Raw genomic sequence first — 56981 nt, forward strand, 5'->3', positions numbered from 1 at the left:
CGCGAACACCGCGCTCGCCAGGACGACCGCGGGCCAGCGCCCGACGTGGCCCGCGAGGCCGCGCTGGAGCAACCCCCGGAACAGGTACTCCTCGACGAACCCGACGAACCCGACCATCACCACGACGATGGCGAGCACCTGGAGTGGCGTCCACGCCGCGATCAGCGCCTCCGGACGGATGATCGCCCACTCGACGCGCGCGAGCGCCGCCGCGATGGCGATCCCGGGAATCGCACCCAGCAGGCCGACGCGCCACCCCGGTCGGACGTCGATGTCGGGATGGTACCGGTCGACGACGAACAGCGACGGGATCAGCGGGCCGTAGATCACCGGCATCGTGAACACCGTCAGCGAGAAGAAGACCGGCATCGCGAGGTTGACCAACCGAAAGAGGGGCACGAGCGCGACGATCGCCAGCGTGGGGTGGGTCCGGCCGATCACGAGCACGGCCCCGCTCAGCGTGAGCGCGTGGACCGAAATCGCGGGCCAGGTGTGCCCGCCGTACAGCAACAGTTCCGCGAGCGTGATCGCCGCGAGGGCGACCGCGATCGCGGCGCTCGTCGTTCGATCGGTCGGGCGCTGGACGGCGGTGAGCAGGCGAGTTGCCATCTGAGTATCGACCGCGTAGTTTATGTCAATCTCGCCTGAACAAAAAGGTAACTGGTGACGACATCGCACTCGACCGATCGGGAGACGATCACGCGCGCGCTGACGGTCGGCCTCGCAGCGGTGCTGATCGTCTCGCTGGTCGGCGTAGTCGCGCTCGCGGCCGCGCCGCCGACGACGACCGAGCCGACGACGGAGTTCGCCCTGCTCGACGGGAACCGGTCGGCGGCGGACTATCCGACCGAGTTGGCCCCCGGGGAAACGGGCGAGGTCTGGGTCGAGATCGGAAATCACGAACACCAGCCGATCGCGTACGACGTCGCGGTCGCGTGGAACGGGACCGTCACGCAGACGTTCGGGACGACGCTCGTCGCGGGGGCGGCGGGCCAGCGGCCGACGCGGCTGGTCGCGCCGAGCGATCCCGGCCTGTATCGGGTGACGGTTTCGCTGTCGGGGAACGCGAGCGTGGAGTCGATGGAGACCCGGCTTTATGTCGATGTGGGAGAGGAGAACTGAGGGCGTGGCGTTCGGGGCCTGTTTCCGGAGTCGAGCGTTCCGAGCGCGCGTCCGATCAGTCTGTGGGTCAGTCACGACCGACTCGCTCGGCCGTCAATCGTCGGCCGTGTATGCTCCGCTCCGGGGGCGAACGCTCTCGACGCGGAGGAGGCGGTCGTCGTGGTGGAGTCGACATCCGAGCCGAAAGTCTCCGACACGGAGTTTCTCGAACGGCGAGTTCGTCAGTGGCTCCAGGTAGTCGCCGGGTTCGCGCCATTCAGAGAGACGATATCGTCGAGTTTGTCCATGATCCGTTGCTGATCGTCAGCGTCGAGTTGAGCGAATTGATCGGCTGCCCGTGGCGAGAACGCCCAGTCCCAGGCGTCACTCGTCATCGTGACCGTACGTCGATCGCATCTCCTCGCTCGCTATCACGTCACCGTCCAGATCGGCCTCGCTGATCGCGAGATCCTTCCAGAATCCCGCGCCCTCGGGATGAGTGATGGCATCCCGGAGCGCATGCCGGATGAACTCGCTCCGACTGTTGAAGCCCCGCTCGCGCCAGGTCTCGTCGACGACATCGAGAAAGGACCGCGCGAGGCGGAGATTGATCCGATCGATTTCGGGATCGGGATCGTTGGCGTCGGCTCCTGACATACGTCCGTGTGTCTACCGCGCGTACAGTCAAAGTCGTTACGGGTGGGTCGTGTTCGGATGAGGAGTGGTCTCGGTCGAGGCCATCCTCGAAAGCCCTCGGTTCGCTCGTGGCCGCTCGCCGGGATATCCTCGGTCGCGTCGCTCCCTCGGATAGGGCCTGCGTGGGCGGCACTCGCCGCCCACGTCATGGACGCTCGGCGCTGCCGAGCGCCCCGCCGAGCGACCACGACCGACCTCGCCCTTTCAGTCCGCCAGGATGCAGTCGGTTGGGGGGCTGGCAGTGTGGACGGTGCGATACACCGCGGGTCGACGACCCGCCGGCGGAATGGGCGCCGGGTGTCACTCCAGGACGGACTCGTAGACCGCGCGGGTCTCGGCGGCCGACTCCGCCCAGGTGAACCCGGCGGAGCGGTCGTGAGCGCGCTCTGCGAGCGCGCGGCGTTCGCGTGCGTCGGCCAATAGCTCCTCGATGGCCGCGACGTGGGCGTCGACGGCGTCGGGGTCGAACAGTCGCGCGGCGTCGCCCGCGACCTCGGGGACCGAGTAGACGTCCGAGGAGACGACCGCACACGAGGCCGCCATCGCTTCGAGGACGGGCAGGCCAAAGCCCTCGTGGCGCGTCGGGAAGTAGAACACGCCCGCGCGGTGGTACAGATCGATCAGGTCGGCCTCGGGGACGAACCCCGGCGTCTCGATAGCGTCGTCGGGGATGCGATCCGACCACCCGCTGCCGGCGACGACCATCCGGCCGTCGAGGCGGCGCGCCACCTCGACGACCGCCTCGGGGTTCTTCCGTGGCGCGGCGAGGCTGACGTGGAGGACGAAGGGGTCGGTGTCGGCGTACGGCGCGCGATAGGCGTCGCGGACGCCGTGGTGGACGACGCTGATCGGCGTGTCGACGTGCGGGGCGAGTCGCCCCCGGACGCTCTCGGAGAGCGCGATGATCGCGTCGCTGTGGGCGAACAGTCGGCGCTGGAGGCGGTGGTTGAGTCCGTAGAGTCTGGGGTGGACCGTCAGCGACGGGTCTCCCGAGAAGTACAGATCGTCCGTCGAGATGACCAGCGGCGTCTCGGAGCGGACGATGCGCGCGAGCGTGGGGAATTGGAAGGCTGTCAGCGTCTGGGTGGTCAGCGCGTTCACCTCGAAGCAGTGGACGACGTCCGCGTCGCGCCAGTCGTCGACGGGGACGACGTCGTGGTCCGCGAGTGCGTCGCGCAGTTCCGCGAGGTAGATGTGTTCGGACCCGCCGCCGGGCGTGAGCGTGAAGAAGTGGACGTGGAGCGTCATCGGTACCCCAGGTGTTCCAGGCGTGCCTCGACGTCGTCGGGGACCTCCGCGGTCGCGCCTTCGCCCGTGAAGTCGCCCAGTCCCGCGCGGAGGTCCCGGACGCGCCGTTCGAGCGCGTCGTCGTCCGTGCGCGTGCCGTCCTTGTCGTGGATCAGCGTGGCGTCGGCGGTCCGAAGCGTGTAGTGTGGGTCACCCCACGAGGCCGGCACTTTCGCGCCGAGGCCCTGGGCGTCCGGTGCGTACTGGCCACACCCGACGCTCTCGGCGTAGACCGCGCGGTCGTCCGTGCGGTCCTCGAACAGCGACCGGCCGCGCGTGTGCTCGCCGGGGTCGATGCCCGCCACGTCGAGCAGCGTGCGGCGAACGTCGAGGAGACTCGTCACCGCGTCGGTCTCGCCCTCGGGGACGGCGTCACCGACGGCCAGAGCCGGGACGTGCACCAGGTCGTCGTACACCCCATACTCGTGGCCGCGGATGCCGTGCTCCCCGAACAGTTCGCCGTGATCGCTGACGACGAAGAGCACGTCCCAGTCGATGGCGTCGACGATCGCCGGCAGTTCGTCGTCGAGATACCGGGCCGCGCCCTCGTAGTTGCGCTTGTGGCGCTCGTGTTCCTCGTCGGTGACCGGGTCGTCCCGGAGCGTGAGTTCCAGCGGGTCGACATCCAGCGGGTCGAGATCGCAGTACTCCTCGGGCGGGTCGTAGGGGTAGTGGGTCGGCATGAGGTTCGCGAACAGAAAGAGGTCCTCGGGCGGCGAGCGGGCGATCTCCTCGACCGCGTCGAGAAACCAGGTGAGATCGTTGGTCGTCTCGTTCACGGGCGGGGCCCGGAACAGTTCGATGCCCGTCTTGAGCGTTGACAGCGTCGGCGCGTCGGCGGCCACGATCTCTTTGAGCGCCTGGACCGGGCGCAGCGGACCGTCGTCGAGACGACTGAACAGCGCGTCCCAGTCGAAGTCCGCGTCCCGTTGCTCCGGGCGGTCCTGCAGGGCGGGCCCGCGCGTGATTGACGCGAAGCCCTCGGTGAACCCGAAAAACGGGTCGATGTGGACGTTGTTGCTCAGGCAGTGGGTGGTGACGCCCGCGTCGGTGAACCGCTCCGCGAGCGTCGGCACCGTGACGTCGAACGTGCGGTTCGCGGAGTGCGTGCCCGCCTCGGTCGGATAGAGGCCGGTGAACAGCGATCCGTGGGCTGGGACCGTCCACCGCGAGGTGGAGTAGCAGTTCGTGAAGACGTGGTCGGCCGTGGAACGGATCGCTGGCATCTCCGCCTCGAAGGTGTCGTACCGGAGGGTGTCGAGGACGATGAGGCCGGTTTTCATGGGTTTATTGTATAATATTCCTGCCGCAATTTATTTCCTCCGAAAGTGTCTAATATGCTGCCGTCACTAAGGCGCAAATTATAAGCATACAATATAACTCTAATTACCGCCATGATTAAAGAACTCCAATGGATTTACCGCCACCCACCCGTGGTAGGACGAGGTTTGAACCGAATATACCATACTAAGATGGGATCCAGAAAGGGATATGCTGAAGGCGTGCCACTTTTTGATTTAGATTGGGACGTCTGTGCTATCTTGGACGCGTGTAGGTACGATATTTATAAAGAAGTCGTTTCTAGCCATGATTTAGGAGGGAAACTCAAATGTCGTCCTTCTCCCGCAAGTAGTACCCCTGAATGGTTAATGAGGTCATTCCAGAACACCACCCATACAGATATAGTATATGTCACAGCGAATCCGCAGTATTACAATCACGAAAATGATTTAGATCCAACATTCCACAAAATTATAAACGTATGGAAAGATAATTGGGACGAAGATCTTCAAACAGTACCTCCTGCGAAGATGTCTAAAGCTGTTAAAGATGCGTCTGATGAGTTTCCAAATAAGCGAATATTGGCACACTTCGTACAACCTCACGTTCCCTTCATTGGTGAATTTGGGCGTCAAAAATTCCCTATCAGCCTCAATTCAGCGGTAGATAACGACTGGAATGCTGCACGGAAATTCTGGCCATCAATCCGTCAAGAAGAGCGGGAATATACTGACGAAGACTTGAGAGAAGCATACATTGAAAATATTGAAGTTGTCTTGAACGAAGTACTTCCCCTCTTCAAGTCGATAGATGGAAAACCACTCATCACATCCGATCACGGACAGTTATTGGGGGAGCGAATTTCCCCACTCCCAATCAAAGAGTATGGGCATCCAGCAGGAATATATGTGCCAGAGTTGATCGAAACCCCGATTCATTTCTTGGATTTCAAACAACGTAGGGAGATCACGAAGGGAGATCTTGAAAACAAAAAGGAGATTGCTAGTGATAGCGTAGACGAACGTCTTAATGCTCTTGGATACAAATAGCAAAAGAATTTTTTAAGGTAGGTTGAGACATTTCAGGTCACGAAAGCAATCGTTAGAACTGGCCTTAAAAATAATATGTGGTTTGAAAATGTTTAGGTGGTAGTAAGCAAAGCTCATGCGGGTGGGCGGAGGCTCAAGCAATCCCTCCATCCTCAATTAAAAACAATTATATATCAAAGAAAAAACCACATGGTAAAAATGTAATAATGGAATGATGAACTAATCTATTTGAATTATATTGGATTTTGCGGTTGGTAGACGGGTACTTACTCGGGTTTCAAAACTATGTATATAAGTTGGGTTGGGCTGAGTCCTCTTCCATGATGCTATTTTCGTTAGTCGATTTTAAGATAGAAGAAAGTGTAAACTGTCTAATCACACTTAAATATAGCTAATCTCTAATTGGGGCCCATCAAAATATAACTACACCACTTAATTTATAATATATTAAGATATCGACCCATTATGAGAATCACCAAGCACGAACCGGTTGTGCAACCGACGTCCGTATTTCCAGGCTGGACGGCCAAAGAAGGAGGCCAGCAACCCGCCGGCACAGGCCAAGTCGAAGCCTTTCGAGTGGTAATTCGCCAAGACCATGTGGCGAATCGCCTCATATGACCAGAACTGATTTTCCAGCCGAACCGCAGCCTCAAGTAAGTGCGATCGGCGTAAGGCAGCCCTCTTCAGTTCCGGGTTCACTTTCTCGTACAGGTCATCGTAATAGTCGATGATCGAGAGACGAACCGAGTCCTCGTCCTCGCCGACCTCTCCCCCACCGCTACTGAGAGCATCCGGAGAGTCACCTTTGTGAGTGAGTGCGTCATCGACAAAATCGAATTCCGTCCGTCGAGCAAGTTCGATTTTCATCGGTCCGTCGTCGCCCGGGAGATCAGCCGTCGGAGCAACGTCACGGAGAGTCGACCGGTCGATGAGCATCGTCGAAGGAAGACAGGGAGCCATCTCGAAGCCGAGGGCATTTTCGAGCACATTTCCCCGGATCTCGGGGTCGGGACGGACTTCGTGTCCGTTCTCCCAACGCAATCCATTGTAGACCACTCCGACGCCCTCGCCCTCATTCATGACGTCCATTTTCCGTTCGACTGTCGAGGGATCGAGTCGATCATCGTCGTCCAGAAAGTGAATATAGTCGTGAGTCGCCGTCTCGATGCCGAGATCACGATCTGCGGCGATGCCTCGGTCTTCGTCTTGGGCGACGTAAGTCACATCGAACCGATTGGCCACGTCTCTGGCGTGCTCTTCGCCAGATCCATCGACGACGATCACTTCGACGGGGTCGTAGGTCTGATCGAGTGCACTCTCGATCGCCTCTGGTAACACGTCGTTTCTATAATGCGTCGTCACGACGATCGAAACCATTCATCCGTTCTTAAGTAACCAACCAATAAAACCTTCTCACATCGTGCTGATTGAATCTTCCCTGATGCCCTGAGCATATCCGTGGCGTTTTACAGTATCCCTTCTGAAGCGGAATCAAGTCGAGCAACGACGAATGTCCGAGTCAAACGACGACCAATCGGCCGTCGACGCCGTCTCGACAGTCCTCTCCGGAGGAGTCCTTGTCTCCCTCGGAAAGGTGCTCGCTCTCGCCGCCGGATTTCTGACGCAAGTCACGATGGCCCGCCTCCTCACAGAGGCGGCCTACGGTGAAGTCGTACTTGCACTCTCGGTCGTCAACATTCTCGGATTGATCGGCAAGATGGGCCTCGACGACGGCCTCATGCGACAGTTCCCTCATTACGAGGACGACCCTGCGAAGGCACACGGCGTCGTCCGTGCTGGTTTCGGACTCGGAGTCCTGTCCGGTCTCTCGATCGGTGCCGCGATATTCCTCGCTGCGCCGATCATCGCCGGGCGTATCTTCGACAATCCCTCGCTCGTGCCACTCATTCGCCTCGCGGCGGTCATCGTTCCGCTTGCGACGATCAACCAGATCGCAGTCTCACTCGCTCGCGGGGCCCGCGATGCACGCCCACGTGCGTACATCAATCAGGCCCTCCAGCCAGGGTCGCGGTTCGTCCTCACGGCAGTATTTCTGCTGTTGGGACTCGACGCGATCGGTGCGATCGGCGGGAAGGTCGGGTCGGTGCTGATCGGGACAGTCCTCGTCGTCTGGATGGCCTACCGGATTCTCCCCTCTTACGACGTCGATCCCGAACCGATGTATCGCCCGGTGCTGGCGTTTTCGATCCCGCTGATCCTCGTCCAGGGACTGGGCTTTCTCAACACGAACGTCGACATCTACATGGTGGGCTACTTCCTGGAATCGGGCGATCTGGGGATCTACAACATCGGCCTGCAACTCAGCAACATGGTGAGTGCCGTGTTGATGACCGCAGGCTTCCTGTTGCCGCCGATGATGACGCGGTTGTACGATCAGGGCCAGACCGCCGAGACGCGCCGCGTCTACCAGTTGATCACGAAGTGGATGGTCGTGATCATCCTCCCGGTCGTGATCGTCCTGTTTTTCGCGCCACGCCTCGTGATCGGGACGCTGTTCGGGGAGGGGTATATTCCTGGTGCGACGGCCCTGCGGATCCTCCTCGTGGCCAAGGTCGTCGGCATCCTGATGGGGCTGAACACCCAGGGGCTCATCGCGCTGGGCGAGAACAAGATCGTCTCGTACGTCATCGCCTGCCAGACCGCCGTCAACGTGGCCCTGAACGTCCTGCTCATTCCCGTCATCGGAATCGAGGGGGCGGCGATCGGCATGGCCGTGAGCGGTATCGTCGGCGACGTGCTCGGCGTCGCGATTCTCCACCGGAAGTTCTCCGTCCACCCGTTCTCGCGGTCGGTGCTCGCCCCACTCGGGACGATCGGCGGCGTCGCCACTCTCACGGCGGCGGCCTTGTTCGTCCTCGAAGCGCCGCTCTACTGGACGGTCCCCGTGGTGGGACTCGTCTACCTGCCCATCGTGGTTCTGCTCGTTCCCGAACCCGAGGACCGCGAGTTGCTCACGCGCGTCGAGGACCAGATTGGCGTCGACCTCTCACTCGTCGATCGCCTGCTGTTCAGGAACCAGCACTGACCCGCTCCGCTCGCGTCGTGTTCCGTTCCCGGACGATCTTGGCGTGATCGTTGACGTACAGGACGTGTCCATCGGTGTACGGCCCGAGATCGGTCTCGTAGAAGTTGAACTTGTACCCGATCGAAAAGCCCTGCAGGTCGAGGTTGTGGCCGAGCAGTCCGAGATAGGCGTTCGGTGGCAGACCGTCCATCGTCGAATTGACCATCTGATAGCGGTGACTCTGGCCCGTTCTGGACTGGATCGTTCCGGCATAGAAGTCCAGTTGGTTGCCCATCATCACGTCACCGTAGATCGTCGAACCCTGAGGGACGTTGTCACCGAGCCAGACGTGGGTCCGAACGTCACAGGGGACACACGCCCGCACCTGGAGCCGTTCGCGAGGCACGTCACTCGCGAGCAATCGCTGTTCGCTGACCTGGTTGCTCGGGGCGTAGTCGTTCGTGATCGTCTCGGCGACGAACCCGCTGTTGAGCAAGAAGAACACGGCGATGACCACTGCCAGAGCCGTCCGCGTGGCGGTGAGAGATCGGCCCACGTCGATAGCGTGGAGCCGATTCAGAAGCGACGGGAGTTCGTCCAGCCCGATCACCACGAACGGCACGGTGAACGTGAAGATGATCATCATCACGCGCGCGACGGCGAACGCGTTCCCCGACGGGAGTGCCGACCCACCGAACATGGCGAAGAATCCGATTCCCAGCGCCAGGTGGCCCGTCGGGACCACCTCCTCCCGATCGACGACGAGCCTGAAGATTGCGATGGCGATCCCGGCGGCCATGAGCAACCCAAAGACGACGTAGAGATACTTGGCCACCGTGATCGAGACGGCCGAGTAATCCTGCTGGAACGAACTCACGGCACTCCCCGAGGTCTCGGCGTACATCACGCCCCTGACTCCGTCCAGGACCTTCGTCGGGAGTGTCGAGTACTTCCCCCCGAGCCCGGTGTGCAGATACCACGCGAGCGCCAGCGTGGCGTAGTACGCGACGTACCACGGCGAGAGGATCGCCGGCCGTGCGATCTCGAACGATCGCTCGGCGACACTGTCGAGGTGAGTCCGCAGTCGTCCCTCAGAAATTCGTGATGCCACCAGCGCGGGGAGATTGATCACGTGGAGCAGCTTGAGCAACGGGAACACGAACCCACCGGCGATGAGTGCGAACATGACGACGTACGCAGTCCCGTAGTGCGTGACAGCGACGCCAGCGCCGAACAGCAAGGCGAGTTTGTGTCTCGTCGACGGGACCAGTTCAGAGTCACTCGTCGCCAGCGCGAGCAACGCGAGGAAGATCACCGGTGTCGCCGCCCGCCCACCCGTGGGGTAGAGGACGTAAAACGAGTACGCGAACATGAAGATGCAGGCAGCGAGAAACGCCCCCGTCGGCGACGTGTACCGACGGTATGCTTCGTACAGCGCCACCGGAAGCACCGCGACGATGAACGGGTTCACGAGGTTCCACTCCAGAGCCATCGGCAAGCCGGTGACGACCGCGAAGACCGGGTACAGAACGCCGTTCGCCAGGAGTGACCCGATTCCCGATGCGTAGTTCGGGACCCACCGACCGAGTTCCATCGTGAGATTGGGGAGGGGTTGGGTGATCGTGAACGAGTCGAACAGCCGACCGTGATACACCAGCGACAGCGAGATACTCCAGACGGCGAGCGGCAAGTACCGCCGGCCACGGTCCGTCATCGCCACACCGACCGGGATGACGCCGATCACCCCGAGGAGCGCGAGCAAGAGCGCGTTGACTCCACCGACCGAATAGAGGGTGGTCCCGAACACGCTGGCGAACGGCAACAATAGCAACGCGAGCGGGACCGGCGAAACGATGTCCTCAGTTCGAACGCTGAGCGCGATCGTGGAATCACTCCAGACAGCCACGAGAGTGGCCAGGACTGCCGACAGTCCGACCAAAACCGGCAGCGTGAGTGGCCGATCTATCCCAACGAGTGGCAAGACGAGACTGGCCACACCCCCGATGGCCATGATCGAGGCGAGACTCAGCCCATAGATGTAACAGAGCGTCGTCGCGAGCGATCGTTCGGGAGCCCCGAGCGCCAGATAGGCGAACGCGCCGGGGACAAATAGGAGAAAGGCGACGGCGAACACTGGTCTGACCAGGGGAAGGTGAGGCCCAATCCAGTCGAGGACGGCAGGAACGACGATCCCCACGAGAAAGAATCCCGTGAGTCCCAACAGAGTTCGCCCGGTCAATCGGAGGCGAACGCGACCATCGTTTCGTTCGAACGATCCAGCGTTCATCTCAATCGTATCTGTTCTTTTCCACGGTTTTGTAAATACTTATCGTGAGATTTGCCGTTCGTTCCCACGTCATCTCGCGGGCAAACGCCCGTGACGCAGCACTCCGGCGGTCACGGTCGGTGTCGTCGTCGAGGAGTCGGCCCAGAAGTTCGACGTGGCGACCGATGTCGAGGGGATCGACGAGTTGGACCCCCTCGGTGTCGAAATCTCTCGCTGCCGAGTGCTCTGATGCGACGACCGGCGTCCCACAGGCCAATGCTTCGAGGATCGGCAACCCGAACGGTTCGTATGTCGACGGAAAATAAAACGCGGCGGCAGAACTGTACAGTTCGATCAACCGCTCCTTGGAGACGTACCCGAGGACCTCGACAGTCTCGATGGAATCCAATACCTCGCCGTGGTGTTCTGTCCATCCGTCCCCCGCGATGACCATTCGCCTCGACAATCGCTTGGCAGTTTCGATCACTGCAGACGGATTCTTGTGTGGCGAACACTTGCTCACGTGAAAGACGAAGTCACCGTCTCTCGATGTCGTCGGCGAGTTCAAGAAGGCCTCGTCGACCCCGTGAGGGACGAAATGGACCTGCTGGCTGTCGAACCCTGCATCCAGAAGGTACTCACGATCCATCGAACTGATCGCGATGATCGCGTCGACGTATCTGCTAAATATCCGCTCCACACCGCGTTTGAACCTATCTGCGAACTGTCGAACTGCGTCGTTCGATTCGAGGTACATCGTCGCCTCGACGTCCGAGAATTCCTCGACACCGTGTTCGGTCACGACGACTGCGGTGTCGTCTGAGCGAACGATCCGAGAGAGATCGGCAACGTGTCTCGACAGGCTCTCTTTCCCGTGGACGAGGCGACCGAGTGGGTTGAGAGAGTTGAAGTGGATGACGTCAGCGGCCCCCGGAGTGTCGACCACGTCGACACCGTCGATTCGATCGCATTCGTCCGCCAACCGATCCATATACCGTCGTTGTGACGTCCACGTCGCATCGTTGCGATCCAGATACACCGACAGTTCGGACGCACACATATCAGTACAACTCGGCGAGTGATTCGACCCGTCCATCCCACGAGAACGCGTCGGCGAACCCCGTGAGATTTCGTTTCATCGTCGATCGCTGGCCCTCGTCCCGAAGCACTCCCTGCACTGCACTCCCGAAAGCGTCCTCGGGGGAAACGACGACTGCCGCAGACTCGTCCGCGAGGTCGTCCGCGACACTCGGGCCCTCCGAAAGCACCATCGGGACCCCGAGTGCCGCGTAGTAATAGATCTTCACCGGCGACGAGGCCTTCTGGAGCGACGAGGGCGTCTGTGGATTGATCGCCACCGCGGCCCGCGCGAGCAGCGGGAACGCCTCCGCGTCGGGCAACCGCCCCCGGACCTCCAGGGCGTCCAGGTCGCGCTCGCGTTTGCCCCGTTCCAGGGCCTCGCGTTTGGCCCCGTCCCCGATCACGATGAGTTCCTCGACCTCGGGCAGCGCGGCGATCTCGAAAAACGCCTCGGCGTCGAGTTTCGGGTGGAGCGTCCCGAGAAAGACGACCCGTCCGGCCACGGTCTCGTCGGTCCGATACGGCGCGACGGTCTCGCCGTCGTAGCCGTTCGGGATGACGCTGATCGAGCGTGGATCGCGATCCCACTCCTCGGCGACGAGCGTGCGCATGTTCTCCGAGACGACGACGATGTCGCCGGCGGCCTCGATCGCCCGGCTCTCGATACCGTAGATGGCGCGCTGGACGAGACCCCCCAGCGGGAGATCACCGTACCGCGACGAGGAGTGTGCCAGGTCGTGCATGTCGAGCACGTAGTCCCGCAGCCCCCAGAGCTGTCCGATTCCGGCGAGCGTCGAGTGTTCGAGTTGGACGGTCGCGTCGGACTCCCTGGCCAGCCGTTTCGCCCGGCGGACGATCAGCGACGCGCGGAGCGGTTCGTCGAGAATGCTCGCATTGGGCGTCGAGACGTCCGACACTTCGACCGCGGAGAGCCGCTCGGGCAGGTCCCGATCGGGCGTCGGGACGACGAGCGTGACCTCGAACCCACGCTCGGCCAGCCCGGACGCGAACGCCGTGACGCGGTTCGTCCCGCCGGTGGGATGGGACACGTCGCCGCCGTGGGCGATCACGATGTCGCGGGTCATGGCTGTTCGGTGCGGGCGAGCGTCGCCGTGGCGTCCGCGATCCGTGACTGTTCGGCCAGGTGCGTCCGGAACCGCTCGGCGAGGGCGTCGATGGGGTCGTCCCCCTCGGTCCACGCCCCCGACACCGCCGACGTGTCGACGATCCGGCGCTCGCCGTCGGCCTCGACCAGCACCGCCGATCCGTCACGCGTCCACACACGGACCCCCGGCGCGCTCGACATCGCCGGCTCCGACCCGTCGGCCAGCGCCCCGAGAAACGACGGGAGCTCCCGAAGCGAGACGGTCTCGGAGACGGTCCGATCGTCGACGCCGTCCACGACGAACGGGACGTGGACGTTCTCGTCGTGGAGATACGGTTCGTGGCCGTAGAATCCGTGCTCGCCGAACGCCTCGCCGTGATCGCCGTGGACGGCGACGATCGCGTCGTCGAGATCCTCGCGTAACTGCCCGAGAAAGGCGTCGCTGTACCGGATCGAGTCGTCGTACGCCGTCACCAGTTTGTCGTGCAGCCCGTCCGAAAACGGCGTTTCGTGACTCTGCCGCCAGAACTCGAAGTTCGCGTGAAACTCCTGTATACGCGACTGGTGCCGGAACTCCGAGTCCGACATGTAGGGGTTGTGCGCGTCCATCAGAAAGACCCACAGAAAATAGGGCTCGTCCGTATTGCTCGCCCACGAGACGGCGTCGTCGTAATAGGACTCCCAGGGCTTGAACACTTCCTCGCGCTGCCAGACGTTCATGAACACGCGGGCCAGCGACGAGACCCGACTCTCGTCGAGAAACCCGTCGAACACGCGTTGATACAGTCGGCCACGGTTCGACTCGTCCATGAAGTCCTCGAACTGATCGAACCCCTGATCGAACCCGAAGTGTCGCGACGTGAACGGATTGGGAGTGAACGCGCCCGTCGTGTACCCCCGGCGCTGGAGCGTCTCGGGCAGCGTCTCTCGGGCCTCCATGTGCGATCGAATGCGCTCACGGCGCGCCACGAGCGTCGAGTCGGCGTCCGTCTCGCGGTCGACCGGCCACTGACCGGTGAAGATGACCGGCATCGATTCGGGGGTGGCCGGACCGGGCGCGACGGCGTTCTCGAAGACGAGTCCGTCCGACGCCATCGCGTCCAGTGTCGGCGTCGTCTCCTCGTCGTAGCCCATGAACCCGCAGTGATCGGCCCGAAGGCTGTCGATCGTGACGAGCACGATGTTCGGCCGGTCGTCGCTCACGTATCGGACACCTCCTCGACCGCCGCCCTGATCGCTCGCGTCTCCGTCTCCATCTGGACGTGCCTGGTCAGCGCGTCCGAGAACGCGTCGCGTCCCTCGGGCGACTCCTCGACGCGGTTGTCCTGTTCGCCCGGGTCGGCCCCGAGGTCGTACAGCGCCTCTCGGTCACCGTCCTTGAGGTATTTCCCCGAGCGCGTCCGCACGGCGGCGCGACGGTGTCCCTCGGCGAACACCTTCGAGGTCACCCACGGCCGCCCCGAATCGTCGAGCATCGACGGCGCTCTGAACGACTGTGACGCGTCCGCCAGGTCTGCGATCGTCGGTGCGAGCTGCCGCAACCCGACCGGATCCGACACCCGTTCGTCGCGTCCGAGATTCCCGACGACGAGCGGGACGTGAATCAGCTCCTCGGTCAGGTAGGGTTGGTGGCCGTACCGGCCGTGTTCGCCGAACTCCTCGCCGTGGTCGGCGTGCACGACGAACACCGGATCGTCCGCAGCGAGATCGGATTGCAGTCGGTCGAGAAACTGGTCGCCGTATCGGATCGAATCGTCGTAGAGATTCACGAGACGGTCGTGAGTCTCGTCGTCGAAGTCCGGTTCCCACCCGTTGGTGAACATCTCGTAGTACTGTTGAAAGGCCCGATACTTGTCCGAGCGTGAACTCCACCGCTGGGTCTCCGATGGCGGCATCCACGGATGGTGCGGTTCGAGCAAGAGCACCCACAGAAAGTAGGGCTCCTCGACGCGCTCGCGCCACGCCATGATCTGGTCGTAAAAGTCCGACCAGGGGCGAAGGATCTCGTCTTTCGTCACCACGTTTTTGAACAGTCGAAGGTACGTCGACAGCCCACCGCCTTCGATGGAATTCCGGAACACACGGTTCCATGCCCGTTCGACGACGCCCGTGTCCTCGGCCAGGAAGTCCTCGAACCAGTCGAACCCGCTGTCGAATCCGAAATACGACGACGCCGGTGGATTGGGCGACAGGGCCCCCGTACTGTACCCCGCGTTCGAGAGCACCTCGGCGATCGTCCGTCGGGAGGTGACTTGTTCACGCTGTTCGGTGTTGAACCCGATCTCGGGACTCGCCAGCGAGTGTTCGCCCGTCATCACCGCCGTCATCGAAGCGATGGTCGGAACCCCCGACGCGATGGCGTTCTCGAAGACGAGCCCGTCCGACGCCATCGCGTCGAGTGCGGGCGTCGTCTCTCGGTCGTACCCCATGAAACCGCAATGGTCGGCTCTGAGACTGTCGTATGTGATCAGGACGATATTCCGTGTCATATGATCTCCTCGTACGTCGCAATACATTGCTGGGCGACCGTCGACCACGAATACTCGGCCGCGCGCTCGCGAGCGGCCCGCTCGACGCTCGGGCCTGTCCGGTCGGCCAGCGCGCGGTCGATCGCCGCCGCCAGCGCGTCGGGATCGTTCGGATCGACCAGCAGGCCCTGCTCGCCCGCACCGAGCAGGTCGGGCAGTGCGCCGACGGTCGTCCCCACGACGGGCGTGCCCGCCGCGAGCGCCTCGACGGCGGTCATGCCGAAGCCCTCTTCGAGCGAGGGCAACACGAACAGATCCGCGATCGCGTACAGCGCGGGCAGGTCGGCCTCGGGGACGAACCCCGGCATCGTGAGGGCGCCGGCGACGCCGACGTCACGAGCGGTCGCCTGGACCCGGTCGACGTACTCGCCGTCGAGGTCGTCCTCGCCGGCGACCACCAGATCGAGCGCGGGGCCGTCCACCTGACCGATCGCACGCACCAGATCGAGCACACCCTTCCGGGGCATGACCGTCCCGACGAACAGGACGACCGGACCGTCACCGAGGCCGTACGCCTCCCGCACGCGCTCGCGCTCGGCCGTCGGGACGTCCCCGAACCGCTCCAGGTCGACGCCGTTGGGCAACACCGAGACGGTCGCCGGGTCGACCCCACAGTCGACGAACGCGTCGGCGACGTCGTCGTTCAGCACGGTCGTGTGCGCGACGCGAGTCGCGAGATACCGGTCCGGCGACGCGACCGAGAGGATCGACGGCGCGCTCACCAGGCCGTCGGCGCGCTGGTCGTCGGTCAGGACGTCCAGGCGCAACTCCCCGAGGTGGGCGGTGTAGACCGTTCGCTCGCGCAATCCGGGCGCGACCGTCGCGAGCACGCTCGCCGCGAAGGGGAGATGGACGTGGATCACGTCGGGGTCGATCACCTGCAGGCGGCGGCGGGCCCGCCGCGCGAAGTTCGTCCGGTCGGCGACGAGACGGGCCAGGCCGAGCGGCGACGTGACCTGATCGTAGGGCACGCGCTCCCAGGGCTCGTCGGCCCCGGTCCGGAGTGCGATGCGATCGAAGGTGACGCCGTCGTGGCTGGCACTCGCGGGCAGGCCCGCCCATTGCCGCTCGACGACGCGCACGTCGTGGCCCTCTCGGGCGGTCTCGTGGGCGAGATGCCAGACGACGCGGGGGACCGACCCACGGCCGTCGTAGACCTGTTCGTGGCCGTCGTAGACGTGAACGACGGTGAGCGAGTCGGTCACTGACGGGGCCCTCCACGAGCGCTGTCCACGGGGTCGATCGACGCCGCCGGTCCCCACCGCTCGACCGCCGTCGCCGGATCCACACCCACCCCACCCATCGCCGTCAGTCCTCCAGATATCCGAGTGATTTGAGCCGGTCCTCGACCTCCTGTTCGTCGACCGTGTCGTCGACGGCGTCGTCGGTCTCGACGCTGGCGAGCACCTCTTCGATCACGAAGGTGATGTACTCGCTCGCGGAATCGAACTCGGTCCGCGACAGTCGGTCCTCGACCCGATCGACGATCTCCGGCGGGAGGTCGACCGACTGTGTGGTGGCAGGGGTCATAACAACTAATTCAACTGAACGGGTGATTGTACAAAACAGTTGCCGTTCACGCTACGTTCCCCTCCTCCAGAACGGCTCGCACCGCGGCCCTGGTCTCGACTGCCGATCGGTCGCCGTCGGCCCCCGCGACCGAGACGACCGGGACCGATTCAGCGAGCGCGGTCCACCGGTCGACGGTCCGCTCGACGGTGTCCGGCCGCGCGTCGAGATGGGTGGTGTATGAGGCCCCCAAGAGCGTGAGTGCTGCCGCGGCCGGCGACCGACGCCCGCCGTCATCGTCGAGGGCGACGATCGCATCGATCGGAAGGACTGCGCCGGATCGGTCCGGCGACAGGCGGTGAATCGCGCCGTCGCCGGTCGCCAGCGGGTGGCGCTCGACCGGCGTCAGCCCGGTGGCCTCGACGGCCGTCGGCGTGGTCCGGACGAGCGGTGGGCCGGCGATCAGCGCCGGACGGTCGGCCAGAACGGGCACCACGTCGTCAGCGAGCACCGTCCCACCGGCCGCGGCAAGCTGCATCGCGAGCGTGGACTTGCCGGCCCCCGAGGGCCCGACGATCACGACGACCCCGCCGTCGATCAGTGCGGCGCTGCCGTGGAGCAAGTCCCGCCCGCGCTGATGGCAGAGAGCGGCGATACCGACGCCGAGGATCGGCCCGGCGAGTGCGGCCGCCGACACGCCCTCGGCGCGGTCGACGACGAGGCGTCGCCCCTCGTGGGCCGACAGCGTCGCCACGTCCGGAATCCGGACACCGCCGCGCGTCTCGTCGACGGGCGCGGCGAGCACCCTCTCCTCGACCGTCCCGGTCTCGATCCGAACGTCCGGGTCGCCTGTCGCTGTCGGGAGGGGTAACTCGACCGGCGAGTCGAAAAGCAGATCGAAACAGCGGTACGTCTCGCGGGTCGCCATCCCGAGTGTCAGGGAGACCCGGTCGCGAACGCGTCGAAGTCGCCGCCTCCAGTCCCCCGAGTCAGGTGCTCGACAGCCCCGTACTCGTGGAGTTCCGGCGGTTCGTAGTCGTCGGTGCCGTCTTGATCCATACGTCTTTTTTCGCGGTGAGACACTTCAATGCTTGGGAGCGTCCGGCCGGTGGTGGGACCACGCCGCGAGCATCCCGGGCCGGTAGACCCGCGCCGTCAACGCCGGAAACGGGCCCTCGGCCGCTCGGTCGAGCGCCCCGAGACACGCGTCGCGGTCGAGATACCGCCAGAGGGCGTCCGGCGTAGTGTCGTACAGCTGACGAATCTGCTCGCGCTCGTCGACCAGCGCGCGCCGATAGGCCGGCGCGAGCGAACTCTTGTGGTGGCGGTCCCGAACCCGCTCGGGGAGTTCTACCGCCCGCCGGAGGATCGACCGGGACACGCCGTCTCGCAGGGACTGATCGGCGGGCATCCCGATGCAGAACGCCATCAGCCGGCGATCGAAGAAGGGAAATCGTGGCTCGACGCCCGCGGCCGCGCCGAGCGCGTTCGCGGCTTCGAGGTCGAACTGCCAGTTCGGCCGTGCGAGGCCGGCGACCTGTCGCTCGCGATGGGTCGCCAGCGGTGAGGGCGTCACCTGCGCTTGGCGCAGGCGATCGGGCCACGCGACCGCGCGGGCCCGATCGCGGTCGATCACCGGCGACAGGCGCTCGATCGGATCACCGTCCCGGAGTCGACGGGCGAGACGACGGGCCGAGCGGGGCACCAGCGGGCGGACGGCGTCGGTGTACAGCCGTCGCCAGGGCGACTCCCCGCGGTGATGTGCTCGCGCGCGGAGTTCCCGCGCCAGGCCGAGCCAGTGGCCACGCCGCGCCAGATCGGTGAGGCGCCCGAGGCCGTGTGAGACGACCGCGTCGCCGCCGAACCCGCCGAGCACCACGTCGACGTCGGCCGCCGCGGCCCGGTAGAGCCGCCAGTGGAGATACGTCGTGTTGCCACGGATCGGCCGGCCGACCGCCGACAGCATCGCCTCGGCGTCCGCGAACGGGCCAGGGGCGTCGCCGTCGACGACGGTCGATCGCGCGCCCACGTGATCGACGACCGCTCGGGCGTACTCGCGCTCGTCGGAGACCGGCGTCGCGTCGAACCCCAGCGAGTACGTCGGAATCTGCGATCGGTGGCCGGCCGCCGCGCAGGTGACCGCCGAGGAGTCCAGCCCACCGCTGAGGAGACTGCCGACCGCGGGGCCGCGACAGCGATCTGCGACCGCACGGTCGAAGAGTTCGCGAAACCCGACCTCGTAGGCCCGATCGGAGGGCAGATCGAGTGGGTCGATCGCTTCGGGTCGCCAGTGCCGGCGTCGTTCGATCCCGTCGGTCGTGACCGTCGCACTCGTCCCGGCCGGGAGGCGGTCGACGTCGGCGTAGATCGTCCGCGCGGCCGACGAGGCGGCGCCGACGAGGCCCTCGACGACCACGCCGTCGTCGACCGCAGTCGTGACCCATTCGAGCGCGAGCAACGGTTCGATGTCGGAGGCGACGGCCACCCGGTCGGCGGTCCGAGCCAGAAACGCCGGCCGGAGCCCCGCGTGATCGCGCGCGAGGAAGACCCGGTCGGCCGCTCGATCGACGATCGCCACCGCGTACGCTCCGACCAGGTGTACGGGACAGGCCCGGCCCCACTGCCGATAGGCCGCCAGCACGAGCGCGGCGTCCGAGACCGGGTCGTCGAACGGACCGAGTCGGTCCCGGAGTGCGGCCCGGTTGTCGATCCGGGCCGCGCCGGTCACCAGCACCCGACCGTCCTGCAGTGGAAACCCCGTGGGCCAGGGCGTCGTCCGGTGCTGAAGGTGGGCCAGCGCGACCGACCCGTCGACGAGCGAACGGCGACCGTCCGGGCCGCGGTGGGTGATCACCGAGACCGCACGCTCGACGGCGTCGACGTCCACAGGCGTCCCGTCCAGTCGGGCGATCGCGACGAACCCGCTCACACCCGTCGATCGGAGGCGACAGCCCATAAGCGATCGGCCCCACTCGTGGACCGATCCCATCGTTGCGATGATCGATAGATTTTATGGGTTTGCAATCCGAAGAGAAAACGAATGGGCGAAATGATAGGTATTCGACAGGCTGCAATCGTTCTCGCGGTCGTCGCGGTGGTCGGTGGGGCGTTCGCGGGCGTCGCGTCGGCCCAGAGTGGAGTGTCGGACCGGATCGTCGTGGACGCGTCGGGCAACGGCGACTACACGTCGATCCAGGCAGCGGTCGACAACGCGAGTACAGGGACGACGATCGAGATCGAGCCGGGCGAGTACAGCGAGGCAGTCACCGTCGGGACCTCGAATCTGACCATCGTCGGAACACCCGGCGAGGACCGTCCAGGCCCGGGTGAGGACGCCCCGGTCATGAACGGGACGGGGAGCGACGCCCCGGCCGTGACGCTCGGCGCGGGCGTCGAGGACGTGCGTATCGAGGGGCTCGTCATGGAGGACTACCGGGCGGGCGCGACGTTCGTGAACGGCGTCGATGCGGGTGACCACGAGGACGTGGTGATCGCCCACAACCGCATCGAGGCTCACTCCGGCGTCGGGGTCGTCGCGAGTGACGGCACGACCCTCTCGGACGTTCGCGTGACCGCCAACGTCGTCGACGTCACTGCCAACGGCGTGCTCTCGAAGACCGTCGACGACGGCAGTCCGGCCGTGATCGAGAACCTCACGATCGAGAGGAACGCGTTCACCGGCGGGGTCAACGGGATCTATCTGGTGGGCTCCAGCGCCGGTGACCAGCGAGCGGTCTCGATCACGAACAACACCTTCCAGAACGTCGACGTCGGTGTCGAACTCGACACCGAGATGAACGCGTCGGCGGTGACCGTTCGGGCGAACGCGTTCGACGAGACGGACTCCTACGGCGTCCAGAACCGCAACACGGCAGCGAACGTCGACGCCACGCACAACGACTGGGGCGCGCCGTCCGGCCCGTACAACCCGACGACGAACCCCGGCGGGGCTGGCGAGCGCGTCAGCGCGAACGTCGAGTACGACCCCTGGGACACGCGATACGTCGAGTTGGGATCGGCGTCTGGCGGGAGCGGCCAGAACGTAACGGTTCCAGTGACGGTCCACAGCGACGACATCGCCGGCTACGAACTGGAGATCAGCTACGACCCCTCGGTGGTCCGTCCGGTCGGTATCAGCGATGGAGAGTTCGAACGCCCGGTCAGCCACATCGACGAGAGCCACGGGCTGATCAACATCACGGCCGCACAGGCAACGTCGGCCTCCGCGCCGACGGTCGCCCAGATCACCTTCGAGGTCGTTGGCGAGGTGAACGACACCGCCACGATCGAGGTCGATTCGGGCGAGTCGGCCGTCTTCGGGACGAACGGGACGGAACTCGACGCCGCCTACGGGCAGAGCACCGTCAGCGTCGACCTGCTCGGTGACGTCGACGACGACGGCCGCGTCACCGCCGGTGACGCCGTCCTCCTCCAGCGGCACCTGGTGGGCGAGTCGGTCGCGATCGACGAGAGCGCCGCCGACGTGGACGCCGACGGTGACGTCGACGCCGGCGACGTGCTGGCGCTCCAGAAGCGACTGGTGGCCTGACTGCCGGCATGTCCCGCCGTTCGATCGCCGTCACACTCGTCGTCGTCGCGGTCCTCGCCCCGTCGGTCGCGGGCGCACAGACCGCCGTCTCCGTCGGGAACGCGACTGGGGCCCCCGGAGAGACCGTCACCGTTCCCGTCGCGATCACTGACGCGACCGTGGCGAGCTATCAGGTGCGGATCGAGTACAACGCCTCGGTCCTCGCGGTGGAGTCGGTCTCGGGCGTCGACCTCGGAGACCCCGTCGTCGCCGGCGACGACGGCGTCCTCCAGGTGACCCAGACCAGATCGGACGGCGTCACAGATCCCGTCGTCGCGCGCGTGACCTTCGAGGTGATCGGCCCCTCAGAGACACCGTCCACGCTGTGGATCGCGCCGTCGGCCACGAAGGCGTTCGCCCCCAACGGAACCGAACTGTCGATCACGGAGTATCGTCACGGCCAGGTCCGGGTTGGATCGGCGGCGCCGACCAGCCAGGCCGTCGCGTCGTCGACGGCGACTGCGGCGACGACCACACCGAGCGCCGGGCCGAGCGAGAAGGCCTCCGGCAGCCCCGTGCTCTGGATCGTCGGGGCACTGGTCGGGGGCGTGCTCCTCGGCGCACTCGTCGTCCTCGCGATCGGCCGCTGGACCTAGAATATCGAGAACCGGCCCGCGAGACCGTCGTCGCGCAACTGGAGATAGTACGCGTCGCCGCCGTCCTCGTAGTACGAATCGATTCGGCGTTCGATCTCGAAGCCGACCGCCTCGTAGAAACCCAGCGCCGAGCGGTTGGTCGCCCGGACGTGGCAGTTCACCTCGCCGTTCTCGTCGGCCACCCGGGCGATCAACCGACGACCGAAGCCGTGACCGCGATAGTCTGGTGCGACCGCGAGAAAGAGCACGTAGCCGTCTCGGCGGACGACGGCGAAGCCGACGACCGGTGTCGTCTCGGTCCGGTCGAGATAACAGAACACCGTCGAGCGGCGATAGGCGTCGACGAAAAAGCCGCGTCGCTGTCGGAGAACGCCTTCGGACTCGCGAATCCGCTCTTTGAGTTCCCAGGCCGCCTCGACGTGATCGTCGCTGCCCGGATCGACGACGACGGCCTCAACGCTTGTACTCACTGCCCGACAGTAGTGGATCGGCGGTCTTAACTCTTGTAGCTGGAGGGGTATCCGCGTCGCGGTCGAAACCGACCCACATGGAAACAGTTAACAGCCCTCGGAGTGCGCTCACAACCGATGGCATCAGACAACGAGCGGTTGATCGCGGTGATTCTGTCCGCGATCATCCCAGGTGTCGGACAGCTGTATCAGGGACGAACGAAGATCGGGGCAATCTTGCTGGTCGCGATCCTCGTTTCGGCCGGACTGTCGTTGTTCCTCATCGGTGTGCCGCTCGCACTCCTGACGTGGCTCATCGCGATCTACGACGCCTACACGCGCAAGCTCGACGACTATCTCGGCTGATCGGCTCCACCGCCCACCGGTTTTGCGGCCACCAGACCGACCAGCGGCGGCCGCGTGCATCGGGAACGCGCTCGCCGACGCGCTCGCCGCACAGTTCACGACGGCGTGACCCCGACCGCGTCGCCGTCCTGCCGGCCGAGGTCCACGTCGTACAGTGTCACCCAGTACTGCTCGCCCTCGTAGATCACGAGATACTCGTGAGTGTCGTGGTCGGCGTAGACCGGCCGTTCGTCCCGGAACCGATCCACCAGTCGCGACCAGGCCTCGCTATCGGACGTCTGATAGTAGGTGTCCGTCGTCGATTCCGAGACGATCTCGCGTTCCGCGTCGGTGAGTCCCGCGAGTGTGAACGCGTACTCCGATCGGAGGTCGCCGGCGAACGCCGCGGCCGACGGGGCGACCCGCTCGGCGTCGTACCGGTAGGTGTGGACCGTGACCTCGCGAGTGCCGTCGTTCGCGATGGCGACCCGCCGGCCGTCGACCAGGAGCGTCTCGTACTCGCTGTCGGCCACGAGCACTGACTCGTCGCGCTCGTCGGCGGTGTAGACCTCGCTGAACCCGATCGCACGCGGGCCGTCCTCGCGGTCGAGCATCTCACGCAACTCGTCGATCGGGACGTGTTCGCGATCGACGGGCGGGAGGTCCTCGTAGGCGATCGACCGGCCCGACGTTGCGTTGGGGCCGACCTCGAAGCGCACGTCGTAGCGGGGTCGCGTCGTGTTCTCGACGATCGACCAGGAGAGCGTATGATAGCCGTCGGCGGCGGCGATCGGCCGATCGGGCTCGATCGGCGGGCGCTCCCCCGTCGCCGTCGGCCCCTCGTCGTCGATCGCCCCGGCGATCAGCGCGCGATCCGCACCGTCGAACGCGTCGAGTGACACCGACGCCCGCTCGGCAATCGCGGACTCGTTCGCGACGGGGTCCATCGACAGCGATCCCTCGGCCGAACAGCCGGCCAGGCCGGCGAGGACGGCGAGCGCGGCGAGCGCGAGGACGTGACGGCGGTGCATACCGACGTATCGCAGAGTCGGGGTGTATGCCTTGTGGACGGTCAGATCGAGACTGAACGATCCCGTGGCGACGGCGGCCCGCGATGCGATCGAGCGACGGACGCGAGCTTTAACCGGGGCCCGGACGAATCGCCGTCGATGACCGCCCCCGACGGCGACGCGCTGTTCGACAACGACCTCGTCGTCGACGACGCCCTCGAACGCCGCTCGTACCAGTTGGATCTGGCCGCGAGCGCCGCGCGCGACCACACGCTGGTCAGTCTGCCCACCGGGCTGGGCAAGACGACCGTGAGTCTGCTGGTCGGGGCCCACCGCCTGGCGACTCGTGGGGGGACCCTGTTGATGCTCGCGCCGACGAAGCCGCTGGTCGAACAGCACGCCGCGTTCTATCGGGAGACCCTCCAGATCGCAGACGACGCGATCGTCGTGTTCACCGGCGAGGTCCGACCCGCGGACCGGGCCGCACTCTGGGACGAGGCCCGGATCGTCATGGCGACCCCGCAGGTCGTCGAGAACGACCTCCTGGGCTCGCGGATCGACCTAAACAGCGTGACACACCTCACTGTCGACGAGTGCCACCGCGCGAGCGGCGACTACCCCTACGGGTTCGTCGCCGAACGGTATCACGCGACCGCCGACGACCCGCTCGTGACCGGGATGTCGGCCTCGCCCGGCGAGGACCGCGAGTCGATCCTGGCGGTGTGTGAAGCCCTCGGCTTGCGCTCGGTCGCCGTGAAGACCCGCGAAGACGGCGACGTCGCGGAGTACACCCACGACACCGACATCCAGTGGGAGCGCATCGAGTTGCCCGACGCCGTCATCGAGATTCGCGACGGGCTGGCGGACGTGATTGCGGATCGGCTGGCAACGCTCAAAGAGCTCGGTGTGACGAACAAAACCGACCCGAACCTGGCCCAGCGGGAGATCAACGCGATCCAGGGTCGCGTCCAGGAGTTGATGGACGCCGACAAATCGGAGGGCTACGAGGCGATGTCGTATCTCGCGGAGATCCGGAAACTGCGGACCGCGCTGACCTACGTCGAGACCCAGAGCGTCGAATCGCTCCGGCGGTACTTCGAGCGCTTGCAGGAGGGCGCACGCTCCTCGGGGGCGTCGAAGGCCGACCAGCGTGTCGTCAGCGACCCCCGCGTTCGGGAGTCGATCGATCGCGCCCGCCGATACGACGACCTCCACCCGAAATTCCGCCGGGTGCGCATGCTCATCGCGGAGGCCCTCGGCATCGAAAACGGCGAGCGCGTGATCGTGTTCACCGAATCGCGAGACACCGCCGAGGAACTCGTCGCCTTCCTGGGCGAGCATTTCGCGACCCGGAAGTTCGTCGGGCAGTCGGACACCGAGACCAGCGCGGGCATGACCCAGACCGAACAACAGGACGCTCTCGACGCGTTCCGCGCGGGCGAATTCGAGGTGCTCGTCTCGACGAGTGTGGCCGAGGAAGGCCTGGACGTCCCCGAGGTCGATCTGGTCTGTTTTTACGAACCGGTCCCGACCGCGATCCGGGCCGTCCAGCGCAAGGGCCGGACCGGTCGCCAGGCCGCCGGACGCGTCCACGTGTTGATCGCGGAGGACACTCGCGACGAGGCGTACTTCTGGAAGGCCCGTCGCGACCAGCAACGCATGCACGACGAACTGGAGACGCTGAAGACCCTCGAAGGCGACATCGAGGGAGAGCTTCGCGGTGGCGGGTCGGCAGTCGATCCCGACGCGTCCACACCGGACGTCTCACCACCCGACACCGCGGCGACCTCCGCTGACGGTGGCCAGACCGACCTCGGTGCCTTCGAAGGCGGCGACGGTCGAGAGGGCGATGGCGACACCGACGGAAGCGACGACCGCACCGACGAGGCGGCGACCGCCCGCGACGCCGGGGAGTCGACCGACGACGCCAAAGAGGCGGACGCCGAGGGTGCGGACGGAGACGGGCGGAGCGATCCCGTCCCCGATCCGAGCGATCTGCCCGACGGCGAGACTGTCGCGGGCGACCGGCCCGACCCGCCCGAACCGAGCGCGGACACCGTCGAAATCGTCATCGATCAGCGCGAACTCGACAGCGCGATCGGACGCGATCTGGCCCGCCGCGAGGGCGTCGAGACCCGCCTGGAGACCCTCGACGTCGGAGACTACGTCTGCTCGGATCGCGTCGTGGTCGAGCGCAAGACCGTCCCCGATTTCCTGGATTCGCTGGTGGGTGGCGACCGATCGATCTTCGAGCAGATCGCCAGCGACGCCCGATACTACGACCGGCCCGTCCTCATCCTCGAAGGCGACGGCCTGTTCGAAGAGCGGTCGGTCCACCCCAACGCGATCCGGGGTGCGCTCGCCTCACTCGCCGCCGACTTCGGCGTGAGCGTGCTTCGGACCGCCGACAGCGAAGGGACGGCGGCGATGCTCGCCGCCATCGCCAACCGCGAGCAGTCGCGGGCCGACCGCGCGATCAGCGTCCACGGCGAGAAGCAGTCCCGGACACTGCCCGAACAACAGGAGTACACCGTCGCCTCCATCGCGGAGGTCGGCCCCGTCACCGCGCGATCGCTCCTCGACGAACTCGGGTCGGTCGCGGCGGTCGTGACCGCCGACGAAGAGGAGCTTCGCGAGGTGAGTGGCGTCGGTGCAGTCACCGCCGAGCGGATCCGCGAGGTCGTCGCGACCGAGTACGATCCGTAGCGACGGCTTGATTGCGGTCGGGCCGCTGGGAGGTGTATGCCGACGACTCGGCCCGTCCGCCCCGACGAACTCGACGACCTCCTCGCCCTCTACGAGATGCTGTTTCCCGAGGAGTCCGCCGCGCGCACGGAAGCGGTCGACGACGCCTGGGACGCGATCCAGGCCGACCCGAACACGACCGTCCTCGGGACCGTCACCGATCGGCTGGTCGCGACCTGTCAGCTCACGATTATCCCCGCCGTCGCCCGCGGTGGCCAGCCGTTTGCGGTCATCGAGTACGTCGTCACCCACGACGAGGAACGCGGCGAGGGGTACGGCTCGCAGTGTCTCGAACACGCGATCGATCGCGCCGCCGACCAGGGCTGTGAGAAGGTCCTCCTGCAGACGAGTCGCGAGGACGAACGCGTCCACGCCTTCTACGAGCAGTGTGGGTTCGACCGCGACGCGAAAACCGGGTACGTCTACCATCTCGAAGAGCGGACGGCCCCGATCGAGGCCTGAGGCCGGCCACGAGTCACGATCTGCGTGCGCTATGCGCCCCGACGAGCGGCCAGCACGGCCGCGATCACGACCAGCACCACGACGAGCGCGGCGGGCAGGATCGCCCCCAGTGGGAGGCCACCATCGCCCGACGCGTCGGTCCGGACGGTCTCGACCGCCCCGCCGCCGTCGGTCGTGGTGGCCACCGCTGTCGCCGTCGCGGTCGGCGTCTCGGTGGGCGTCGCCGTCTCGGTCGGGGCGTCCGGCGCGCCACCGCCGGGCGCGATTGTCGGCGTATCCGTTTCGATATCCACGTCGCCGCCGATCACACCGCGCGGCTCCGATCCGTCCGGGTCGTCGCCGGCGTCAGCCCGAACGGTCACCGACGCCTGGACCGGAGCGCCACTCGACGTTCGGTACACCGGCCCGGGCGAGTCGGCCGTTCGGTAGTGGGCGACCGCGACGAGCGTCGTCTCGGCGCTCACGTTCGACAGCGAGACGGTCGCCGTCGTCGCCGACGGATCGAGTGTGCCGCTCGCCCCGACCGTCGGGCCCGCGGCAGTGCCCTCGTGGACGACGATCTGGCCGCCACGGTCCAGACTCACGTTCTCGACGGACAGACGGTCCCGACTCGCGGACGTGACCGAGAGCGTCGCCGCCGGCCGGTCGAGAACGACCGGCACGTCGAACGCCTGCCCCGCGGGCCCGGTCAGCGTCAGCGTCGCCGGCCCGAACGCGTCGGTCGGAACGTCGGCATCGAGCGACCACGATCGGTTCTGACCGACCGTGGTGGTCTCCGTGAGTGCGGCCGTGCCAGCACCAGTCGTCAGTGCGACGTCGAGTGTCTCGCCCTGCGGGACGACCGTCGTGCCCGCGAGCGTCTGGTTCGGGGCTGCCGCGAGCGGCGTCGAGAGCGTCGCGGGCGTGTCGGTGACCGCCACCCGATCGCTCACCCGCTCGGCCCCGTCGGTCAGCGGACTCGATGCGTTCAACGTGAACGCCAGTTCGTACTGCTGGCCCGCGTCGAGGTCCAGCGCCGACGAATTGACCACCAGATAGACCGCGCCGGTGGATTCGAACGCCTCGATTGCGTCCGCGTCGATCGTGTCCGAATCTATCGCGTCCGCGTCGATTGTGTCCGAATCTATCGCGTCCGTGTCGATCCCGCCCTCGTCGGGGGCCCTCACCGTCTCGTTCGTCGCTGCCGTCGCGTTCGATCCGTTCGTCGACACCGCTCGAAGCGTCAGATTCGCGCCGACGGCGTCGTCGTCGAGCATCGCGAGGAGGTTCGCTGTCGTCGAGCCCTCGCGCTGGAGGGCCATCGGTCCGACGAGTCCCGTCGCGGAGAGGTCGACGACGAGACGATCCCCGGTGACGATCAGGTCGCGCTCGGGGAGCGATCCGGCCTTGAGCGCCCCGATGACCTGGCTCCGTGAGGTCAACGCGCCCGCAGGGCCGCCAGAGCGGATCCGGAGATCGGTGGTCGCGCGGTCCTCGACGCGCAGTTCGCCGTACGTGGGCGGGCCGTCCAGGGTCGTGCCGTTCCGCCACGGGGCCCCCGTCGCGTAGTAGCGATCGCCCGACAGCGGTTCGACCCGGGAGGCGTTCCACGACTCGGTCGTCAGGTTGTGCACGGCGACCACCCGGTCGTCGTCTGCGGCCCAGACGCGCCGGTCGGCGGGGATCGCGTCACCGCGAACCGCATAGCTGTTGACGTTCAGGGAGACGCGGCCGTCCTCGTCGACGTCGCTGACGTTCACGAGGACGTCCAGATCGGAGCCGTCGATGCGAACCCACCCCGATCGGGTGTGATCGAGGTCGACATCGATCTCCGCGACGTCACCGCGCGCGATCCCGGCCCCGTCGACGGCCACCGTCGGCGCCTCGACGGTCACGGTCCCCGCCGATCGCGTGACGTGAGTCCCGTTGTGAGCCACCCACTCGACCGGGACCGCACCGAACGCGCGGTCGGGCACGGCGTAGGTCACCGACACCGTCGCCGTGGTGGGCTCGGACCACGCGAACGCCGTCGCGTTCGCGTCCGTCGCGGTGCTCTCCGCGGCCGTGGCGGCGTCGGTCGCGTCCGCGGCGGTCGTCTCGTTCGCGGCGGTCGAGGGCTCGACCGACCTGTCGACGTGCTCCCAGTCGTCGGGCACACCACGCAGCGACAGGTCGGTCGCGTTCACGACCGACGCCGAGAGCGTGACGGTCTCGCCGGACAGCGTCGATGGCTGGTCGGCGTCCACGAGCGGGTCCGGCAGGTCGACGACCGTACGGGCCGCACTCCCGTTTCGATCCCGATAGACGTGCCCGTCGGGGTGGACCGCGACCGCGACGAGACGCTCGGTGGTCGGTGCGGGATCGATCGCCGTCCTGGCGGTCGTGTCACCGGGATCGACGCTCGCCGCGCCGACGACGCGCTCACCCTCGCGCAGTTCGATCGTGCCCCCGTGGGTGAGGATGACCGGATCGAACCCGACCGACGTTCGATTCACGGCGTCGACCGCGACGTCGGCGCCCTCCCAGACGACGCTCAGCGGTCGCGTGCGCTCGGTCGGGCCCGAGGAGACGACCAGTGTGTACCGGTCTGGGTCGAGCGTCGTCAGATTCATCGCGAGCGACCAGTTCCCGGACGGATCGACGGTCGTCGTTCCGTTCGCGACGGTCCCGGTCTCGTCTCTGATCGCGACGGCGACCCGGTCGTCGACACTCGTCCCGCCGATCGTTGCCGGCCCGGTCGCTACCTCGTCGCTGTCGACCGTGGCCCGCGGCGCGACGGTCACGGTCGCGGACGCCGAGGCGTCCGTCGCCGTCGCGTTCACCGTGACGGTGTAGCTGCCCAGCGGGACGGTCGTGAGGTTCAGCGCCCCGCTCCAGGTGCGATTCGCCGTGACCGTCGTGGTCGTCGTCGCGACCACCCGACTCCCGTTCGCGACGGTGACGGCGACCGTCGCATTCTCGTCGAGCATCGATTCGCCGTCGATCGTCGCGGTGGGGCCCCGTGCCGTCGTCGTGGTCGAGACTGCCAGGCGCGGTTCGACCGCGACCGTGCGAGTCGCCGTCGCGTCGGCCTCGACGGCACTCGCGGTCACGTTGTAGGTGCCCGGTTCGACGTCGTCGAGGTCGAACGACGCGGACCACGTGCCGTCGGCGTCGACTCTCGTGACCGCCGATCGGTCGCCCGCGCCGTCGGGATCGAACGTGACGACGACTCGCTCACCCGGAGCGAGCGAGGAGTTACCCGCGACCGTCGCCGCGGGACCGGCGGGCAGCGTGTCGGTCTCGGCGGTGATCCAGGACGCGACCGACAGCGTCGTCGAGGCCCGAGCGGTCGTGTCCGGGACGGTCGCCGTGATCGTGTACTCGCCTGGTGCGACGCCGTCGAGCGGGAGCGTCAACGTCTCCCCGGCATCGACGGCGACCGTCACACCCTCGGCAGTCTCGGTCGCGCCGTCGATTCGCGCGAGCGTCTCGGTCGAGAGATCCGCCGAGTGGAGCGCGAGACGGAACGACTCACGGTTGCTCTCGACGGCCAGCGTGGCGTTCGATCCAGCGCGCGCCGTCTCCGACCCGTCGACCGCCAGCGTCTGCGCGCGGACGCCGACGGAGGCGTTGGCCGCCGTCACCGTGTCGGACTGTATCGTCCCCTCGGAAATGCGGCGGTACGTACCGTCGCCAGGCCCGAGAGCGTACTCGCGACCGGCCGACAACGTCGTGGTGTCGATCCGGGCCGTCCCCCCGTCCTCGAAGCGAACCGCCCGGTCGGCGCTGGCGTCCGCGAGGTCGACGAGTGTCCAGTTCGCCCCGGACACGGTGTCGGCGGACACCGTGATCGTCTGGCCCTGCCAGACGTCGTCGCCGGAACTGACCGCGACGCTGGAGTCTGCGAGGACGCCACCAGTCACCGCCAGTCCACCGACCGCGACGACCGCGAACAGTGTGATCGCCACCGCCCAGGTGAGCGACCGCCGACCCGAGGACACGGTGGTCACGAGACTCCCCCCGGGGCCCTACCCCCCACCCGTCTATCGATTCGAGCGAAACAATCGGTATTCACAACCATATCGAGCGGAATGACCGATCGGCCACGCTTAAACCTACCGTCACACCACCGGCAAAAATGGACGAGTTCAAATTATTCCCCGCTTCAGATTGCGAAACAAACACACAGGCCGCATTCACCCACGGATCTGCGCGTTTCCGATCGCAGAATGCGAGAGTCAGTCCGCCGCGTCGATCAGCGCGATCACGTCGTCGGCGGGTTGGAACCCGTCGGCGACGCGCTCGACCGGTTCGCCGTCACGAAAGACGACCAGGAGCGGGACGCTCTGGACCGCAAAGCGCTCGACCAGTGGCGGATCGTCACGCGGGTTGATCGTCGCGACGACGGCGTCGGCCTCCTGGGCGACGATCCCCAGCACTGGCTCCATCGAGGCACAGACGCCACAGCCGTCGGTGTAGAACTCCACGAGAACCGTCTCGTAGGTGTCGATCAGTGCGTCGAGGGCGTCGCCGTCGTCGAGTGCGACCGGCCGGTCCGGCGGGTCGTCGGCGTCGAACGTCTGGGCCATGTCCCGATCCACGGCCTCCAGCACCAAACCAGTACGGCCCGTCACTGCACACCGAGGCCGGTCGAGAACGCGGTGTAGACCACGAACCCGACGACAATCGAGGTGACGAGCGTGATCACCCAGAACGTGAGCGTGACGCCGATCTTCCGGCGGGAGACGCCCGCCGATCCGGCCGCGAGGCCACCGCCGATCACGCCCGAGATGATGATGTTGTTAAAGGAGACGGGGATGCCCAGCAGGATGGCGGCCTGCGCGATCAAAAAGCCCGGCACGAGCGCGGCGATCGAGCGGCGCTCGCCCAGTTGAGCGTACTCCCGCGAGGTGGCCTGAAGCAGGCGCGGGGCGCCCATCCACGCGCCCGCGAGGATGCCGCCCGCCCCGAGTGCGAGCAAGACGATCGCGGGCAGGCCCAACTGATCGGCAAAGAGTGCCTCCAGTGGCCCCGTCGCCAGACCGACCTGACTGCCCCCACCCGAAAAGGCGACGACGCTGCCGAGCGCGATCAACAGCGTCCGGATGCCGCGCTCGTGTGAGTCCTGTGTGCGCCGGCGGATCGCGACGAAGGCGAGGACGGCCATCCCGACCGTGACTGCAAGGACGCTTGGCTCGACCGGGCCGAGCCTCGGCGCGTCGACGATCATCGCCACGGTGCCCGCCAGCGAGTTCTGACTCGCCTCCGGCGGGGACGGCAACACGCCCAACTGGACGTTCGCGACGATGGCCGCCACGCCCGCCGCGATGACGGGGATCGCCACCGTCTCCGGAACGCGGTCGTCTCGGAGCATGCGCGCCGTGCCGTACGCGGTCGACCCCGAGACGATCGGCACCATCAGCCAGAACGTGCCCAACCGCCGGTAGGTCGCGAACGCGGGGTCGCCGCCGAGCGCGAGGCCCACCCCGACCATCGCGCCGGTCGTCGCGAACGCCGCCGGCACGGGATAACCGGTCTTTACGCCGACGACGATGAAGCCCGCCGCGGTCAGGAGTCCCGCCGTCGCCGCCAGCGGCGAAATCTGGACGCCCCCGATCAGGTCCCGACCGACCGTCTCGGAGATCGATCCGCCCTGGGTGAGCGCTCCCAGCGCGGCGAGGATCCCGACGAGAAACGCGGCGCGCATCGTCGAGATGGCGTTCGCACCGATCGCCGGCGCGAACGGTGGCGAGTTCGAACTCGCGCCGAGCGCCCACGCCATGCCAAGCCCCGCGAGCGTCGCGAGCGCGATCAGCACCCAGGCAGTCAGCGCCACGCGCTCGGCCCTCCATTCGACGGGCGAGACGTCCCGACGCCCTCCTCGCGTCCGCACATGACGGGTCCTTCGAGGGGACGCCCTGTTAACGATTTGCCCCGGCTGGTGTGTCCGATCCGGTACTCCACCACTCTCCGACTCGTTCGCCAGATTTGTATTCGAAGAAATAGAAACCTGTACGCGGGAGTGGACGGTATGAAACGACTGCAGTACGCACTCGTGGCCCTCGTTGTATTTGGTCTCCTCGGCGGGCTCGGAGTGTATGCCCTGCACGCGGATCCCGTTCCGGACGAGATGAGCGTCGATCACCGGTACGTGCCCGGCGACGTGCTCACCGAATCCGCGACGGCCGATCTCTCCGCGCTGGGGCCCGGCGCGTCCCGTCACCTCCACCTCACCGAGCGATCGGCGGCCCGCCAGTCGGTCGACGGACCGGTCGCGACGGCGTTCGTCGACGGCACCGACTTCTCGACGTCGTCGATCGTCGTCGTCCAGATCGAGGGCTCCTCGACCCCACAGCTTCGCTTCGAATCCCTGCGCCGGACGCCCGACGGGATCCGTCTCGACGTAGCCCTGACGACCTGGGAGCCACGGACCGACGACCGGGCCGTGCATACGCTGTTGGTGCGGATCACCGACCACGAACGCGGGGCCATCGAGTCCGTCGACGTTCGAGTCTCGGGGCAGTCGTTGCAGCCGACGATTCCGTTCTTTTGAGCGGTGAGAGTCAGTCCTCCGCGTCGGACTCGATGGTCGATGGACCATCATCCGTTTCCCGATGGGTCGACAATGATTACGGGAGATCGGAGGCGGCGCATACCGATTCGTCCGCGAACTGCCCGATCACGTTTCCCATGACTGACACGCTCCACATCACGGTCGAATCGACGGCGGAGTTCTTCGAGGCGGCCCTCGACGACGTCCGCCAGATCGAGGCCGACGACGCCGAGGACGCTCATGTCCTCAGCCTGCCCGACGAGGCGGCCCTCGAACGCGTCCTGAGCGCGAAGAATCTCGAACTCGTCCGGACGATCGCCACCGAAGAGCCCGAGAGCGTCCGCGAACTCGCCAGGCTGGTCGATCGGGACATCAAGAACGTCTCGACCGCGCTCAACCGGTTGGCCGAGATCGGCCTGGTCGAACTCGACGACGACGGCTACGCGAAGCGGCCAGTCGTGTGGTACGACAATATCGAGATCGACGTTCAGGTGACGCCAGACGGGTCCGACGGTGTGGTTGCGTAGGCAGCGAGTCCCGCCGATCACTCCCCGACCGCCGCCCCTCTCCGCGTGCGCAAGACCGGCAGGCCAGGCCCACCGATCGTCTCCGCGCTTCCGCCAGTCACCGGACTTACGGGGCTCGAAACCCACGTCCGACGCATGGTTCTTGACACAGGGGTCAAGACCCACCCGTCGGTGGTGGCCAGTCTCGTGCGCACGATCCGACGCGCCCTCGCGCCCGACCCACGATCGCGTCGGTCCACCGGAACAGTCCTCTCCCCGGCGTTCGTCCGCCGTCGCACACAGTTCGACTCCGTCAAGGCGTTCTGTGCAGCCTGTCCGTGTGACGGCGACACGGTCGGGGCCGTCCAGCGGCTCTCGGCGGACGAGCGCGACGCGTTCGTGGCGCGAACGACCGACTTCGAGACCTGGACGGCGATGAAACAGAGCGGTGCGGTCACGGACCTCCTCGAACGGGCCGTCTGATCAGCCGAGTCCCGGGAGCGCTGCGAGCGCGTGATAGAGCGCGAAGCTGATCGCGCCACCGCCGACCATCGACGCGATCCACGCGCCGAGGGTGTAGCCGGTCTTCGTCGCGGAGACGCCGTCCGACCCGGAGGCCCGCCCCACGAGTCCAGCCCCGACGATACTCGAAATCATCACCTTGTTGAACGAGATGGGATAGCCCAGCGCGATCGCGGCCTGCGCGACGAGAAAGGCCGGGATGAACGCAGCGATCGCACGCTTCGGCCCGAGTGACGCGTACTCCCGGGCGACGGCCTGTATCAGGCGTGGCGATCGCATCCAGCCCCCGAGCAGAATGCCGACTGCCCCGAGTCCGAGCAGATAGATCGAGGGCAATCCGAGCGATGAGGTGACGACGGACTCCAGGGGGCCCGTGGCGAGGCCGACCTGTGACCCGCCACTGGTGAACACGACGACGAGCGCGAGGCCGACCAGCATCCGGTCGATGCCGGTCGAGACGTCACGACGGAGTTGCCAGTAGGCCACGCCGGCCGTGAACAGCCCGATCGCGCCCCCGACGAGGAGGCCCCCGGCGGTGCCCGTCGAGAGACCGAGCGCTCGGGCGACGACGCCAGCGATCGACCCCGGCCCGCCGCCCGGACTCGGGAGGACGGCGAGCCGAATCGTCGCGAGCGCGGAGCCGACGCCACCGGCGAGCAGCGCGATACTCGGGGGATCCGCGACCCGGTCGTCCAACAGGAGCCAGGCGATCGCGTACGCGAGGACCCCCTCGACGATCGGGATCGCGAGCCAGAAGCCCAGGATCTTGGCGTACGTCGCGGCCGCGAAGCCGCCACCCAGCGCGATCCCCGCGCCGATCGCCGCACCGGTGACCGTGAACGCGGAGGGGATCGGATAGCCACGGGAGTTGCCGATGGTGATCAGCGTGGCCGCCGTGAGAAGCGTCGCGGTCGCGGCCAGCGGCGTGATCGTGACGCCGGTGACCAGTCCGTGGCCGATGGTCTCCGAGATGCGGCCCCCCTGGGCCACCGCCCCGAGCGCGGCGACGATCCCGACCAGGAGCGCCCCGCGAAGCGTCGATATCGCGTTCGCCCCGACGGCCGGCGCGATCGGTGCGGAATTGCTGTTCGCGCCGACGGTGAACGACATGAAAAGCGATGCGACGAGCGCCACGGCGACGAGACCAGCGAGTGATGACATTGGAATCAGTCGGTGGGACCCGGCGGAACCGTCTCGACAGGCCCCATTCCCGATCTGATGCCTTTCACTCTGTCGGTCGCGCTCGTCTCGCTCCCCCGGATCGGCAGCCAGTCGGGACGAGCGCAGGTGCGCGCCGGGCCACAACCGTACTCACGTCACGGTCCGCGGGACACCGGGCCCGACGACCGACCGCGTCAGGTCGGTCTCACTCCCCGAACGCCGCCAGGCCGAGTTCGCGCGTCCCCGCGAGGTACCGCTCGATCCGGTCGGCATATAGTACATCAGGAGTCTCGGAGCGGATTATGATAGTAATAGTCAGCCACTCTGAAGCACTTCATTCCAATAATTATATCAAACGACCTCGACCATATTCCGGTAACGAATGGCAAGCCGAGACCCGGACGAGCTGCGTGAAGAGTTAGAATCTGTCGAATTTGCCACCAATGAGCAGACACTAGCTGAACTGCGGTCCGAAGCGCGCGAAACGGTCAATGCCCAAATCAACACTCTCGACGACATCGACACCAAGGCAAGCAAAATACTCCGTCTCAATATCGTTCTGATCGGTATATTGGTATCTGGGCTATCAATCATAGCTCAATTTGGGAATGGTCCAAATTTCCCAGAAATTTCCAACTTCTTGAATGGCTACGTCACTCTCGGAACTGTATCAATCGTCCTCTCGACTGCATTTGCAGCCATGACATATACTGCTTCAGAGCAAGACATCGGACTGAGCCACGAAAATCTGAGTGCACTTCTTCAAGCCGATCTTGACCGTTCTGAAGCCGAAACTCTAATGTTGAAAAACTATATTGTACGTATAAACTTCAACAGAAGCACCAATGTACGCAATATTCCACTCATCCAACTCACGATTCTATTTGCAGTCATTGCTGTCGTGAGTTTCGTTCTTGGAGTACACGAAGCTCTGGTCGGGCCTGTCCCTGGGCTATATGTCTTTGGTACATTACTTGTCATTCTTACCGTTGTGGCTGTTTCCGGCGTCGTCAAGCAGATCTATCGAGCCATTCGTGATTACATCGAGTGGCGGTAGCCGAATCCTTAACCGTCTCTCAGTACAATGCGAACGTATGACCGACGACGCAAGTGAGGACAGTGAAAGAAAACAGGCTCACCAAAGCAAACTGGAAGGTGGCGAGATTGTCACTGACAGCGACCTCGAAAAAGCTCAAAAGAGTGTCCTGAATGGTGGCGAACGGGTTTCGAAAGGCGGACAGCGGGGCCGTGACACAGACGACGAGTAGTATTCGTCACTATAGGTGGTTGCCGTCATCGTTCGGTCGTGTTCAGATGATTGTGTGACATAGCCGAGTCTCCTCTGAAAGCCCCTCGCCCTTTCGATCCACCAGGACATTAATGCCCATAGACTGGCGATACGACCGAGTTCCTGGCGGCCTGCGAAAATCGAAGATTTTCGGGCGACCAGAATACGAAGTTTTCTGGTAAACTGAAAGGGCGAGGCCGCCTCGCGTGCATCTCAGCCGGCACTATCCGAGCGCCAGCGAGGATATCCGGCTGAGTGTGCGCGAGCGTGCCGAGGGCTTTCAATCTTCTTTCCTGGATCGACGGAGAGGATCTGAAACAGACATTTTGGGCTTGTTTAGACGCCTAATTTCACGGTCCTGAGTGGCTCACACTCACTTCGATGTTTCTGACAGCGCATTTCAGGACGAGTTCGCGGAACTGACCGAACCAGGTTCGGGCGCGAACGATCTCGCCGTATTTGCGCCGGAGCGCGAAAAATGTCGACTCGACGTTCGAGCGTTGATGGTAGATCGTGTCATCTTGCAAGATATTGTTCGCGACGCCGTACCAGCCGAATTCGCGGTGACGAATCACTGGTTTAACGCCTTCTGCACGCAGTCGTTGGCGAAGGAGCCACCAGTCGTACCCTTTGTCGGCGGTAAGAATGCTCAGTTTGTCGAGGTTCCGCTTCACCATTTGCCAGCCGATCTTGGAGTCGTGCGGTTGTTTCATCGAGCAATGTATGTCGAGAATCGCATTTGTATCGCAGTCGATCAACGTGGTCACTTTCACCGCCTGGAACGTGTAGTTCGTCCGTTTTGCATAGTGTTGGCTGGCAGCGATCCGATCCATGCCGGTTGCGTCGATCGCCTGAACGTCGCCGATGTCGTGCAGTTCCGCCGATAACCGCAAAAGGACGCGCCAGATTCGCATTTCGAGGTCTTGCTTGCGCGTACAAACGGTGGTAAAATCGGGAAGTTCAGTTACCGCTAGGTCGAGCTTCGAAACGATTCCAGGCATCTCGTGGAGTACGTCCAGCAGCCGCCGGTACGGGTGGTCGAGATATTCTCTGAGACCGTGAATTACCACGATTACCCAGTCTGCGTACCCTCCGTCACCGGCCTGGTACGCTGGATCTGGCTCACCGACGACGGCTTTTTGAGCGAGCGAAACGATGCGACCAGTGAAGCGGGCGAGTTTCGTAGGCACAAACTCCGTTTCCCGCTTCACTTCCTAGTATCTTCGACAATTAGACGCTCTTACTAGCGTCTAAACACGGCCGACATTTTCAGAGGCTAAACAAGACCCACAACACCAGCTCTTGAAACAGTTCTATTTTCATTCAATGTGCCCCACATATTACTAAACCTAACCTCCATTTGGTGTGTTTCGGTTTCCTGACTCTCACCCCCCGAACGCCGCCAGGCCGAGTTCGCGCGTCCCCGCGAGATACCGCTCGATCCGGTCGCGATCCCACCCCACCGGCGCGACGACCTCCTCGCAGGCACGAAGTACGCGATCCGCGTAAAACGCCGGGTCGAACGCGCCGTCCTCGAAGGGTAAGCGGACGCGCTCTGGACCCTGGCGTGTGTCGTCGCTGACGACGTACCGCACGTCCCGGCCCGCACCGACCGCGAGGCCCGCTCGCTTGGCACGCGCGAGCGCGTCGGCGGTGCGCGTATGCCGATCGTACGCCCCGGGATCGCGGGTGGCGCGCGTTCGGATGACGAGATCCTCGGCATCGACCGCGCCGCGCTCCAGGCGGTCGATCGCACGCTGGGCGCGCTCACAGACGGGTTCGGGATCGCGCTCCCGATCGAAGGTTTCGATGAGCGCCTTTTGCGTCTCGGCCACGTACTCGCAGGTCGAACGCCGGCGGGCGGCGATTCCGCGGCGCTTGTACTCCTCGCGATCGGCGACCCGGCCGAAATACCGCGTGAGCGCGCCCGCCCGGGAGTCCTTGCGCGGGACGAACGCGACCCAGTCGAATCGGTCTTCGAGTTCGAGGTCGATCCCGACCGTCTCCGAGATCGACGCCGCCACGTCCGCGATCGGGTCGGGATCCTCGCCCGCGGTGACCCAGAGGCTGTCGACGATGCCGTGGACGACCCGCCAGCCCGCCGCTTCGAGGCGGTCTTTCGCGTCCAGCAGGATCTCCCGCGCGAACGCGTTGATCGCCTCGTGGGCCTCGATCCGGCCGAACTTCGCGTTGCGATACCCCTGATAGCCGAACGACGAGACGAGAATCCACTTCAGGGCGTCGGCCTGGGCCGCGAGGCGGTCGCGTTCGGCGTCGCTGATTCCGTCCGCAGCCATCCGGGCTTTCATCGCCGCGCGATCCTCGATCAGCGGCGCGAGCACGTCGGCCATGAAGCCCCGATCGTCGCAGATCGAGTACTCCAGCCCGGGCACGCGATCGTTCGCACAGCAGTCACAGCCGACGGTCTCGGGGCTGACGTTGTACTCGACCATGATCGAGGGGTACAGCGAGGCGAAATCCACCTCGATGACGTCCTCGTGGACGCCGACCGACGGCGCGAACGTGAAGCCGCCGCGATCGGCGTCGTACAGCGTCGGCACCGTCGTAAACGCCTCGGGCTCCCACTTGTTCCAGGGGACGAGCACGTCACGCGCGCGGGCCTCGCGGATCTCGATCGAGGTGAGGATCGTCCCGATCGACCCGCGCGCGGTCGCCTGGAGTGGGCGACGCGAGCGCTCGGCGAGGTCGCGCAGGCCCGGGAGGCCGCCATCGTCGTGCAGAAATGAGCCCTCGCGATCGACGATCACGCGCCCGGGGACAGAATATCGCGCCGGCGAGTGGAGCACCCGGCCGTAGCTCTCGACGGTGTTCGCACCGGCGCGCTGGTCGAGGCCCGGGCGTCGCCCGAGCGGGCAGTCGATCCCGTGGCGATCGGCCGCCGCGGCGACCAGCGGGACGATCTCGCCCGTCGAGCAGACCAGCACGTCGGGATCGTCGCGGTCCAGCCGGTCGGCGAGCGTGGCGAGCGTCCGCGCCTCGCCGCCGTCGATCGGGTCGCCGTCGATGAGGAGCCCGGACAGATCGTCGTCGGCGCGAGCGGCCGCCGGAAGGTCCAACGCGAGCGTGCGCAGGTCGCGATCGGGCACCGGCGACCGGCCGGTGTCGAGACAGTAGCGGGCCCCGGGATCGAGGTCGACGTCGTACAGGCGCAGGGTGCCCGGCCCGAACGACCCCGCCTCGTGGTGCGTGCGGATCTCGCGGGCGAGCGTCCGGATCTCCCCGACGCGCTCGACGGCGACCCGCAAGACTGGCTCGCGCTCGTCGGCGTGCAGGTCGGGAAAGCGGTGGACGGTCGCCATGTCCCCGACTTTGGGGTCGTCGGCCAGCGCGGCCCGGACGTGCGTGCGCGCTTTCGAGGGCCCGCCGACGAACAGCGCCGGCGTGTAGGCGTGCCGCTCGGGCCGGGCGCTCGCGGCGGTGGTTGCCCAGACGATCGCGTCGCCGTCCTCGAACTGAACGGTGAGCATGGTCAGTCGTCCAGGCGTCGCTCCAGCCGATCGACCCGGGCAGAGAGTGCCTCGATCTCGCCTTCGAGCGCCTCGATCCGCTCGTCGCGTTCGCTGCGGGCATGTTCGTGGGCGAGCGCGATCGAGAGCAGGAGTGCGATGTCGGGATCCGTCGCGTTGCAGTAGCCCGCGGCGTCGGCGAACTGCCGGGCGTGCTCGAACAGGCGATCGAACGCGGGCCGATAGGGCCGCCGGAGCGCCCGGCGAAACGGCTGGAAGGCCTGCTCGCGCGAATCGAGCGTATCCCGATAGGTGGGTGTCGTCCGCCCCATCGTCACCCCTCCACCCGGGGGACGCGCTCGTGGACGGCCGCGCGAGCGTGCGCGTCGACCGGGCCGAACAGATCGAGCCAGTAGGCGATCGTCGTCTGCCAGTAGCCCGGGCCGCGATAGGCCGGCGTCTCGACGTCGGGCCCGACGTAGCGGTGGCCCTCGCTCGTCGCCTCGCAGGTGATCACCCGGTCGGCGGCCGACCGAACGCGATCGGCGAGCGCGCCCGCCGTCGAGGCGAGCACGGGAATCGATCGGGCCTCCGCGAGACCGGCGAGCGCTTCGAGCGACGACCGGAGCAAGGGCTCCCGGTCGTACTCGGGCACGTCCGGATCGGCGTACAGCGCACCGACGTTGGCGGCGACGACCAGGCCCGTCCGCGGGCCCGCCTGCTGGAGGGTCCGCCGGACGAGCGAGTGGTGCTGGTAGGCCGTAAAGGCGCGGGCGACCCGCACGGAGCGCAGGCGGCGGTCGTGATCGACCAGATCGTAGAACACCCGCGTCGAGGCGGCGTTCCGGGCGTCGATCCAGAACGTTCGGCCGTCGCGGGCGGCGTGCGCCGACAGCGCCAGGCGGTGCAGCGACGGCGACCGCGCGTCGGGCGTCTCGAGCACGGTCAGGCCGGGGTCGAGATCGGGCAGGAGATCCATAGCGGATCGAGGCGGGCCGCCCGGAAAACCGCGACCGGGGCGGTGCCGGGCGTTCCGGATCGGCGTGGGCGGGCGAGATTGGAGGCGTACGGGGCGCTCGTCGCCGGACCGGGATTTCCGAATCGGTTTCCGAAACGCTACGCGCTCCCCTCGCGGAACCGCTCGATCGGGACGCGATCGATCCCGTCGTAGTCGTCGTCGCCACCGACCAGGAGCGTTCCCTCGACGTGTTCGGCGGTCGCCAGCGCGAACGCGTCGCCGAGCGCGGGGTTGGCCGCGAGGACGTACTCCGCGGCCGCCCGCCACACCTCCTCGACGGCGACCGTCTCGATGCCGAGCGTGGTGAGCCAGTCGAGATACTCGTCGCTCGTCGCACGGTCGTACTTCCGGGCGATCGTGTACCGAATTTCGGTGCGGGTCACTGGGCTGGCGTAGCCGGTCGTCTCCCCGAGTGCGACGGCGTCGAGGTACGTCTCGACGACGTCACTCCCGGGTTCGTCGTCCGCGTGCGCGATCAGCGGTTCGGCGTCGAAGACGACGCGATCGGGGACCGTCATTAGTCGTCAGGTTCCCGCCGATCGCGCTCGTTGCGGTCCTGCTCACGCTTCTCGCGCAGAATTTCGGTCGCGGGCCGGTCGCTGTCGCTGTCGTGCCGGGCGGCGAACCCTCGCATCTCGCTGGGCGATCGGATGGCCTCGACGACGACGCCGTCCTCGCGCTCCCGGAAGCGCACGGTGCCCGGGGCCTCGATCCCGAGTTTCTCCCGGAACCGCTTCGGGATGGTCGCCTGGCCGTGTTTGGTCACCGCGACGACCTCCGTCTCAGACTCGTTCTCTGACTGGCTCATTGTTCAGAGATAGCTGTCGTTCATAGGTAAGTGTTTCTCTGATTCGTGTGGCGGACGGACCAGCACCGAGGAACCCGAGACGGCGCTCGCGATGGCGACCTCGCGGTGCGAACGACCGACTTGGACGCGAAGCGCCCCGATACCCGGCGAGGACCGACGTGCGCACGAGGGTGGTGAGATCCGGCCTCATCGAGTGCGCGGAGCCGTGAGACGTTTGCAGACCGCGGTCGTACACTGTCTGAAATCGACATGACACGCGAAATCGACCCGACACCACAGGCGGAGTATTTCAATTTCGAAGACGAGGTCGCGTTCGTCTCCGGGGCGGCGAGCGGCATCGGGCGCGCGACGGCGCTGTCGTTCGCACAGGAGGGTGCCGACGTGGTCGTCGCCGACATCGACGAGGCGGGCAACCGGAAGACGGCCGACCGCATCGAAGACCTCGGCAGTACGGCGCTAGCCGTGACGTGTGACCTGCGGGAGGCCAACGATGTCGAGGCGGCCATCACGCAGCGATCGACGAGTTCGGTCGCCTCGACTACGCCTGCAACAACGCTGGCGTGGAACAGCGCTCGGTCAAAACCGCGGACCTCCCGGTCAAGGAGTTCGATCGCGTCGTCGATACCGACCTGCGCGGCGTCTTCCTCGCGATGAAAGCGGAGATCCCACACGTCCGCGAACAGGGCGGAGCGATCGTCAACGTCTCCTCGGGTGCGGGCGTCGCGGGCTTTCCCGAATCCGCCTACGTCGCCGCGAAACACGGCGTCGTCGGACTGACCCGATCGGCCGCGCTGGAATACGCCGAGACGGACATGCGAATCAACGCCGTCTGTCCGGGGATCGTCGACACGTCGATGATGGACCGCGTCACCGACGGCAGAGACGGCGGCCGGGAGGACGTGGTCGATCAGGAGCCGATCGGTCGGATGGGCGAACCCGACGAAATCGCGAACGCCGTTCTCTGGCTGTGTTCGGACGCCGCGTCGTTCGTCCTCGGCCATCCGATGGTCGTCGACGGTGGCCAGACAGTGTAGACTGCGCTGGCGGGCGCGACCGGTCGCTACACCTCGACGACCGAATACCGCCGATCGCGCGTCTCGCCCTCGGCGCGGATCAACCCGTACTGATCGAGTTTCGCACAGTAGTTGCGCATCATTCGGCGGCTACGCGGCTCTGCGACGCGTGCGCTGTAGGCGTCGTACAGCGGTCCCGGCGCGATCTCGCCGGCCTCGCGAATCGCCGCGTAGACCGCACGCTGATGCTCACCGAGCGTCTCCAGGCGGCGCTCGCGGATCGTCGAGCGGGCGGTCGGGACCGCATCGGCGAGGTCCCGATCGGCGATCCGATCGCCACCGCGGCGTTCGGCCGCCCGGGCCGCCGCACGCAGCGCGTCGATGGCGACGCGGGCGTCCCCGCCCGCCCGGTCGGCGATCGTCCGCAGTCCGCGTTCGTCGATCGCGCCCGGGTCGAGGCCGCGCTCGGCGCGCGAGGCCAGGATCGCCCCGAGTTCGTCGACGCCGTACCGATCGAAGTTGACGGTCACGCCACCCCGGAGGCGGCTGTCCAGGCGGTCGTCGAGGTCCGCGAACAGCTCCGCCTCGCGGTTGGCGATCAAGACGAGCGTCACCTCGGGAGTCGCGTTGAGATCGTAGAGCAGGTCGGTCGAACTGAGCTGATCGACCTCGTCGAGGACGGCGACGAAGGGCCCATCGAGGGCCCCGCGAAACCGCTCGCGGAGCGCGTCGATCGCCGTCGACTGGCGGTGGACGTCGGTGGTGTCACCCACCGCGTCGAGCAGGCGACGGCGGACGGCAAACGGCGACCCGTCACGCCAGCAGTTGACGTACTGGGCGTCGAGTCCGGGCAACTGCTCGCGCAACTGTCGCAGCGTGTAGCGGGCGACACAGGTCTTGCCCGCGCCCGTCGGGCCGAACAGGGAGGCGTTCTCGCCGGGCTGGTCGTCGAGCAGTGGATCCAGCGCCGTCGAGAGCCGGTCGATCTCCTCGTGGCGATGCTCGACGTCCCGTGGCACGAACTGGGCCGTGAGGACGCGAGCGTCGGTGATCATTCGGTCAGAATAGGGTACTCGGACAGTAAAGTGGTCGGGCCTACAGCCGATCGAGCGCCGCGAGCGTCTCGGCGGCCTCGCGAGCGGCCGCGAGGTGGTCCTGTGCACGGCGCGGATCGGACGTCTCGGCCGCCGCGGTCGCGAACCGTTCGAGCGTGGTCTCGACCGCCGCGCGACTGTCGACGATCGCATCGCCGGAGCGGTCGGCCACCGTGGTCTGGGCGTTCTGCGCGGTCGATCGATCGGCCCCCTGCTCGGGGACCAGCGGGTCGCGCCCGGCCTCCCCGGAGCGGTCGACGGTCGGGGAGCGATCGGCCGCCGACTGGTCGGCCGCGGCACGGTCGCCAGTCGACGGCTCGGCCGCGGCGGCGGACGCGTCGGACGGCGATCGGTCGCTCTGGGACGGATCGGCGGACTGGGCGTCGGCAGCTCCGTCGGCATCGGCCTCACGCTGGGGAATCAGGTGGTCGACGTCGTCGGCCTCCGCGTCCGACTCCTCGACCGCGACGGCCTCCTGGCAGGTCGGGCAGAACTCCTCGTCGTTCTGGCGGAAGATCGGATCGCCACACGTCCCACAGTGGGCGTTGGTCATCGTCGCCCCCTTGAGCAGGAGGTCACTCATCCGCTGGGTCGACTCCCGATCGGCCTGATCCTGTTCGTACTGTTCGCGGAGGCGCTCGCGTTCGGCCTCCTCGTCGAACTCGCTCATACCGGACGTGAGGGTCCGAGCACCCAAAAGGATACGGAAGCGGGGATCGGCCGGGAGCGGGCCAGAACGGGCCGATCGCTACACGCGATCGCGGATGACTTTGAGATTCTCCTCGGGCCCCCACCGGCCGCCGAACGTGAACAGCCACACGACGCCCAGGCCGATCACGTACGTCGCCGCGATGGGCAGGCCAAGGACGAGCATCTTCGCGACGCCCTGTGAGGTGACCGCCATCGTCACCACGAACGACCCGAGCACGGCGACCCGCCAGTGCCGGCGGAGTGCGGCATAGGTGAGGATCCCACCGTAGTGGAACAGGACCATCGAGACGGGCACCATCCCGAGCAGGCCCACGCCGACCGTGGTGTAGACCACCAGCCACCCGAAGTTCTTGATCTGGTAGGCGATGATCATGTTCGCGCGGACGGAGTCCTGAACCAGCCAGGAGATGATCGTCGGCGCGACGAGTGCGAACCCGACGATCCCGCCGACGGTCACGCCCAGGATCATCGACCCGCCCCAGACGAGCCAGGTCCGGCGATCGCCGCGGGCGTAACCGCGCTCTTTGAGCGCCGGCCAGGCGTAATAGAGGATCATCGGCACCGTGAAGATCAACCCGACGAGCACGCCGACCTTGATCTCGAAGACCAGGTGTTCGACGGGGTGGAGCGTGACGATGTTGACAGCGCTCTCCTCGACGAGTGCGAGGCCGACGAAGTACTCTTTGATCGTCCCCATCCCGCCCTGGTAGAGCCACATGAAGATCGCGGCGCTGACCACCATGAACACGCCGACGATACGGAACGCCTTCGAGGTGAGCGAGTCGATGATGAACGTAACGTCGCGGTAGTAGCCACCGATATCGTCCTCGTCGGGTTCGTCGTCGACGAACGCGCCGAACATCCCCGTCGCGGTGTTCGTGAGGACGTTGCCCTCCTCGTCGGTCTCGGCGTCCTCACCAGCGGCCTCGCCCTCGGCACCGTCGGGGGCCTCACCGTCGGCAGCCTCACCCTCGACGGCCTCGTCGACAGACTGAGCGGCGTCGAACCGGGCGAGGATCGCTTCGGCTTTCTCGGGGTTGTCGTCTTGCAGCGCCATCCCGGCGTAGGCGGTCGCCTCGTCCTCGTCGAGCACACGGAACACGTCGAGCGGAGCGTCACGGACCTGCTGGGTCGAGAGCGCGCCGACGTCGACGTCTTCGGGATCGCGCACCGCGGCCATCGCGAGTTCGTCGCTGGCGAACACCTTCGAGACCGTCCGGTAGAGGACGACGAGCGCGACGAGCAGTCCGACCACGACGGCGAGGACGACCGCGACGGTCGGTCGCGAGACGCCCAGCGCCGCGGGCAGATCGGGGAACGGGTCGGTGAAGTAGACCGGATTCACCGTGCGACTCGCCTGGGCGGCCGCGTCGAACCCCGGCGCAGCCCCAGAGAGCAGACCCTCGGAGGTCCGGGCGAGGACGTCGTAGTTCGGCGTCGGCCGCGGGCGGTAGGCGTCGGGCAACGACGCGACCACGGTGTTGAGGTGGGTCAGCCCGCCCGAGACGACCGCGGCGTAGGTGACGACCCCGCCGACGAGTGCGCTCCCCGCGAGGACGTTCCAGTGCTGGCGTGCGATCACGCGGACGTCCAGTGCTTCGCCGCTCCGTTTGGCGATCACGAGGGTCTTCGTCATGCGGAGGCTGAGCGCGTACAGCCCGACGAGCGGGGTCGCCCACATCAGCTGCGTGATCGGGTCCGGCGGCGTGAACATCGCCCCACCGCCGTACAGCACCAGCACGGCGATCTTCCACTTGTCGCGGAACGTCTCGTACGGGACGATCTCCGCGAGCGAGAGCGATGCCATCACCAGCGGGAGTTGGGCAGCGAGCCCAAAGGATAGCGCCAGCAAGACGATGAAGTGCACCCACTTGACGATCGAGTACGCCGGCGTGAACCCGGCGTTGATCGCGTTCGTCGCCAGGAAGTCGAACATCAGCGGGAAGAAGAAGACGTAGGCGTACGCGACACCGCCGGTGAACAGGCCACCGACGGCGAGTGTGAAGCCGGCGACTTTCAGGATCGGCACGTCGTCCGGCCAGATCCCCCGGCTCCGCAGCGAGTCACTCGAATAGTAGACGATCACCGGAACGATCATGACGAGCCCAACGACGATGCCGATCTTGGCCTGGAGCAAGATGACGTCGAACGGCGTCTGAGCGACGACGCTCGTCTGGCGAAGGATCGGCGGCGGCATCCGCCCGAACAGATCGGCTCGAAGCTGTTCCCAGACGAACGCCCGCAGGATCCAGATCGAACCCATCAGCCCGACGACGAACACGATGAAGATGACCTGCAGCTTCCGCTGGGCCGTCGAGAGGAAGTCCCCCAGCGTCTCCCGCCCGGCCGCGACCGTGCGTTTCGTGTCCTCGTCGATCCCGAGGTCGGCCATTCGTCCGCTGAGTTACGTCCTCGGCGTTATCAACCTATTCATCGCCAGACTCCGCACCGGCAGGCGAAAAGAAAGCTTACAACAGGGCGCACCAAAGCGCATGCCAGTATGGGCGGAGCGCGGACCGGCGGGTTCGACGACGGCCCCGGCGGCATTCGACGTGACTGGCGAGCCGTGGAGGACCACGAGCCGCGCCGCCCGCTCGATCGACGGACGCGGGGCGCGGTCGGGGACAGCGCGTCGGTCGGCGGGGCGTTTTCTCCGCCCGACCGGCCAGGGGCCGGTGCCCGACGGCGAGAGGGGCCCGACCGGCCGTACCGACCCGATCCCCGCCCGCGGCGGGACCCGGCGGCGGGACCGACCGGCGAGCCACAGCCGCCGAGCGATCTTGCGGCCCCACCGCAACGATCACCCGCGGCGCGTGGCCTACGCTCTGGTGAGCACGCGCGGCCCGGTGCGGCGGTCGCCTGGGTCGGACCCTCGCCACGAGTCGCCGCCGCGGCACCGTTCGCCGGCGGGCACGGCCCCGACGGCGATCTGGTGACCGGTCGACTCGGCCCCGATTACGAGGCGCCCGACGAGTCGCCCACTCGCGACTCCACCGAGGGCGACACCACCACGCCCGACACCCCCACGGGCAGCACGCAGACGACACGCGGCGGACGGGGCGATACCGATCCGCCTGCCGAGACCGGCGCGCCGGACGACCAGGAGATGCCGCTGGGCGCACACATCGAAGAGATGGTGCGCCGGCTGGGCATCGTCGTCCTCATCACCGGCGCTGTCGCGGCCGTCGCCTTCCCCTTTGGCGAGTACGTCATCAACTTCCTCTGGTTTTCCTACCTGCCGGGGACCGCCGCAGAGTGTCCCTCGACGGCTCAGGAACTGGCCTGTCCGCGGGTCTATCACCCGCTCTCTCTGATGTTCGCGCGGCTGAAGGTCGCGACGCTCGGCGGCTTCGTCGTCGCGCTCCCGGCGGCGGTCTATCAGATCTACCGGTTCATGCGACCGGGACTGTACCCCCGCGAGCGGCGCTACTATCTCGCCTCGGTGCCGACCAGCCTCGCGCTCGCGGTCGCCGGCCTCCTCTTTGCGCACGTGTTGATCCTGCCGATCCTCTTTACGTACTTCCACTTCTACACCCAGGGCGCGGCGGAGATCTGGTTCAGCCTCGGGCGGACGTTCGATCTGATCGTGATGATGCTCGGTCTGTTCGCGCTCGCCTTCCAGATCCCACTCCTGATCGTCCTCGCCGTGATGATGAACGTCACCTCGCGGCGCTGGCTCGCGAACAAGCGGATGTACTTCTGGGGCGCCTTCCTCGCGGTCTCCTTCATCTTCGGCGCGGATCCGACCGGGATGGGCCCGTTCCTCGTCGCGGGGACGATGGTCGGCCTGTTCGAGGGGACGCTCCTCTTGCTCCGCTGGTCGGGCAAGGGGACGATCTGGCCGACGCCCGAGGCGCTGACCCGTCGGCGGCCGCTGGCGTGGCTCGCGGGCGCGATCGCGGGCTACGTCGCCAGCCCCGCCCCGCTGCCGACAGGCTACTACGCGGCGGTACCAACCTTCGTCAAGAACTACCTGGCGAACTACGACCTCGAACCCGTCACGCCGCTGATCGTCGCGCTCGTGATCGTGGCGATCTTCGAGTACATCGCCTACACGATCCGGCAGTACCGTGCCGGGGCGGGCTATCGCGGTGGAAGCAGAAAGCCCCGTGCCGACCAGTTCGACTGGGTCCTCCGCCGGGCGCGCTTCTCGGTGTGGGCGCTCGCCTTGCTCGCGGGGTATCTGTCCAGTCCCGACCCCGTCTTCCTGGACACGTTCCAGTCGGTGACGCTCCCGCCGCTGCGCGCGCTCGCGCTCGGTATCGGCATCGGCGTCGCCTACGAGATCCTGCTGCGGGGCTACCGGTTCTGGTGGGAACGGCGCTGAAAAGGGATTTTTCTCGGATATCGCCGCGTCACTCCTCCGGACTCACACTGCCCGTCCGATAGCCAGCGAGATCCAGCGTGACGTGGTCGAACCCGAGCGCACCGACGTGCTCGCGGGCCGCCGCCGCGAATTCGGGGTCGAGCGCCGCGTCGAGTTCCTCGGTGCCGACCTCGATGCGCGCGAGATCACCGTGATCGCGCACGCGGAACTGTTCGAACCCCCAGGTCCGCAGGAGGTCTTCGGCGCGTTCGACCCGCGAGAGTCGCTCGTCGGTGATCCGTTCGCCCGTGGGGATCCGCGAAGAGAGACACGCCATCGACGGCTTGTCGGCGACCGAGAGGTCGTACGCGCGGGCGATCTCGCGGGCCTCCGCCTTCGTGATGTCGTGAGCGCGTAGTGGCGAGTAGGCGTCGCGCTCGGCGACGGCCTGGAGGCCGGGGCGGTGGCCGCCCTCGCCGTCGTCGGCGGTCGTCCCGTCACAGACAGTCGCGAGCCCTTCGCGCTCGGCGACCTGGCTCATCGCATCGAGTCGCATCGATCGGCAGTGATAGCAGCGTTGCTCGTCGTTCGCGCGAAAGTCCGGGTCATCGAGTTCCGAAAAGGTGGTCTCGACGTGGCGAATCCCGATCTCGTCGGCCACCGACCGGGCGTCCGCGAGTTCCGCCTCGGGGAGCGTCTCGCTGCGCGCGGTGCAGGCCACCGCGCGGTCGCCCAGCGCCTCGTGGGCCATCGCGGCGACGACGCTCGAATCGACGCCGCCCGAGAACGCGACGAGCACGCCGTCGCGGTCAGCGAGGTCGGCCACGGCCTGGGTGCGTTTCTCGGCGGCGGTCGTCATGGCCAGCGCTACCGCATCGGCGGGCAAAAGTCCGGCGTCGTCGGCAGCGGTGGCCGAGCGGCGGTCCACCCACTCGGTTCGAGCAGTCGCTCGCCCCGGAACAGTTTCCCGTCCGGACGCGAACGGCCACGTGTGAGCGACGGTCCGGCCCCGATGGACTACTTTCCGTACGACGAGCCCTACGGCCACCAGGCCGACGCGATCGACGCGATCGACGACGCGCTCGCCGACGGGCGCGATGTCCTGTTCGAGGGCCCCTGCGGAACGGGCAAGACACTCGCCGCGCTCGCGCCCGCGCTCGCCGAGGCCCACCGGACCGATCGGACCGTCCTGATCGCGACGACCGTCCACCAGCAACTCCGGCAGTTCGTCCGCGAAGCCCGTACGATCGCCGACCACGAACCGATCAGCGCGTCGGTGTTCCGCGGGAAAGGCTCGATGTGTCACCGCGAGGTCGACTACGAGACCTGTCGCGTCCTCAAGGAGGCGACCCGCGATCTCGCCGACCTGGAGGAAGATCGCGACGAACTCCGCGAGCGGGCCGACGCACTCCTGGCGGCGAGTCGGGACGGTGACAGCGACGCCGCCGAGGCCCGGGCGGCCGTTCAGGACGAACGCGAGTCGGTCGCCGAGGAGATCAGCGATCTGCGCGAGGATCGCGAGATCTGTGAGTACTATTACGACAACCTGACGAGCGACACGATCGAGTTCGACGCGTGGCTCGCGGGGGGCGTCCGGACGCCCGACGAGGTGTTCGCCCGGGCCGAGAGCGCGGGGTTCTGTGGGTACGAACTCCTCAAGGAGGGACTGAGCGGGCTGGATCTGGTCTGCTGTAACTACAATCACGTCCTCGACCCGATGATCCGCGAGCACGTCTTTCGGTGGCTGGATCGCGACCCCGAGGACGTGATCGTCGTCCTCGACGAGGCCCACAACGTGCCGAGCGCGGCCCGCGAGCACGCCCGGCGACGGCTGGCCAGCGAGACGATCGAGCGCGCGCTCGACGAGCTGGCGGACAGCGAGGACCCACGGGCCGACCCGGCGGCGAACCTGATCGCGACGGTGGGCGAGGCCCTCGATCGGGTCGCTCGCGAGCAGGCCAGCGATCCGGGATCGGAGTGGACCGAGCACAGCGTCGCGAATCCAGACGGCAAAGACGCACTCACGGTCGCAACGCTCCAGGCGTACTCGGGCCAGGGCTATCCCGCCGATCTGGAGGCCGCCCGAGAGTTGGGCGAGGCCCTCGAAGAGCGCTACGAACAGGCGTATCGCGACGGCGAGCACGACGTGCTCAGAGACTGCCCGACCGCGACCGTCGCGGACTTTCTCTCGGCGTGGTTCGACGCGCCCGCCGGAGCCCACCCGGTCGTCGGCGTGCGCCGAGAGGGCACCGACCTCGACGCCCGCGCGGAGTTGTTCCACACGATGCCCGGATCGGTGACTCGACCGCTGTTCGACTCGGTCCACGCCACCGTCTGTATGAGCGCGACGCTGCGCCCGTTCGACGTCTTCGAGTCTGTCGTCGGGCTGGAGGATCCCGAACGGCTGGCGTACGACCAGCGGTTTCCCGCCGAACGACGCCGGAGCTACGCGGTCGCGACGCCCGCCCTGTTCGCCAGTCGGCGCGACGATAGATCGGTCGTCGAATCGGTCACGACCGCGCTCGGGGACACGATTCGGATGACGCCGGGCAACGTCCTCGCGGTGTTTCCGAGCTACAGCGAGGCCGAACGGTATCACGACCGCCTCGACCCGGCGGGCCAGACCGTCCTGGACCGGGCGGGAACCGACGGCAAGGCGATCCGCGAGGAGTTCGTCGCGAGCGACGACGCGACGCTGTTCACCTCGCTGTGGGGGACGCTCACCGAGGGCGTCTCCTACGACGGCGACGATGCGCGGACGGTGGTCGTCGTCGGCGTCCCCTACCCCCGGCTTGACGACCGCCGCGAGGCCGTCCAGGCCGCCTACGGCGAGGCCTTTGCCGAGACAGGGGACGATTCCGCAGACGTCGGCTGGGAGTACGCCGTCGAGATTCCGACCGTCCGGAAGACCCGCCAGGCGCTCGGGCGGGTGATCCGCTCGCCCGAGGACTTCGGCGCGCGCATCCTGCTGGACGAACGCTACACCCAGCGCGCCGAAATCGAGATGGGCGAGTACGCCGTCCGGCGATCGTTCCCGCCCGACGAGCGCGAACAACTCGTCGACGTCGCCCCCGAGAAACTCCAGTTCGGCCTGCGGAACTTCTTCGCAGACCTCGATGCCTACGACGGCGACCCGCCCGCGCCGCGGTGAACAGGGACCAACACGAGCGGCGAGCGTCACGACTGTCGAGAGCACACGAAGATGTCGAGTCCGACCCCCGAACGATTTTCATTCACATCTTATACCGTTTATCCAACGACACGTCGTATAGGTCAAGAAATATGAGTCTGGAACAGTTGTGTGTTAACGATGGTTCACGAGGGGACCCACCAGACCGACGGCGCACCGACAGGACGAACACGACGCGAGGCACTCGGGACGATCGCGGCCGCCGCGGGCGGTCTCGTCGGAGTCGCCGGGACGGCCTCGGCCGCGCCCGTGGCGACGGTCACCGGGTCGGGTGGGAGCTACGAGACGACGAGCGGCGGGTCGACCGTCCATACGGGCGGCGATCTCGCCGAGGCGATCCGCGCGGGCATCGACGCGCTGCCCGACGGGCGATCGAGTCGAGAAGAGGTGCTCGTGGAGGCCTCGGGCGACATCTCGGAACAGATTTTCGTACCGAGCTATACCGATCTGAACCTGCAGGGCAGTTACTACGCGTCGGGCATCATCCCGTTTTACGCCGACCAGGTCGAGTCGATCACGATCCGGAATCTGACCCTCGAAGGCGACGTCTCGATGGGGATGCGGATCCGACGGGCCGACGACGTCGTCGTCGACGGGATCACGATGGAGATCAGTTCGGGCATCGGGATCCGGATCGACGATGCGTACAACGACGCGACGCCCGAGCGGACCACGGACGTCCGGATCGGCACCGTCGAGATCAGCGGCGCAGGCCACCACTCCGTCGAGACCTACGGCGTGACTGGATTTACCGCCGACACCGTTCGCACCTGGGATTCGGGCGGGTGTGGACTCCTCTTGAACAATACCGACGACGCAGAGGTCGGCCTGGTCGACGCGACCCGTGCCAACGAGGGCGGCGGGTACGCGGGCTTCCGGTGTGCGAACGACGCCGGGCCGAACATTCACGTCGAGCGCGTCGAGGCCGTCGACTGCGGGCGTGGCATCTTCACCGTCTCGAACAGCGGCGGGATCACGATCGACGAGGTGTACCTGGAGGGCAACAGCGGGAACCTGATCCAGGACTCCCGGGACGTGACGATCCGAAGCGGGGAGATCACCGAGACCGGGAGTTCGGGCGTGCGTATCGACTCCCGGAACGACGACCGGCATCCCCACACGCGCAACGTGACGATCACCGGCTGTGACATCAACAACAACGCCGGCTACGGCGTCCGCGAGACCGGGCCGGACACCGAATCGAACCGCATCGAGGGCAACGGCTTCTGTTCGAACGGCGACGGCGCCGTCGAGACCTACGCCGACTCGACGGTCGTCACGGGGAACACCTACGACTGCTCGGGCGTGCCCGGTGGTGGCGGTGTCCCGCCGGCGATCGATCCGTACCTCCGGGTCGACGGTGGCGAGTGGCAAGAGACCGCGACGGTCTCGATCGACGCGGGCCAGACCGTCGAATTCGGGCCGCACCCCACCGAGGGCGGGTCGTGGTCCTGGGAAGGCCCCGGGGTCGCCGCAGACACCCGCGCGATCGAGGTCTCACCGACCGAGACGAGCACCTACACCGCGACCTATACGGATTCCTCGGGCGAGTCCTCGACGCAGGAGTTCACCGTCGAGGTGTGTTCCCCGTCGACGCTCACCCCCTACGTCCGCGTCGACGGCGGCGAGTGGCGAGAGACCGCGTCGGTCTCGATCGATGCGGGCCAGACCGTCGAGATCGGGCCCCACCCCACGGAGGGTGGCTCGTGGGCCTGGGACGGGCCCGGTGTCTCCTCAGACACCCGCGAACTCACGGTCTCACCGACCGAGACGGGGACGTTCACCGCGACACACACGAACGCGTGCGGCGCGACCGCGACACTCGACGTTCGGGTCACGGTCGGACCGGCGGGGCCAGCGGCGATCGACGGGACCGTTCCGACCGATCCCAACGGCGACGCGTTGTACGAAGACCTCTCGGGGGACGGGACGCTGAACTTCCCCGACGTGAACACCCTGTTCCAGCACACCGACGACCCCGCCGTCCAGGATCACGTGTCGGCCTACGACTTCACCGGCGACGGCCTCGTCGACCAGCAGGACGTGCTCGCGCTGTTCGAGATGGTGTAGCGTTGCGGGCCAGGCCGTTCGTTACGAGAGGGTCGGTCGACGATAGATATACCAGACGTACTACCAAACGACTGAAATCGAAATGGAGCGTAGTGTGGGATGATGGCTCGCGTCACGACCACCGGCACGGTGACCATCCCGACGCCGGTCCATGAGGAACTGGGGACCACAGCAGGCGACGAAGTGGCGTTCGAGTCGACGCCAGACGGATACGTTATCCGACCGGTGTCCCCACGAACGCCCGACGGTGAGGACCCGTTCGAGATCTATCGCGGAGTTGTCGAGGGAACGATGTCCGACCGAATGCGCCGATTGCGGGGCGACCAGGAAGTCGAACACAGCGACGAAACAGATTCTGACAAGTGATAGAGTAGCCGGTGTGGGAACGACGACGTTCGATCGTGGGTTCCACGAGACGTATTTCCCGGCGGTATCCGTCCGACTGGCGTGACCGTGACCGAACACCCCACCCCCACTCCCCCGGGGGGCCAGACTCGGCCGGTTCAGTTGTACTCTCGCCAGCGATGCCCACACGCTGTGCACTTGAAAAATCGCGTCGGTGGTTCGTCGGCCGACCCCGTCTGTTTGATCGTATAATAGGCGACTCCGTGCCCACAGTCCTCACAGGTCACGTCGTCGCTCGTTGGCTTACCCTCGAAGGCAGCCCCCTCCTCGGTCTCGATCAGGTCGTCGTCCGATTGGGCGTCCGTGCTCACGAACTCGGCCGCACGGTCCTGGTCTTTGACCTCACGAGCGCCACACTCCGCACAGACCATCGCGTCGCCGTCCGCGTGCATCAGCGAGCCACAGTCCTCACAGAACTGCATACCGCCGTTCGGGCCCGGACCGGCAAAGAGTCCCCGATCACCACTCGGCTTCGAGACGGTCGCGCTCTGCGACGATCGGACAGTCCGCGAGGCGGACGACGCCCATCGACGGGACGGCGAGGATCTCGCTTCCCTCGTAGGTACACGTGAACGCGGGCGGGTCGGCAACGTGCGGGCAGTCCCGACAGTACGATTCGATGGGGACCTCGCGGACGTCGCGCTCGTCGTCGGTCTCGACGACCTGCTCCTCATGGGGCCCGATCGACGACCAGATGTCGCCATCTGGCGTGGGCGCGTCGGTCAGCAGGTCATCGGTGACGTCGACTGGGGTCTCGGGCAGGCGGTCGAACGGGTCGGCCACGCCGATGTCCGCCAACTCCGTCTCGGAGAGGTCTGCGGGGGCCCAGCTCTCCTGGACGGTGTCGGGGCCGGGCTCGTCGATTCCATCGGATCTGCCCGTTCTGTCCGGCCCCTCCCCGTCCGGTGCGTCCTCGGAATCCGGAGCCACGTCCGAATCGGGCGCGTCCTCGGGGTCGTGATCGTCCGCCGCGTCGTCACTCATCGGGCGTGCCCTCCTCCAGACGAAGCGTCGCGGAGCCGAACCAGCCAGTGGGCGGGTCGAGATCGGAGAACGCGGCCTCACAGTGCGGACACGTACTCGCTCCGAGCAGTCCCAGATCGATCGCGCGTCCACAGCCCTCGCAGGCGGCGCGATCGACGTCTGCGGTGTGAGCGGCGCTGCGAATACGATCGAGGACGGGATCGCTCCCCACGCGCTCGCGCTCCTCGACGACGATCCAGGCGAGGCGATCGACCTTCTCGGACAGGTCGTCGAGTCTGGTCTCGACCGTCCGCTCGGTGTCGTCGACCCGGTCTTCGAGCGTGCCGATCCGGTCGCGGAGGTGAGCCGGATCGGGGCCCTGACCGGATTCGAGCGCCCCGACGCGGTCTTCGAGGTCGTCGGCGGCCCAGTCGGTCGATTCGAGGTGTTCGATCACCGCGTCGGTGATCGAATCCATCCGATTGGCGAGGACGGACGCGACGGCGGGTTCGATCGACGCCTCCGGATCGGTCGCGACGGACTGCTGAGCGATCAACAGCTCCGCGGCGGCCGTCTCGGCGTCGTCGCCGTGCCCGTCGAGCCAGTCAGCGACCGATTCGGGCACCGACAGGGTGAGCGTCCGTCCGGCGTCGTCGGCCATGCCCGATCGGTTCACCGGTCGCGCCCAAAAGGGTTCGGTACCAAATACCACGACCGATAGCGAGTGTGGCGTCGTCGGCGGTCCCGTCGCCAGTCAGCGGATCTTCCGGACGTCGCTGACCGAAAAGCCCGAGTCGGTGATCTCGGTTTCGAACTGGAC

General features: G+C 66.4%; 52 protein-coding genes and 2 pseudogenes (2 of these 54 only partly in view). 18 read left to right on the plus strand and 36 right to left on the minus strand.

Features of this window, described 5'->3' with window-relative positions; genetic code table 11:
• Window positions 1-609, minus strand: the 5' portion of a protein-coding gene (locus HARCEL1_RS10825; RefSeq protein WP_108383416.1) for a CPBP family intramembrane glutamic endopeptidase. 174 nt of this gene lie to the left of the window's left edge; 609 of the gene's 783 nt are visible here — the first part of the coding sequence; it begins with the start codon at window positions 607-609; its stop codon lies off the left edge, out of view.
• 54 nt (window positions 610-663) lie between these two features.
• Here HARCEL1_RS10825 and HARCEL1_RS10830 point away from each other — a divergent pair, with 54 nt between their 5' ends.
• The gene (locus HARCEL1_RS10830; RefSeq protein ID WP_159077102.1) at window positions 664-1122 is read left to right on the plus strand and encodes a DUF1616 domain-containing protein; all 459 of its coding nucleotides are present in this window, start codon (window positions 664-666) and stop codon (window positions 1120-1122) included.
• A gap of 93 nt (window positions 1123-1215) precedes the next feature.
• Here HARCEL1_RS10830 and HARCEL1_RS10835 read toward each other — a convergent pair.
• From HARCEL1_RS10835 to HARCEL1_RS10850, 4 genes and pseudogenes are all read right to left on the minus strand, one after another.
• A pseudogene (locus HARCEL1_RS10835) lies at window positions 1216-1496 on the minus strand (type II toxin-antitoxin system RelE family toxin).
• Entirely contained in the window at window positions 1486-1758 is a 273-nt protein-coding gene (locus tag HARCEL1_RS10840; RefSeq protein ID WP_108383421.1) for a ribbon-helix-helix domain-containing protein, read from the minus strand. Before HARCEL1_RS10840 ends, HARCEL1_RS10835 begins: the two are co-directional and overlap by 11 nt.
• A 339-nt stretch (window positions 1759-2097) precedes the next feature.
• Window positions 2098-3045, minus strand: coding sequence for a glycosyltransferase family 4 protein (locus HARCEL1_RS10845; RefSeq protein ID WP_108383424.1), 948 nt, complete (start codon window positions 3043-3045; stop codon window positions 2098-2100).
• Entirely contained in the window at window positions 3042-4367 is a 1326-nt protein-coding gene (locus HARCEL1_RS10850) for a sulfatase-like hydrolase/transferase (RefSeq protein WP_108383426.1), read from the minus strand. Before HARCEL1_RS10850 ends, HARCEL1_RS10845 begins: the two co-directional genes overlap by 4 nt.
• 111 nt (window positions 4368-4478) lie before the next feature.
• On the opposite strand from HARCEL1_RS10850, the gene HARCEL1_RS13430 reads away from it, so the two are divergent.
• Window positions 4479-5414: an alkaline phosphatase family protein gene (locus HARCEL1_RS13430; RefSeq protein WP_159077103.1), complete on the plus strand. Its 936-nt coding sequence runs from the start codon at window positions 4479-4481 to the stop codon at window positions 5412-5414.
• A 447-nt stretch (window positions 5415-5861) separates the two neighbouring features.
• Here the strand turns inward: HARCEL1_RS13430 and HARCEL1_RS10855 are convergent, their stop codons facing one another.
• A complete protein-coding gene (locus tag HARCEL1_RS10855) occupies window positions 5862-6794 on the minus strand; it encodes a glycosyltransferase family 2 protein (RefSeq protein WP_108383429.1) in 933 nt (310 codons plus the stop codon).
• 133 nt (window positions 6795-6927) lie between these two features.
• Between HARCEL1_RS10855 and HARCEL1_RS10860 the strand changes: the two genes are divergently transcribed.
• Entirely contained in the window at window positions 6928-8463 is a 1536-nt protein-coding gene (locus HARCEL1_RS10860; protein WP_108383431.1) for a flippase, read from the plus strand.
• Here HARCEL1_RS10860 and HARCEL1_RS10865 read toward each other — a convergent pair.
• The 10 genes from HARCEL1_RS10865 to HARCEL1_RS10910 form a co-directional block, all read right to left on the minus strand.
• Window positions 8447-10681 carry a DUF2206 domain-containing protein gene (locus tag HARCEL1_RS10865; RefSeq protein ID WP_159077104.1) on the minus strand — a complete coding sequence of 745 codons (2235 nt, stop codon included), beginning with the start codon at window positions 10679-10681 and terminating at the stop codon, window positions 8447-8449. The two genes, HARCEL1_RS10860 and HARCEL1_RS10865, sit on opposite strands and share 17 nt — an antisense overlap.
• A gap of 49 nt (window positions 10682-10730) precedes the next feature.
• Window positions 10731-11699, minus strand: coding sequence for a glycosyltransferase (locus tag HARCEL1_RS10870; protein WP_159077105.1), 969 nt, complete (start codon window positions 11697-11699; stop codon window positions 10731-10733).
• A 70-nt stretch (window positions 11700-11769) separates the two neighbouring features.
• Window positions 11770-12873, minus strand: coding sequence for a glycosyltransferase (locus tag HARCEL1_RS10875; RefSeq protein WP_108383440.1), 1104 nt, complete (start codon window positions 12871-12873; stop codon window positions 11770-11772).
• Complete coding sequence (locus HARCEL1_RS10880) at window positions 12870-14096, minus strand: sulfatase (protein WP_108383443.1); 1227 nt, start codon at window positions 14094-14096, stop codon at window positions 12870-12872. The genes HARCEL1_RS10875 and HARCEL1_RS10880 overlap by 4 nt, the downstream gene beginning before the upstream one ends.
• Window positions 14093-15382, minus strand: coding sequence for a sulfatase (locus tag HARCEL1_RS10885; RefSeq protein ID WP_159077106.1), 1290 nt, complete (start codon window positions 15380-15382; stop codon window positions 14093-14095). Before HARCEL1_RS10885 ends, HARCEL1_RS10880 begins: the two co-directional genes overlap by 4 nt.
• Window positions 15379-16626 carry a glycosyltransferase family 4 protein gene (locus tag HARCEL1_RS10890; RefSeq protein WP_159077107.1) on the minus strand — a complete coding sequence of 416 codons (1248 nt, stop codon included), beginning with the start codon at window positions 16624-16626 and terminating at the stop codon, window positions 15379-15381. Before HARCEL1_RS10890 ends, HARCEL1_RS10885 begins: the two co-directional genes overlap by 4 nt.
• 103 nt (window positions 16627-16729) lie before the next feature.
• On the minus strand, window positions 16730-16951 hold the full coding sequence (locus HARCEL1_RS10895; RefSeq protein WP_108383451.1) for a hypothetical protein: 222 nt from the start codon (window positions 16949-16951) through the stop codon (window positions 16730-16732).
• 46 nt (window positions 16952-16997) lie between these two features.
• Window positions 16998-17858 (minus strand): hypothetical protein, encoded by an 861-nt coding sequence (locus tag HARCEL1_RS10900; RefSeq protein WP_108383454.1) that lies wholly within the window; start codon window positions 17856-17858, stop codon window positions 16998-17000.
• A gap of 8 nt (window positions 17859-17866) precedes the next feature.
• Window positions 17867-17989, minus strand: a complete 123-nt coding sequence (locus tag HARCEL1_RS10905) for a lasso RiPP family leader peptide-containing protein (protein ID WP_108383456.1) — start codon at window positions 17987-17989, stop codon at window positions 17867-17869.
• Window positions 17990-18014: 25 nt separating this feature from the next.
• Window positions 18015-19859 carry an asparagine synthetase B family protein gene (locus tag HARCEL1_RS10910; RefSeq protein WP_159077108.1) on the minus strand — a complete coding sequence of 615 codons (1845 nt, stop codon included), beginning with the start codon at window positions 19857-19859 and terminating at the stop codon, window positions 18015-18017.
• A 111-nt stretch (window positions 19860-19970) separates the two neighbouring features.
• On the opposite strand from HARCEL1_RS10910, the gene HARCEL1_RS10915 reads away from it, so the two are divergent.
• Window positions 19971-21479, plus strand: a complete 1509-nt coding sequence (locus tag HARCEL1_RS10915; protein WP_108383461.1) for a cohesin domain-containing protein — start codon at window positions 19971-19973, stop codon at window positions 21477-21479.
• An 8-nt stretch (window positions 21480-21487) separates the two neighbouring features.
• Entirely contained in the window at window positions 21488-22114 is a 627-nt protein-coding gene (locus HARCEL1_RS10920; RefSeq protein WP_108383464.1) for a cohesin domain-containing protein, read from the plus strand.
• Here the strand turns inward: HARCEL1_RS10920 and HARCEL1_RS10925 are convergent.
• Window positions 22111-22584, minus strand: a complete 474-nt coding sequence (locus tag HARCEL1_RS10925) for a GNAT family N-acetyltransferase (protein WP_108383466.1) — start codon at window positions 22582-22584, stop codon at window positions 22111-22113. The genes HARCEL1_RS10920 and HARCEL1_RS10925 overlap by 4 nt on opposite strands.
• A gap of 117 nt (window positions 22585-22701) precedes the next feature.
• Between HARCEL1_RS10925 and HARCEL1_RS10930 the strand changes: the two genes are divergently transcribed.
• Complete coding sequence (locus tag HARCEL1_RS10930) at window positions 22702-22929, plus strand: hypothetical protein (protein ID WP_108383468.1); 228 nt, start codon at window positions 22702-22704, stop codon at window positions 22927-22929.
• 95 nt (window positions 22930-23024) lie between these two features.
• Here HARCEL1_RS10930 and HARCEL1_RS10935 read toward each other — a convergent pair whose 3' ends face one another.
• A complete protein-coding gene (locus HARCEL1_RS10935; RefSeq protein WP_108383470.1) occupies window positions 23025-23939 on the minus strand; it encodes a hypothetical protein in 915 nt (304 codons plus the stop codon).
• A gap of 138 nt (window positions 23940-24077) precedes the next feature.
• Between HARCEL1_RS10935 and HARCEL1_RS10940 the strand changes: the two genes are divergently transcribed.
• Window positions 24078-26624, plus strand: a complete 2547-nt coding sequence (locus tag HARCEL1_RS10940) for a DEAD/DEAH box helicase (protein WP_108384255.1) — start codon at window positions 24078-24080, stop codon at window positions 26622-26624.
• A gap of 36 nt (window positions 26625-26660) precedes the next feature.
• A complete protein-coding gene (locus HARCEL1_RS10945; RefSeq protein WP_108383473.1) occupies window positions 26661-27125 on the plus strand; it encodes a GNAT family N-acetyltransferase in 465 nt (154 codons plus the stop codon).
• A gap of 29 nt (window positions 27126-27154) precedes the next feature.
• Here the strand turns inward: HARCEL1_RS10945 and HARCEL1_RS13435 are convergent, their stop codons facing one another.
• The 3 genes from HARCEL1_RS13435 to HARCEL1_RS10960 form a co-directional block, all read right to left on the minus strand.
• A complete protein-coding gene (locus HARCEL1_RS13435; protein WP_159077109.1) occupies window positions 27155-31096 on the minus strand; it encodes a DUF7827 domain-containing protein in 3942 nt (1313 codons plus the stop codon).
• Window positions 31097-31324: 228 nt separating this feature from the next.
• Window positions 31325-31675, minus strand: coding sequence for a thioredoxin family protein (locus HARCEL1_RS10955; protein ID WP_108383475.1), 351 nt, complete (start codon window positions 31673-31675; stop codon window positions 31325-31327).
• 41 nt (window positions 31676-31716) lie between these two features.
• A complete protein-coding gene (locus HARCEL1_RS10960; protein WP_108384257.1) occupies window positions 31717-32868 on the minus strand; it encodes an inorganic phosphate transporter in 1152 nt (383 codons plus the stop codon).
• 249 nt (window positions 32869-33117) lie between these two features.
• Between HARCEL1_RS10960 and HARCEL1_RS10965 the strand changes: the two genes are divergently transcribed.
• The 3 genes from HARCEL1_RS10965 (at window position 33118) to HARCEL1_RS10975 (ending at window position 34628) form a co-directional block, all read left to right on the plus strand.
• A complete protein-coding gene (locus HARCEL1_RS10965; RefSeq protein WP_108383477.1) occupies window positions 33118-33639 on the plus strand; it encodes a hypothetical protein in 522 nt (173 codons plus the stop codon).
• A gap of 137 nt (window positions 33640-33776) precedes the next feature.
• Complete coding sequence (locus tag HARCEL1_RS10970; protein WP_108383479.1) at window positions 33777-34166, plus strand: HVO_A0114 family putative DNA-binding protein; 390 nt, start codon at window positions 33777-33779, stop codon at window positions 34164-34166.
• 135 nt (window positions 34167-34301) lie between these two features.
• Window positions 34302-34628, plus strand: a complete 327-nt coding sequence (locus HARCEL1_RS10975; protein ID WP_108383482.1) for a hypothetical protein — start codon at window positions 34302-34304, stop codon at window positions 34626-34628.
• Here the strand turns inward: HARCEL1_RS10975 and HARCEL1_RS10980 are convergent, their stop codons facing one another.
• Window positions 34629-35828, minus strand: coding sequence for an inorganic phosphate transporter (locus tag HARCEL1_RS10980; protein WP_108383484.1), 1200 nt, complete (start codon window positions 35826-35828; stop codon window positions 34629-34631).
• Between the two features lie 382 nt (window positions 35829-36210).
• On the opposite strand from HARCEL1_RS10980, the gene HARCEL1_RS13440 reads away from it, so the two are divergent.
• The gene (locus HARCEL1_RS13440; protein ID WP_159077110.1) at window positions 36211-36885 is read left to right on the plus strand and encodes a hypothetical protein; all 675 of its coding nucleotides are present in this window, start codon (window positions 36211-36213) and stop codon (window positions 36883-36885) included.
• Window positions 36886-36922: 37 nt separating this feature from the next.
• Complete coding sequence (locus tag HARCEL1_RS13445; protein ID WP_159077111.1) at window positions 36923-37096, plus strand: hypothetical protein; 174 nt, start codon at window positions 36923-36925, stop codon at window positions 37094-37096.
• A 370-nt stretch (window positions 37097-37466) separates the two neighbouring features.
• Here HARCEL1_RS13445 and HARCEL1_RS10985 read toward each other — a convergent pair whose 3' ends face one another.
• From HARCEL1_RS10985 to HARCEL1_RS11010, 6 genes are all read right to left on the minus strand, one after another.
• Window positions 37467-38327, minus strand: coding sequence for an IS5 family transposase (locus HARCEL1_RS10985; protein WP_108383486.1), 861 nt, complete (start codon window positions 38325-38327; stop codon window positions 37467-37469).
• 174 nt (window positions 38328-38501) lie between these two features.
• Window positions 38502-40604 (minus strand): type B DNA-directed DNA polymerase, encoded by a 2103-nt coding sequence (locus HARCEL1_RS10990; RefSeq protein ID WP_108383488.1) that lies wholly within the window; start codon window positions 40602-40604, stop codon window positions 38502-38504.
• A gap of 2 nt (window positions 40605-40606) precedes the next feature.
• Window positions 40607-40915, minus strand: coding sequence for a hypothetical protein (locus tag HARCEL1_RS10995; RefSeq protein WP_108383491.1), 309 nt, complete (start codon window positions 40913-40915; stop codon window positions 40607-40609).
• A gap of 2 nt (window positions 40916-40917) precedes the next feature.
• On the minus strand, window positions 40918-41562 hold the full coding sequence (locus HARCEL1_RS11000; RefSeq protein ID WP_108383493.1) for a hypothetical protein: 645 nt from the start codon (window positions 41560-41562) through the stop codon (window positions 40918-40920).
• Window positions 41563-41699: 137 nt separating this feature from the next.
• The gene (locus HARCEL1_RS11005; RefSeq protein WP_108383496.1) at window positions 41700-42119 is read right to left on the minus strand and encodes a PIN domain-containing protein; all 420 of its coding nucleotides are present in this window, start codon (window positions 42117-42119) and stop codon (window positions 41700-41702) included.
• On the minus strand, window positions 42119-42409 hold the full coding sequence (locus tag HARCEL1_RS11010; RefSeq protein WP_108383498.1) for an AbrB/MazE/SpoVT family DNA-binding domain-containing protein: 291 nt from the start codon (window positions 42407-42409) through the stop codon (window positions 42119-42121). Before HARCEL1_RS11010 ends, HARCEL1_RS11005 begins: the two co-directional genes overlap by 1 nt.
• A gap of 249 nt (window positions 42410-42658) precedes the next feature.
• Between HARCEL1_RS11010 and HARCEL1_RS11015 the strand changes: the two are divergent.
• A pseudogene (locus HARCEL1_RS11015) lies at window positions 42659-43443 on the plus strand (glucose 1-dehydrogenase).
• 26 nt (window positions 43444-43469) lie between these two features.
• Here HARCEL1_RS11015 and HARCEL1_RS11020 read toward each other — a convergent pair.
• The 3 genes from HARCEL1_RS11020 to HARCEL1_RS11030 form a co-directional block, all read right to left on the minus strand.
• The gene (locus HARCEL1_RS11020) at window positions 43470-44477 is read right to left on the minus strand and encodes a Cdc6/Cdc18 family protein (RefSeq protein WP_108383501.1); all 1008 of its coding nucleotides are present in this window, start codon (window positions 44475-44477) and stop codon (window positions 43470-43472) included.
• A gap of 40 nt (window positions 44478-44517) precedes the next feature.
• Window positions 44518-45186 carry an Sjogren's syndrome/scleroderma autoantigen 1 family protein gene (locus HARCEL1_RS11025; protein WP_108383503.1) on the minus strand — a complete coding sequence of 223 codons (669 nt, stop codon included), beginning with the start codon at window positions 45184-45186 and terminating at the stop codon, window positions 44518-44520.
• Window positions 45187-45264: 78 nt separating this feature from the next.
• Window positions 45265-47619, minus strand: coding sequence for a twin-arginine translocase subunit TatC (locus tag HARCEL1_RS11030; RefSeq protein WP_108383505.1), 2355 nt, complete (start codon window positions 47617-47619; stop codon window positions 45265-45267).
• Between the two features lie 108 nt (window positions 47620-47727).
• Here HARCEL1_RS11030 and HARCEL1_RS11035 point away from each other — a divergent pair, with 108 nt between their 5' ends.
• Window positions 47728-49554, plus strand: a complete 1827-nt coding sequence (locus HARCEL1_RS11035; RefSeq protein WP_108383507.1) for a twin-arginine translocase subunit TatC — start codon at window positions 47728-47730, stop codon at window positions 49552-49554.
• Window positions 49555-49582: 28 nt separating this feature from the next.
• Here the strand turns inward: HARCEL1_RS11035 and larE are convergent, their stop codons facing one another.
• A complete protein-coding gene (gene larE, locus HARCEL1_RS11040) occupies window positions 49583-50392 on the minus strand; it encodes an ATP-dependent sacrificial sulfur transferase LarE (RefSeq protein ID WP_108383509.1) in 810 nt (269 codons plus the stop codon).
• 132 nt (window positions 50393-50524) lie between these two features.
• Between larE and HARCEL1_RS11045 the strand changes: the two genes are divergently transcribed.
• The 3 genes from HARCEL1_RS11045 (at window position 50525) to HARCEL1_RS11055 (ending at window position 55159) form a co-directional block, all read left to right on the plus strand.
• Entirely contained in the window at window positions 50525-52684 is a 2160-nt protein-coding gene (locus tag HARCEL1_RS11045) for an ATP-dependent DNA helicase (protein ID WP_325047895.1), read from the plus strand.
• Window positions 52685-52843: 159 nt separating this feature from the next.
• A complete protein-coding gene (locus tag HARCEL1_RS11050) occupies window positions 52844-54793 on the plus strand; it encodes a right-handed parallel beta-helix repeat-containing protein (RefSeq protein ID WP_108383511.1) in 1950 nt (649 codons plus the stop codon).
• A gap of 102 nt (window positions 54794-54895) precedes the next feature.
• On the plus strand, window positions 54896-55159 hold the full coding sequence (locus HARCEL1_RS11055) for an AbrB/MazE/SpoVT family DNA-binding domain-containing protein (protein ID WP_108384262.1): 264 nt from the start codon (window positions 54896-54898) through the stop codon (window positions 55157-55159).
• A gap of 137 nt (window positions 55160-55296) precedes the next feature.
• Here HARCEL1_RS11055 and HARCEL1_RS11060 read toward each other — a convergent pair whose 3' ends face one another.
• From HARCEL1_RS11060 to HARCEL1_RS11075, 4 genes are all read right to left on the minus strand, one after another.
• Entirely contained in the window at window positions 55297-55620 is a 324-nt protein-coding gene (locus HARCEL1_RS11060; RefSeq protein WP_108383513.1) for a transcription factor S, read from the minus strand.
• Between the two features lie 37 nt (window positions 55621-55657).
• The gene (locus tag HARCEL1_RS11065) at window positions 55658-56182 is read right to left on the minus strand and encodes a hypothetical protein (protein WP_108383515.1); all 525 of its coding nucleotides are present in this window, start codon (window positions 56180-56182) and stop codon (window positions 55658-55660) included.
• The gene (locus tag HARCEL1_RS11070) at window positions 56175-56822 is read right to left on the minus strand and encodes a hypothetical protein (protein WP_108383518.1); all 648 of its coding nucleotides are present in this window, start codon (window positions 56820-56822) and stop codon (window positions 56175-56177) included. Before HARCEL1_RS11070 ends, HARCEL1_RS11065 begins: the two co-directional genes overlap by 8 nt.
• A 93-nt stretch (window positions 56823-56915) precedes the next feature.
• Window positions 56916-56981: the 3' end of an RAD55 family ATPase gene (locus tag HARCEL1_RS11075; RefSeq protein WP_108383520.1), read on the minus strand. 765 nt of this gene lie beyond the right edge of the window; only the last 66 of its 831 coding nucleotides appear in the window; the start codon falls outside the window, past its right edge; it ends in the stop codon at window positions 56916-56918.

This window comes from Halococcoides cellulosivorans (assembly GCF_003058365.1).
Classification (GTDB): Archaea; Halobacteriota; Halobacteria; order Halobacteriales; family Haloarculaceae; genus Halococcoides; species Halococcoides cellulosivorans.

Bases quoted from the DNA above. Each gene is read 5' to 3' on its own strand.
- larE (WP_108383509.1), bottom strand. From the start codon at position 50,392: ATGACGACCGCCGCCGAGAAACGCACCCAGGCCGTGGCCGACCTCGCT.
- HARCEL1_RS11070 (WP_108383518.1), bottom strand. From the start codon at position 56,822: ATGGCCGACGACGCCGGACGGACGCTCACCCTGTCGGTGCCCGAATCG.
- HARCEL1_RS10930 (WP_108383468.1), top strand. From the start codon at position 22,702: ATGGCATCAGACAACGAGCGGTTGATCGCGGTGATTCTGTCCGCGATC.
- HARCEL1_RS10875 (WP_108383440.1), bottom strand. From the start codon at position 12,873: ATGACCCGCGACATCGTGATCGCCCACGGCGGCGACGTGTCCCATCCC.
- HARCEL1_RS10920 (WP_108383464.1), top strand. From the start codon at position 21,488: ATGTCCCGCCGTTCGATCGCCGTCACACTCGTCGTCGTCGCGGTCCTC.
- HARCEL1_RS10845 (WP_108383424.1), bottom strand. From the start codon at position 3,045: ATGACGCTCCACGTCCACTTCTTCACGCTCACGCCCGGCGGCGGGTCC.
- HARCEL1_RS11025 (WP_108383503.1), bottom strand. From the start codon at position 45,186: ATGAGCGAGTTCGACGAGGAGGCCGAACGCGAGCGCCTCCGCGAACAG.
- HARCEL1_RS10885 (WP_159077106.1), bottom strand. From the start codon at position 15,382: ATGACACGGAATATCGTCCTGATCACATACGACAGTCTCAGAGCCGAC.
- HARCEL1_RS10855 (WP_108383429.1), bottom strand. From the start codon at position 6,794: ATGGTTTCGATCGTCGTGACGACGCATTATAGAAACGACGTGTTACCA.
- HARCEL1_RS11030 (WP_108383505.1), bottom strand. From the start codon at position 47,619: ATGGCCGACCTCGGGATCGACGAGGACACGAAACGCACGGTCGCGGCC.
- HARCEL1_RS11010 (WP_108383498.1), bottom strand. From the start codon at position 42,409: ATGAGCCAGTCAGAGAACGAGTCTGAGACGGAGGTCGTCGCGGTGACC.
- HARCEL1_RS11005 (WP_108383496.1), bottom strand. From the start codon at position 42,119: ATGACGGTCCCCGATCGCGTCGTCTTCGACGCCGAACCGCTGATCGCG.
- HARCEL1_RS11035 (WP_108383507.1), top strand. From the start codon at position 47,728: ATGGGCGGAGCGCGGACCGGCGGGTTCGACGACGGCCCCGGCGGCATT.
- HARCEL1_RS10840 (WP_108383421.1), bottom strand. From the start codon at position 1,758: ATGTCAGGAGCCGACGCCAACGATCCCGATCCCGAAATCGATCGGATC.
- HARCEL1_RS11020 (WP_108383501.1), bottom strand. From the start codon at position 44,477: ATGATCACCGACGCTCGCGTCCTCACGGCCCAGTTCGTGCCACGGGAC.
- HARCEL1_RS10860 (WP_108383431.1), top strand. From the start codon at position 6,928: ATGTCCGAGTCAAACGACGACCAATCGGCCGTCGACGCCGTCTCGACA.
- HARCEL1_RS10965 (WP_108383477.1), top strand. From the start codon at position 33,118: ATGAAACGACTGCAGTACGCACTCGTGGCCCTCGTTGTATTTGGTCTC.
- HARCEL1_RS10995 (WP_108383491.1), bottom strand. From the start codon at position 40,915: ATGGGGCGGACGACACCCACCTATCGGGATACGCTCGATTCGCGCGAG.
- HARCEL1_RS10895 (WP_108383451.1), bottom strand. From the start codon at position 16,951: ATGACCCCTGCCACCACACAGTCGGTCGACCTCCCGCCGGAGATCGTC.
- HARCEL1_RS10960 (WP_108384257.1), bottom strand. From the start codon at position 32,868: ATGGCGTGGGCGCTCGGCGCGAGTTCGAACTCGCCACCGTTCGCGCCG.
- HARCEL1_RS10870 (WP_159077105.1), bottom strand. From the start codon at position 11,699: ATGGATCGGTTGGCGGACGAATGCGATCGAATCGACGGTGTCGACGTG.
- HARCEL1_RS11055 (WP_108384262.1), top strand. From the start codon at position 54,896: ATGGCTCGCGTCACGACCACCGGCACGGTGACCATCCCGACGCCGGTC.
- HARCEL1_RS10975 (WP_108383482.1), top strand. From the start codon at position 34,302: ATGGTTCTTGACACAGGGGTCAAGACCCACCCGTCGGTGGTGGCCAGT.
- HARCEL1_RS10935 (WP_108383470.1), bottom strand. From the start codon at position 23,939: ATGCACCGCCGTCACGTCCTCGCGCTCGCCGCGCTCGCCGTCCTCGCC.
- HARCEL1_RS10970 (WP_108383479.1), top strand. From the start codon at position 33,777: ATGACTGACACGCTCCACATCACGGTCGAATCGACGGCGGAGTTCTTC.
- HARCEL1_RS11065 (WP_108383515.1), bottom strand. From the start codon at position 56,182: ATGAGTGACGACGCGGCGGACGATCACGACCCCGAGGACGCGCCCGAT.
- HARCEL1_RS11050 (WP_108383511.1), top strand. From the start codon at position 52,844: ATGGTTCACGAGGGGACCCACCAGACCGACGGCGCACCGACAGGACGA.
- HARCEL1_RS13445 (WP_159077111.1), top strand. From the start codon at position 36,923: ATGACCGACGACGCAAGTGAGGACAGTGAAAGAAAACAGGCTCACCAA.
- HARCEL1_RS11000 (WP_108383493.1), bottom strand. From the start codon at position 41,562: ATGGATCTCCTGCCCGATCTCGACCCCGGCCTGACCGTGCTCGAGACG.
- HARCEL1_RS10850 (WP_108383426.1), bottom strand. From the start codon at position 4,367: ATGAAAACCGGCCTCATCGTCCTCGACACCCTCCGGTACGACACCTTC.
- HARCEL1_RS10980 (WP_108383484.1), bottom strand. From the start codon at position 35,828: ATGTCATCACTCGCTGGTCTCGTCGCCGTGGCGCTCGTCGCATCGCTT.
- HARCEL1_RS10990 (WP_108383488.1), bottom strand. From the start codon at position 40,604: ATGCTCACCGTTCAGTTCGAGGACGGCGACGCGATCGTCTGGGCAACC.
- HARCEL1_RS10945 (WP_108383473.1), top strand. From the start codon at position 26,661: ATGCCGACGACTCGGCCCGTCCGCCCCGACGAACTCGACGACCTCCTC.
- HARCEL1_RS13440 (WP_159077110.1), top strand. From the start codon at position 36,211: ATGGCAAGCCGAGACCCGGACGAGCTGCGTGAAGAGTTAGAATCTGTC.
- HARCEL1_RS10900 (WP_108383454.1), bottom strand. From the start codon at position 17,858: ATGGCGACCCGCGAGACGTACCGCTGTTTCGATCTGCTTTTCGACTCG.
- HARCEL1_RS10915 (WP_108383461.1), top strand. From the start codon at position 19,971: ATGGGCGAAATGATAGGTATTCGACAGGCTGCAATCGTTCTCGCGGTC.
- HARCEL1_RS10955 (WP_108383475.1), bottom strand. From the start codon at position 31,675: ATGGCCCAGACGTTCGACGCCGACGACCCGCCGGACCGGCCGGTCGCA.
- HARCEL1_RS10940 (WP_108384255.1), top strand. From the start codon at position 24,078: ATGACCGCCCCCGACGGCGACGCGCTGTTCGACAACGACCTCGTCGTC.
- HARCEL1_RS13430 (WP_159077103.1), top strand. From the start codon at position 4,479: ATGATTAAAGAACTCCAATGGATTTACCGCCACCCACCCGTGGTAGGA.
- HARCEL1_RS11060 (WP_108383513.1), bottom strand. From the start codon at position 55,620: ATGCAGTTCTGTGAGGACTGTGGCTCGCTGATGCACGCGGACGGCGAC.
- HARCEL1_RS10905 (WP_108383456.1), bottom strand. From the start codon at position 17,989: ATGGATCAAGACGGCACCGACGACTACGAACCGCCGGAACTCCACGAG.